The sequence below is a fragment of the Halorubrum sp. B52 genome, from assembly GCF_059752555.1.
The window spans coordinates 1,055,923-1,107,868 of record NZ_MWTG01000009.1 but is presented as its reverse complement, the minus strand read 5'-3'; the positions used below and the strand labels follow the sequence as shown (position 1 = coordinate 1,107,868).

44 protein-coding genes and 7 pseudogenes (1 of these 51 cut by a window edge) are annotated in these 51,946 nt (G+C 57.8%); 22 read left to right on the top strand and 29 right to left on the bottom strand.

Features of this window, described 5'->3' with window-relative positions; genetic code table 11:
• From B4V04_RS14170 to B4V04_RS14155, 4 genes and pseudogenes are all read left to right on the top strand, one after another.
• On the top strand, positions 1 to 4,059 hold a 4,059-nt coding region (locus B4V04_RS14170), incomplete at its 5' end, for a primase-like DNA-binding domain-containing protein (RefSeq protein WP_498232384.1).
• A gap of 351 nt (positions 4,060 to 4,410) precedes the next feature.
• A complete protein-coding gene (locus B4V04_RS14165; RefSeq protein WP_498232383.1) occupies positions 4,411 to 5,673 on the top strand; it encodes a phage NrS-1 polymerase family protein in 1,263 nt (420 codons plus the stop codon).
• A 212-nt stretch (positions 5,674 to 5,885) separates the two neighbouring features.
• Positions 5,886 to 6,418 (top strand): annotated as a pseudogene (locus B4V04_RS14160) (DUF7342 family protein).
• A gap of 8 nt (positions 6,419 to 6,426) precedes the next feature.
• A pseudogene (locus B4V04_RS14155) lies at positions 6,427 to 6,670 on the top strand (hypothetical protein); the annotation flags it as partial.
• Here the strand turns inward: B4V04_RS14155 and B4V04_RS14150 are convergent.
• From B4V04_RS14150 to B4V04_RS14140, 3 genes and pseudogenes are all read right to left on the bottom strand, one after another.
• Positions 6,669 to 7,568: an aldo/keto reductase gene (locus tag B4V04_RS14150; protein WP_498232382.1), complete on the bottom strand. Its 900-nt coding sequence runs from the start codon at positions 7,566 to 7,568 to the stop codon at positions 6,669 to 6,671. The pseudogene B4V04_RS14155 and the gene B4V04_RS14150 overlap by 2 nt on opposite strands.
• A gap of 332 nt (positions 7,569 to 7,900) precedes the next feature.
• Positions 7,901 to 8,014: pseudogene (locus tag B4V04_RS14145) on the bottom strand (creatininase family protein); the annotation flags it as partial.
• A 351-nt stretch (positions 8,015 to 8,365) separates the two neighbouring features.
• Positions 8,366 to 9,442 carry a sensor histidine kinase gene (locus B4V04_RS14140; RefSeq protein WP_498232381.1) on the bottom strand — a complete coding sequence of 359 codons (1,077 nt, stop codon included), beginning with the start codon at positions 9,440 to 9,442 and terminating at the stop codon, positions 8,366 to 8,368.
• A gap of 709 nt (positions 9,443 to 10,151) precedes the next feature.
• Between B4V04_RS14140 and B4V04_RS14135 the strand changes: the two genes are divergently transcribed.
• Positions 10,152 to 11,051: a DNA-binding protein gene (locus tag B4V04_RS14135; RefSeq protein ID WP_498232380.1), complete on the top strand. Its 900-nt coding sequence runs from the start codon at positions 10,152 to 10,154 to the stop codon at positions 11,049 to 11,051.
• Between the two features lie 784 nt (positions 11,052 to 11,835).
• Here B4V04_RS14135 and B4V04_RS14130 read toward each other — a convergent pair.
• The 5 genes from B4V04_RS14130 to B4V04_RS14110 form a co-directional block, all read right to left on the bottom strand.
• A complete protein-coding gene (locus B4V04_RS14130; RefSeq protein ID WP_498232379.1) occupies positions 11,836 to 12,135 on the bottom strand; it encodes a hypothetical protein in 300 nt (99 codons plus the stop codon).
• Positions 12,136 to 12,263: 128 nt separating this feature from the next.
• Positions 12,264 to 13,148: a universal stress protein gene (locus B4V04_RS14125; protein WP_498232378.1), complete on the bottom strand. Its 885-nt coding sequence runs from the start codon at positions 13,146 to 13,148 to the stop codon at positions 12,264 to 12,266.
• A 112-nt stretch (positions 13,149 to 13,260) separates the two neighbouring features.
• Complete coding sequence (locus B4V04_RS14120; protein WP_498232377.1) at positions 13,261 to 13,479, bottom strand: DUF7999 family protein; 219 nt, start codon at positions 13,477 to 13,479, stop codon at positions 13,261 to 13,263.
• Positions 13,480 to 13,490: 11 nt separating this feature from the next.
• Positions 13,491 to 13,865, bottom strand: coding sequence for a DUF7344 domain-containing protein (locus B4V04_RS14115; protein ID WP_498232376.1), 375 nt, complete (start codon positions 13,863 to 13,865; stop codon positions 13,491 to 13,493).
• A 193-nt stretch (positions 13,866 to 14,058) separates the two neighbouring features.
• Positions 14,059 to 16,452, bottom strand: a complete 2,394-nt coding sequence (locus B4V04_RS14110; protein WP_498232375.1) for a PAS domain S-box protein — start codon at positions 16,450 to 16,452, stop codon at positions 14,059 to 14,061.
• 240 nt (positions 16,453 to 16,692) lie between these two features.
• Between B4V04_RS14110 and B4V04_RS14105 the strand changes: the two are divergent.
• A pseudogene (locus B4V04_RS14105) lies at positions 16,693 to 17,061 on the top strand (DUF6735 family protein); the annotation flags it as partial.
• Between the two features lie 65 nt (positions 17,062 to 17,126).
• Here B4V04_RS14105 and B4V04_RS14100 read toward each other — a convergent pair.
• Positions 17,127 to 18,008, bottom strand: a complete 882-nt coding sequence (locus B4V04_RS14100) for a VOC family protein (RefSeq protein ID WP_498232374.1) — start codon at positions 18,006 to 18,008, stop codon at positions 17,127 to 17,129.
• The gene (locus tag B4V04_RS14095; RefSeq protein ID WP_498232373.1) at positions 18,008 to 18,709 is read right to left on the bottom strand and encodes an SDR family NAD(P)-dependent oxidoreductase; all 702 of its coding nucleotides are present in this window, start codon (positions 18,707 to 18,709) and stop codon (positions 18,008 to 18,010) included. Before B4V04_RS14095 ends, B4V04_RS14100 begins: the two co-directional genes overlap by 1 nt.
• 62 nt (positions 18,710 to 18,771) lie before the next feature.
• Here B4V04_RS14095 and B4V04_RS14090 point away from each other — a divergent pair, with 62 nt between their 5' ends.
• From B4V04_RS14090 to B4V04_RS14080, 3 genes and pseudogenes are all read left to right on the top strand, one after another.
• Positions 18,772 to 19,128 carry a winged helix-turn-helix transcriptional regulator gene (locus tag B4V04_RS14090; RefSeq protein ID WP_498232372.1) on the top strand — a complete coding sequence of 119 codons (357 nt, stop codon included), beginning with the start codon at positions 18,772 to 18,774 and terminating at the stop codon, positions 19,126 to 19,128.
• A gap of 86 nt (positions 19,129 to 19,214) precedes the next feature.
• A pseudogene (locus tag B4V04_RS14085) lies at positions 19,215 to 19,427 on the top strand (RNA-guided endonuclease InsQ/TnpB family protein); the annotation flags it as partial.
• 51 nt (positions 19,428 to 19,478) lie between these two features.
• Positions 19,479 to 19,727 (top strand): annotated as a pseudogene (locus tag B4V04_RS14080) (DUF8025 family protein); the annotation flags it as partial.
• 34 nt (positions 19,728 to 19,761) lie between these two features.
• Here the strand turns inward: B4V04_RS14080 and B4V04_RS14075 are convergent.
• Positions 19,762 to 19,863 (bottom strand): annotated as a pseudogene (locus B4V04_RS14075) (IS5/IS1182 family transposase); the annotation flags it as partial.
• A 40-nt stretch (positions 19,864 to 19,903) separates the two neighbouring features.
• Positions 19,904 to 20,254 carry a DUF7344 domain-containing protein gene (locus tag B4V04_RS14070; protein ID WP_498232371.1) on the bottom strand — a complete coding sequence of 117 codons (351 nt, stop codon included), beginning with the start codon at positions 20,252 to 20,254 and terminating at the stop codon, positions 19,904 to 19,906.
• A gap of 110 nt (positions 20,255 to 20,364) precedes the next feature.
• On the opposite strand from B4V04_RS14070, the gene B4V04_RS14065 reads away from it, so the two are divergent.
• Both B4V04_RS14065 and B4V04_RS14060 read left to right on the top strand, forming a co-directional pair.
• Positions 20,365 to 21,003: an IS6 family transposase gene (locus B4V04_RS14065; protein WP_498232370.1), complete on the top strand. Its 639-nt coding sequence runs from the start codon at positions 20,365 to 20,367 to the stop codon at positions 21,001 to 21,003.
• 230 nt (positions 21,004 to 21,233) lie between these two features.
• Positions 21,234 to 22,475, top strand: a complete 1,242-nt coding sequence (locus B4V04_RS14060) for a GAF domain-containing sensor histidine kinase (RefSeq protein ID WP_498232369.1) — start codon at positions 21,234 to 21,236, stop codon at positions 22,473 to 22,475.
• 44 nt (positions 22,476 to 22,519) lie between these two features.
• On the opposite strand, the gene B4V04_RS14055 is transcribed toward B4V04_RS14060, so the two are convergent.
• The 5 genes from B4V04_RS14055 to B4V04_RS14035 form a co-directional block, all read right to left on the bottom strand.
• A complete protein-coding gene (locus B4V04_RS14055) occupies positions 22,520 to 23,929 on the bottom strand; it encodes a sensor histidine kinase (RefSeq protein WP_498232368.1) in 1,410 nt (469 codons plus the stop codon).
• 11 nt (positions 23,930 to 23,940) lie between these two features.
• Entirely contained in the window at positions 23,941 to 25,443 is a 1,503-nt protein-coding gene (locus B4V04_RS14050) for an ATPase domain-containing protein (RefSeq protein WP_498232367.1), read from the bottom strand.
• Complete coding sequence (locus tag B4V04_RS14045; protein ID WP_498232366.1) at positions 25,440 to 25,814, bottom strand: HalOD1 output domain-containing protein; 375 nt, start codon at positions 25,812 to 25,814, stop codon at positions 25,440 to 25,442. The genes B4V04_RS14050 and B4V04_RS14045 overlap by 4 nt, the downstream gene beginning before the upstream one ends.
• A gap of 101 nt (positions 25,815 to 25,915) precedes the next feature.
• A complete protein-coding gene (locus tag B4V04_RS14040; protein WP_498232365.1) occupies positions 25,916 to 26,497 on the bottom strand; it encodes a response regulator in 582 nt (193 codons plus the stop codon).
• Positions 26,494 to 28,797, bottom strand: a complete 2,304-nt coding sequence (locus B4V04_RS14035) for a PAS domain S-box protein (protein ID WP_498232364.1) — start codon at positions 28,795 to 28,797, stop codon at positions 26,494 to 26,496. Before B4V04_RS14035 ends, B4V04_RS14040 begins: the two co-directional genes overlap by 4 nt.
• A 392-nt stretch (positions 28,798 to 29,189) precedes the next feature.
• On the opposite strand from B4V04_RS14035, the gene B4V04_RS14030 reads away from it, so the two are divergent.
• A complete protein-coding gene (locus B4V04_RS14030; protein WP_498232363.1) occupies positions 29,190 to 29,990 on the top strand; it encodes a sulfite exporter TauE/SafE family protein in 801 nt (266 codons plus the stop codon).
• A gap of 105 nt (positions 29,991 to 30,095) precedes the next feature.
• Here B4V04_RS14030 and B4V04_RS14025 read toward each other — a convergent pair whose 3' ends face one another.
• Positions 30,096 to 30,782, bottom strand: coding sequence for an SCO family protein (locus B4V04_RS14025; RefSeq protein WP_498232362.1), 687 nt, complete (start codon positions 30,780 to 30,782; stop codon positions 30,096 to 30,098).
• A 97-nt stretch (positions 30,783 to 30,879) separates the two neighbouring features.
• A complete protein-coding gene (locus tag B4V04_RS14020) occupies positions 30,880 to 31,383 on the bottom strand; it encodes a winged helix-turn-helix transcriptional regulator (RefSeq protein WP_498232361.1) in 504 nt (167 codons plus the stop codon).
• 157 nt (positions 31,384 to 31,540) lie between these two features.
• On the opposite strand from B4V04_RS14020, the gene B4V04_RS14015 reads away from it, so the two are divergent.
• The gene (locus B4V04_RS14015; protein ID WP_498232360.1) at positions 31,541 to 31,858 is read left to right on the top strand and encodes a DUF7471 family protein; all 318 of its coding nucleotides are present in this window, start codon (positions 31,541 to 31,543) and stop codon (positions 31,856 to 31,858) included.
• A gap of 79 nt (positions 31,859 to 31,937) precedes the next feature.
• On the opposite strand, the gene B4V04_RS14010 is transcribed toward B4V04_RS14015, so the two are convergent.
• From B4V04_RS14010 to lrp, 6 genes are all read right to left on the bottom strand, one after another.
• The gene (locus B4V04_RS14010; protein ID WP_498232359.1) at positions 31,938 to 32,510 is read right to left on the bottom strand and encodes a nitrous oxide reductase accessory protein NosL; all 573 of its coding nucleotides are present in this window, start codon (positions 32,508 to 32,510) and stop codon (positions 31,938 to 31,940) included.
• Positions 32,511 to 32,693: 183 nt separating this feature from the next.
• Entirely contained in the window at positions 32,694 to 33,575 is an 882-nt protein-coding gene (locus B4V04_RS14005; protein ID WP_498232358.1) for an ABC transporter permease, read from the bottom strand.
• Complete coding sequence (locus B4V04_RS14000; protein WP_498232357.1) at positions 33,572 to 34,447, bottom strand: ABC transporter ATP-binding protein; 876 nt, start codon at positions 34,445 to 34,447, stop codon at positions 33,572 to 33,574. The genes B4V04_RS14005 and B4V04_RS14000 overlap by 4 nt, the downstream gene beginning before the upstream one ends.
• Positions 34,444 to 36,543 (bottom strand): NosD domain-containing protein, encoded by a 2,100-nt coding sequence (locus B4V04_RS13995; protein WP_498232356.1) that lies wholly within the window; start codon positions 36,541 to 36,543, stop codon positions 34,444 to 34,446. Before B4V04_RS13995 ends, B4V04_RS14000 begins: the two co-directional genes overlap by 4 nt.
• 187 nt (positions 36,544 to 36,730) lie before the next feature.
• Positions 36,731 to 37,219, bottom strand: coding sequence for a peroxiredoxin family protein (locus B4V04_RS13990; protein ID WP_498232355.1), 489 nt, complete (start codon positions 37,217 to 37,219; stop codon positions 36,731 to 36,733).
• A 457-nt stretch (positions 37,220 to 37,676) separates the two neighbouring features.
• On the bottom strand, positions 37,677 to 38,138 hold the full coding sequence (gene lrp / locus B4V04_RS13985; protein WP_498232354.1) for an HTH-type transcriptional regulator Lrp: 462 nt from the start codon (positions 38,136 to 38,138) through the stop codon (positions 37,677 to 37,679).
• A gap of 209 nt (positions 38,139 to 38,347) precedes the next feature.
• On the opposite strand from lrp, the gene B4V04_RS13980 reads away from it, so the two are divergent.
• The 6 genes from B4V04_RS13980 to B4V04_RS13955 all read left to right on the top strand — a co-directional run bounded on the left by B4V04_RS13980 (position 38,348) and on the right by B4V04_RS13955 (position 45,690).
• Positions 38,348 to 41,461 (top strand): PAS domain S-box protein, encoded by a 3,114-nt coding sequence (locus B4V04_RS13980; protein WP_498232353.1) that lies wholly within the window; start codon positions 38,348 to 38,350, stop codon positions 41,459 to 41,461.
• Positions 41,462 to 41,549: 88 nt separating this feature from the next.
• Positions 41,550 to 42,173 (top strand): response regulator, encoded by a 624-nt coding sequence (locus B4V04_RS13975; protein WP_498232352.1) that lies wholly within the window; start codon positions 41,550 to 41,552, stop codon positions 42,171 to 42,173.
• Positions 42,174 to 42,179: 6 nt separating this feature from the next.
• Positions 42,180 to 42,830, top strand: a complete 651-nt coding sequence (locus B4V04_RS13970) for a DUF7504 family protein (protein WP_498232351.1) — start codon at positions 42,180 to 42,182, stop codon at positions 42,828 to 42,830.
• Between the two features lie 727 nt (positions 42,831 to 43,557).
• Complete coding sequence (locus tag B4V04_RS13965; protein ID WP_498232350.1) at positions 43,558 to 43,896, top strand: hypothetical protein; 339 nt, start codon at positions 43,558 to 43,560, stop codon at positions 43,894 to 43,896.
• Positions 43,896 to 44,225 (top strand): DUF8112 family protein, encoded by a 330-nt coding sequence (locus B4V04_RS13960; protein ID WP_498232349.1) that lies wholly within the window; start codon positions 43,896 to 43,898, stop codon positions 44,223 to 44,225. The genes B4V04_RS13965 and B4V04_RS13960 overlap by 1 nt, the downstream gene beginning before the upstream one ends.
• Positions 44,226 to 44,661: 436 nt before the next feature.
• Positions 44,662 to 45,690, top strand: a complete 1,029-nt coding sequence (locus B4V04_RS13955) for a DUF7504 family protein (protein ID WP_498232348.1) — start codon at positions 44,662 to 44,664, stop codon at positions 45,688 to 45,690.
• Between the two features lie 557 nt (positions 45,691 to 46,247).
• Here B4V04_RS13955 and B4V04_RS13950 read toward each other — a convergent pair.
• Entirely contained in the window at positions 46,248 to 47,138 is an 891-nt protein-coding gene (locus B4V04_RS13950) for a DMT family transporter (RefSeq protein WP_498232347.1), read from the bottom strand.
• A gap of 373 nt (positions 47,139 to 47,511) precedes the next feature.
• On the opposite strand from B4V04_RS13950, the gene B4V04_RS13945 reads away from it, so the two are divergent.
• The 3 genes from B4V04_RS13945 to queC all read left to right on the top strand — a co-directional run bounded on the left by B4V04_RS13945 (position 47,512) and on the right by queC (position 49,544).
• Positions 47,512 to 47,973, top strand: a complete 462-nt coding sequence (locus tag B4V04_RS13945) for a 6-pyruvoyl trahydropterin synthase family protein (RefSeq protein ID WP_498232346.1) — start codon at positions 47,512 to 47,514, stop codon at positions 47,971 to 47,973.
• The gene (locus tag B4V04_RS13940; protein ID WP_498232345.1) at positions 47,973 to 48,749 is read left to right on the top strand and encodes a 7-carboxy-7-deazaguanine synthase QueE; all 777 of its coding nucleotides are present in this window, start codon (positions 47,973 to 47,975) and stop codon (positions 48,747 to 48,749) included. The genes B4V04_RS13945 and B4V04_RS13940 overlap by 1 nt, the downstream gene beginning before the upstream one ends.
• A gap of 105 nt (positions 48,750 to 48,854) precedes the next feature.
• Positions 48,855 to 49,544: a 7-cyano-7-deazaguanine synthase QueC gene (queC, locus tag B4V04_RS13935; protein ID WP_498232344.1), complete on the top strand. Its 690-nt coding sequence runs from the start codon at positions 48,855 to 48,857 to the stop codon at positions 49,542 to 49,544.
• 180 nt (positions 49,545 to 49,724) lie between these two features.
• Here queC and B4V04_RS13930 read toward each other — a convergent pair whose 3' ends face one another.
• The 3 genes in view from B4V04_RS13930 to B4V04_RS13920 are tightly spaced (each overlapping or abutting the next) and all read right to left on the bottom strand, a layout consistent with a single transcriptional unit that may run on beyond the window.
• A complete protein-coding gene (locus B4V04_RS13930; protein WP_498232343.1) occupies positions 49,725 to 49,868 on the bottom strand; it encodes a hypothetical protein in 144 nt (47 codons plus the stop codon).
• On the bottom strand, positions 49,865 to 51,385 hold the full coding sequence (locus B4V04_RS13925) for a sodium:solute symporter family transporter (RefSeq protein ID WP_498232342.1): 1,521 nt from the start codon (positions 51,383 to 51,385) through the stop codon (positions 49,865 to 49,867). Before B4V04_RS13925 ends, B4V04_RS13930 begins: the two co-directional genes overlap by 4 nt.
• A protein-coding gene (locus B4V04_RS13920; protein WP_498232341.1) for a TenA family protein crosses the window boundary here: on the bottom strand, positions 51,385 to 51,946 show its 3' portion. 176 nt of this gene lie beyond the right edge of the window; the window shows 562 of its 738 coding nt (coding positions 177–738); the start codon falls outside the window, past its right edge; the stop codon is at positions 51,385 to 51,387. Before B4V04_RS13920 ends, B4V04_RS13925 begins: the two co-directional genes overlap by 1 nt.

Here is a 51,946-nt window from a genome sequence, read left to right as displayed (position 1 = left end):
GTCTATCCCGAGACGTTCGACATCGAGCGTACCGAGGTCGACGTCGCATCCCGACTCGTGCAGCCTGTCGAATTCGACCGCGAGACATTCATCGAGCACTATGAGTCAGGCGATCTCACGTACGAGTTCGGTCCTGACGAGCAATACGACCGTGGCAGTGACGACAACAAACAGGCGGAGCCAGCAGACGCCGAATCAGTCGCGGATGGAGGAACAGTCGGCGACCGGTCTGCCGACCACTTCATCGAGATCGGCGATACTGCCCTCGAACTCGCCCGACCAGATGCGATTCCCGAGGATGAGCCACTCACGACGCTTGCCAAACCAACGGTAACATCGGAGGGGACGATACTCGCCCGGCCAGCGACCGAGTCTGTCTCCCCACTCGGCGTGCGGTGGCAAGGGTCGGCTACTCGGAAGCAAGACTGGATGACCTCACTCTCGCCATTTACTGCCGACGACGAAGCGGAACTCCCAGCCGTCGATCAGCCAGGAGGTGCGCTCGCGTCGCTCGTCGACCACCTAATGGAGGCGACAGCACCAGTAGCGTTCCAAGTCGTCTTCCAACGACGCGAGAGCTGGCAGTCCGATGCCGACCTACGCAAGGAGGACGTCATCGACGGTCGAGACACACTCGCTCAGGAGATTATTGGCTCCCTTTTCGAACTCGACGATCAGTCGGAGGGCCGGGACAAAAACCAGCTTAGCGACGCGGTTGCAAAACGTGTCGCGGCAATCGAGGCGAAAAATCCGAAACGGTCGTTCACCGCGAACATCCGAGCGATCGGGATTCCATCCGGGGACGACAGTCGCGATGATCTCGATGATCGGATGCAATCACTTGTCCCGGTGTTCGACCCGCTTGACGGACCGTACTACGAGGTTGCGGCCGAACGGGTACGCGACAGCGGCTTCCGGGCAGCCACGAAAGAACGAAACGCCCGAGCGGCGCTTCAGCGGCTCTTGGATCGTGAGATCACGACCGGCCGTGGGAAGACACGACCCGAGTTCGTGCTGAGTGGCCGAGAGCTCGCGAATTTCGTACTCGTGCCCTCCTCGGAACAGCTTACTGTCGAGGGGGCCCGTGGGACGCGTGCGGAACAGCAGAGTCGGAATCCGTTGCCACGCCCCCACCAAGACCTCATGGGCGAGTTCCGAGACGGGATGGCAATCGGGTATGCCCTCGACGACACCGGCGAGGCCGAAGACGTGCCGACACACATTCCACCCGGACTGCTGCCCACTCATTTCGGCCGGTTCGGAACAACCGGTTCTGGGAAGTCGAAAGCCCTCATCAACGACATGCTGTCGCTGTACGACAACACCGGGGGGCCGACCATCCTCATCATCCCGAAGAACGACGACATGGCCCACAACTACATGCGGGCTCACGCGCGTCGGTTCGGAATGACCGACCTCGAAGAGAACGTCGTCCACTTCCCGGTACCAGACGTCCTCCCCGGGTTCTCGTTTTTCGATCTCGAACCGTCGATGGAGAGCGGGCGGCGCCGCGAAGACGCCGTCCAACGGAAGGCCGACCACTACGAAGAGATTTTGAAGCTCGTGATGGGAACCGACCGCTACGAGCGGGCGACTGTAGCCCCGACTCTCATCAAGACACTCATCAAGGCACTGTTCGACGAGGAATACGGCCGTGAGAACGGGCTATACCGAGCGTCGACGGATTACTTTGCCCACCGACAGCTCGAACACGTCGTCGACCAGCTCTGGGAGGCCGGGCCACCAAACGAGAACATCGGCGACGCCCCACGATCGAGTGACGAGGAGGTCACGCGGACGATTCGACGGCAGCTCCAGTTAGATCCGAACACCTTCGCGAACGTGATGGGCGGTGTTGGAAACCGTCTAGCATACATTTCACAGGATACGCACCTGCGGCAGATCTTCAACAATACCGAGAACCAGTTCGACTTTCGAGATGTTCTCGACGAGGATACGGTTATTCTCTTCGACCTCGGCGACCTCCGCGACGACGCCGCCCGGATTATGACCGGTGTGATCCTGTCGAATCTCGATGCAGCCCTCAAAGATCGTAAACAGGCGCTCTCCCAGCACTCGGACGACTACGTCGTGAACTTGCTCGTCGACGAGGCAGCGTCGGTCGTGGTCTCCGGCATCATGAACGATCTCCTCGAGAAAGGCCGGGGATTCCGGCTCTCTGTTGGCCTGTCGATGCAGTTCCCCGAACAGATGGAGGCCGAAGGCGGACGGAAGATCTATCTGAACGCCCTGAACAACATCGGCAGTTCGCTCATCGGGAAAATCAACGTCGATCGGGAACTGGCGCGAGCGATGGCCCACGAAGAGATGGACCCCGCGGATTTCGCCAATCGAATTCGTTCGCTGCCGCGCGGAGAGTGGATCGCCAGCCTGCCAAGCCCGACATTCGGTGAAACGGGGCCGTATCCGTTCAGTCTCGAACCACTCCCGATTCCACCGGGGCACCCCGAGAGCGAATCCCCGCTCACTGAGCGTGAAGAGGAGCAGTTCACTGAGACGCTCTCCTCGATGCACGAGCACATCAGCGACGAACACGGCGTGCCGGCTGCAACGGACGCCTCAAATACGAGAACACCGACCAACGAACACGAGGTCCTCGATATCGCGAGCGACGACCTGGACGTCGCGATTGCGAAGGTGATTCGGAGTCTACAGCTTCGAGAGGGGTGCCGCGAGGAGAACGGCTGGGTGGCCGTTGAAGCAGTTGACGACGAACTCAGACAGCTCTTCGACGACGTCGACGCCGAGCCGCCTTCGTATGATGCACTCGCGGACATCCGAGAACGGTCACGATACCTCGACACCACCGTCGATATCGACGCCGACGAGCTCCGCATCCGGCTCACTGAAGCCGGAGAAGAGGTCGCGGCACCCGATACTGGTGGCGTGCAAGCCGCTGGTGGGAGTGCCCACGACGCAGCACTCCGCCAGATCGAAGCAGAGCTCACCGCACTCGGCTTCACCGTCTCGATCCTCGCACAGGATGGCAGCGAGAAACCTGATGCGAGGGCAAGCCACCCCGACGTTGCCGACCGATTCGCTATCGAAGTCGAAACGACGACACCCGAGAATCCCGCAAAGGTGCTCACAAATCTCCGGAAAGCCCAAGAAGCAGGAGATATCCCGCTGTTTGTCGTTCGACCAGGAAACGACGAAACTGAGTGGGCCGAGCGTGTCGACGGCATTCTCACACCACCCGTTCGCACTCTTAAGAATGACGAGACACGATTCTACACGACTGACTCGAATCTCACGTTCAACGGCGGAGCAACCGAAGAAGGTGGAGTGACGGCCGTGCGACCGGCGACCGACGACGAGAACGGAACCCAGAACATCTGGCAGCGTGATGGCGACGAGATCGTCCTTCGTGATGCCAGCGGGACGGAACACATCCGCCTCCCGTCGCTTGGAAAACTCTCGAAAGATCGTGTTCCGGCCATCTACAGCTACGATCACACTGCCGACGAGTACGTCGTATACGAGCACGGTGAGCAACACATCTACGAGACGAAATCGGCGTTCGAGGATGACTGGGTGCGTGTCAAGAAGCCATTCGTCCCCGAAGCTGGACTCCCCGTACCAGACTACACACGTTCGACGTACGGCATCGTCATCCTTCACGATGAGACGGAATCGGTCGTGTATGAAGATGGTGAGAAGCGGCCACTCTCGGCAATCACCGACGGGACACTCCGTCCCGCATCGCTCGAATCAGCGGCTGCTGACGAACCACTAAGTCAGACCGACCAGACCGATGAGCCGGTCGAGGAAGATCAATCGCCACCGTCGTTCGAATCGTTCGTCGACGAATATCTTGTCGAAGACGCGGATGGAGCCGTGCCAAAAGATGACGTATTCGGGCTTTACAACGACTGGGTAGAGGCACATGGCATCGACGACCCGCTGAATAAGAGCTGGTTCACACGGAAGCTCAATACCCACATCGAGGTGGACTCCACGAAGAAGCGAATTGATGGGGAACCCATCTGGCATTACACTGGTGTCCGCATCCGGTCTGAAGAGGATTTTCAGCCATGAAACGGACGTACACGGTCCAATTCCCAGTTTCATCGCGAGTTCTCGGGAGCTGTTCCACCCAGACAGAATCATGACTCTATCCGATCAAATTCGTAGGTCGGAAATCACCCGACGACGGCATGTTCCACCCAAATCCTCAATGGGTGGAACACCAACGAACAGAGCGAAATGGGTGGAACACGCTCACGTCCTGCGATTTGCAACCAGACATAGTGAGTGTTCCACCCAACAACCAACTAGAATAGAACGGGGGGTCCCCGTTGGGACCAAGGGATTGGATCGCGACGTACAGCAGAGAGCGTTCTGTGCTGGCTCACAGCCAGTGAGAGCCATGCGAGGTCCTATGTGAGGATGAGTGACCCTATGATCGACGAGCCGGAGGTGATTCCGGAGACGTTACGCGAGCGCGAGCAGTGGGTGTGCTGGCGGGAGGAGGAGCGAGACGGCAAACCGAGGAAGATTCCGGTGACGCCAGGGGCTGGGGGGTTCGCGTCAGCAACAGAGTCGGAGACCTGGGCGAGTTTCGAGGCAGCACTTGATTACAGCGAGACAGAGCACGCCGATGGCGTCGGATTCGTGTTTACTGACGACGACTCCATCGTCGGCGTCGATCTTGACGACTGCCGCGATCCCGAGACAGACGACGTCGACGACACGGCGCTGGACATCATTGAGCGACTCGACTCCTATACGGAGGTGTCACCGTCCGGTACCGGCTATCACGTCCTGATCACTGGCGCACTCCCCGACGGGCGGAACCGGCGCGGGAGCGTCGAACTGTACGACACGGCACGCTTTTTCACCGTCACTGGCGATCACGTCGAGCGGACACCGACGCGCGTTGCACGTCGGCAGGATGCGCTCACAGCGATTCACGGTGAGTACGTCCAGGAGGCCGAGGGTGACACAGCATCCGAGTCCGAACAGCGTGATGGTGCTGACGCCCGGTCACCGACGACCGGTGCAGCCGACGTCGACGTCGACCTCGAAGATGAGGACCTCCTCGAGAAAGCACGAAACGCATCGAACGGCGAGAAGTTCGAGCGGCTCTGGAACGGAAATACAGTCGGCTACGACAGTCAGTCCGAGGCCGACATGGCGCTGTGCTGTTTGCTGGCGTTCTGGACCGGTGGTGACCGGACCCAAATGGAGAAGCTGTTCCGCCAGTCGGGATTGATGCGGGAGAAGTGGGACGAGGTCCACTACGCTGACGGGTCGACGTACGGCGAGAAGACCGTCGAGCGAGCGATTGCGACCACGTCGGAGTTCTACGACCCGGACGACGGTGACGACGCCGCAGATCCCCACGGCACACCTGACGGGGACACTGCTGGTGGGACGCCTGATGACGCGGACCGGAGTCGTGCGTATCTGGCGGAGAAAAACCGCTTGTTGAGCGAGCGCGTCGACGAACTCGAGGCAACACTCGGACAGAAGACTGAGCGGATCGAGACCCTCGAAACAGAGATCGAGCGCCTCACCGACGAACTCGAAGCCCGTGACCAGGAGACTGCGCAATCCCACAAGGAAGACTCCGGTACGGGGGACAAGACTGGTGATGACTCAGAGCCAGCCTCTCTGTTGAGTCGATTCTTCGGTGGCCAGTCCGAGTAGTGGCGCCGCTTCACCGCCATCCGAAACGCCCTCTCTCGAGCGTTCTGGTTCCGCGAGCAGAGACGGTTTTACCAACAGACTCGCTATATCGCGCTGTTTGTTGGTTAATCACGCTCAATCTCGCCACAAAACGGGGGCTATCGCAGGAGACGGCAGTTCAGGAAACTATTCCCCGAAATAAGAACTATAGCCTTCGCTCAGCAATCCCAAGTATGTCCGAGACAGATGCCGCCGATGGGCCGCCCCCCTTCGAGGAGCCGTTCAGCAGCGACGACGTCGAACAGCGCATCTACGGCACCATCCTGTAGACCCGCGAGCCGACGACGGCGAGCGCGATCGCCGACACCGCCGACTGTGACCCCAAGACCGCCCGGAAGTATTTGGGTGGTTCGACGACCTCGGCATCGTCACCCGACACGATGGCCATCCGGCCACCTACGAGCGCAACGACGCGTACTTCGAGTGGCGACGCGCCAACCAGCTCGCAGCCGACCATTCCGTCGAGGACCTGCAGGATCGCGTTTGTGAGCTGACGACGCGCATCACCGAGTATGAGGAGGCGTACGACGCCGCGTCACCGGCTGCCGTCGACGCCGTCGCCGCCGCGGAGGGCAGCGACGAGCGGATCATCGACGACGTGTACAGCGATCTCGCCGACTGGACGACCGCCCGCGAGGAGCGTGACCGCTACGAACGCGCGCGCCAGCAACGCACGGGTAGCGAGCGCGAACAGGCATCCAGATAGCCCGCTCGATGGTGCCACCGACAGGCGATGGCGGGAGCCCAGCCGCCATCGATCGCCCTATCCTCGAGTTCCTTCAGACACGGCTCCAAGCCACCGGACAAGTCTCCCACGCGGCCATCACGGATGCAAGCGGCCATCTCGAGCTTCAGGTCGTCTTTTGCATCGTCATACTACCCAGCGCCGGTCGACGACGCAACCCTGACTGTCCGCTGGTACACGAACGATGACTTCACAATCCAGTACCGTCCCGTTACAGGATTGTGGTTCGGATCCGTTTCGGGACGTAAGGGCCGACCTTAGCTCGGAAGCGGGTGATGAGCCCTCGATCGGAGTTTAGCCTGTACCAGAGCGGTCCGTCCAGCTCGTGGATCCGATCCATCTCGGCGTCTGTAAGCTCGAAGTCGAACACGTTGAGGTTCTCCCCGAGGCGGTCAGGTGTCACTGTCTTCGGGATCGTGATTACGCCATCCTGCTGGATGAGCCACCGGATGGCAACTTGTGCCGCCGACTTCCCGTACATATTCCCGATCTGAGAGAGGACCTCGTCTTCGACAACGAGACCCACAGCCAGCGGGCTGTACGCCGTCAGCAGGACATCGTTGTCACGACAGAATGGGAGGAGCTCGTCCTGATGGAAGTACGGATTGTACTCAACCTGATTGGTCGCAATGGGAACGTGAGCGGCCTCGATCGAGCGTTCCAGTCGTTCGATCGAGAAGTTGCTCACGCCGATATGATCAACCCGTCCCATCTCTACAAGCTCGGAGAGCGCTTCGAACACTCCCACCATATCGCCGTCGGGGTGCCACCAATGGATCAAGACGAGATCGATCCGGTCCACTCCGAGCCGTTGAAGTGATCCCTCAACCGCATCGATCATTCGATCGTGGTTCAGAATAGTCGGATATCCCTTTATTTTAGTCGTGATGAAGATGTCATCCTGGTCGACCGTCGAGGCCTCGATTGCACGGCCGACGACGGCCTCGTTTTCGTACGCCATCGCCGTGTCGATATGCCGGTAGCCGATTTCGAGTGCCTCCAACACCGCGTTGAAACACTCGCGTCCGCCAGTTTGCCAGGTCCCGAGTCCGACGGGGGGTATCGCAGTCGAGATCCCGTCCGACACGGTATCAAAATCAGATTCAGACATGAACCGATTCAGACATGATCGATTGCATGAGTGACAAATTTGATCCAATTGTCATCAGACTGATGAAATTTCCCGAAACACAGGTCCGAGTACCCTCTGCATAATCGTTGCTTCAATTGGCCCCGATAATCGAGGGTATCAGCCGATCTTCGGTTCATTTCTGACATCATTCTGAAATTCAAAAAGGACATATGAGGTTTACAGTATTTGTTAAATACACTATAACCGACGAACTACTTGCGATGCTCTGAGCCGCTTCAGTTGAGCTGCTCGGCAACGCCAGGAGTCTGACTGATCGCCGGTCAGGCGAACGACATTTACGCTCGATGTACTTAATATCGGCATACCACATCTTGTCTGCGTTCACCAGTTTCGGCGGTCGCTTCAGTCGGATCACCACACACCAGTTCGGTAATTGATTTGAATCCCTGACTCAGAAGGCGAGCGGCAAAATTGAGCTTAGATTAAATCCTGCCACACTTTGAAAGGGGGTATTCGGATACGCATAGTAGAAGACGCAGCCTAATTACTCTGTATTGAGCGATCATCTGTCCCCGTAGATCGGCCCACACCTCGTGCGACATTCGCATTCTGTATTCAGCACGTCTGTAAGAACATATCACCGATTGAGTATTTCAACAGAGCCTACTAGATGTAATGCGATTGTACGCGAACTTACTGAGAGACGTCTCCTGAATCCCGTATTGTGAGCGAATGGGATGTCTCGCTAATACGAGAGCGAAAAGGGTTGATATGGGCGGATCCTGTCACGATGGCCGGCACCTATGACTCTGTGGCTATGATCGGGTCACCCACTCGACATTGGTCACCAGAATCCGTGCCCCTCCATTAACACTTTCAGCAACGGAAACTGTCCAATCGTGGGCGCGAGCGATACTGGCGACGATGGCAAGCCCAAAGCCGGTGTTGTCAGCCGCTGTTGAGAACCCACTCTCGAGGACGTCATCACGATCTTCTTCGGGGATACCCGGGCCGTCGTCCTCCACGTAGAATCCATTTTCAAGCTCACCCACGGTTATTGTTACAGTATCCCCACCGTGCTCAACCGCATTCCGAAACAAATTCTCAAACAGCCGTTGGAGCTGCCCGGCATCAGCAGCGATTACTCCGTCGAGATTCGTAACAAGAGTCGCCTCATCTGTTTCGACATGGTCCCAACTTTGATTGACGACTGACTCAATTTCGATGGGTTGCCGATCGACAGTGATTTGCTGCGTCTGTGCCAACTCAAGAATATTCCTGATCAGGGTCTCCATTCGATTGTGCGCGTCTTTCATCTGTGTAAGATGGGCACGATCACCGTCTCGCTGGAATAATTCGAGACGTCCCTGCGCAACATTCAGCGGATTCCGTAGGTCATGAGAGACCATCGAGGTAAATTCGTCAAGACGCTCGTTTTGCTGTTGTAACTGCTGTGTTTTTTGCTGTAACTGACGTCGTTGGGTAAGAGACAGTCCGTAGTAATGCCCGTAGATAAACCCGAACAGCGCACCACCTAACATCATCTCAGTGATGAGGATCAGTGGATCGATCATCGTCACACCAAGCGTTTGCTGTCCCCAAATGATGCTCGCCGCTGTAAGTGCAAACAACATGGCCAACAGGACGGTGCCGATCGAACTCGTGATGAGTAATGTGTCTCCGTACCGATGGTTGTAATATCGAGAGATGTAGACCAGAAGGACGGCCGTGACGAACGGCGGAAAGAGCGTTCCGATTCCGACGAATACCAGTGACGAAGAGGTACTACTGAGCAGCGTACGAATCCCAACAACGGGGCCGACAAGGGAGAGTACTGTGAGAATACCAGCTCCCACCAGCCGGGGCCTGTCAACGAATTCGTTATGCTTCACTCTACTCGTCGGGATATACGTCTCTGACCGCATAAGAATACTAGTTTTGTGCACCGAGAGCGAAAAAATTTCAACATAATTCAAAATTATACACCCACCTCGGCATCGGATATCCTCTGTGTAGCCGGCTCACGGGTGAGCGCTAACTTACTCAGGTGCTTCCGATCAGCCCCCGCATTACGATGGCGCCTACAGGAACCGCTCTGAACTCACCAACAGCTCTTGGGTAGGGCACCGATGCAGTGGAGATGGCATGCTGGGTTGTTTGCTTGGTCGCCAGACAGTCTCTTTTTCGGTAGATCCGCACCGGCCCGCCCCGTGCGCCGCATTCCGCCCTCCGCGTCGCTCGCGACCGACCATTCCGGGCGTACGGCGAGCAAGCTCGCCGTTCCGGGCTAAAGTGCATGTGCCCTCGACGCCAGCGCTTCACCCGTTCGGGTCCTGCGGACCTCGGCGAAGCCGACCGCGACGGACGTGGTTGCGTCGCGGCGAACGGGGAATGCGCTGGCCGCTCGCTCCGGGCGGGTCGGCGCACGGTGCTGGTTGGGGCCACCTCATGCAGGCGCGCTCTCGCTCGCGCCCGGGAGGGCGCTCGCGAAGGCGCGAGCGAGAGCGCGCAGCTGGGTCTGTCGGTCGTTGTCGCCGGAAAACCGCGATGTAGGACCATCGCGGTGTCGGACGCTAAGCGCCTTCGGATCAGTGAGATCCAATGTCAAGTAAGAACGTTACCAGTGAAGTAGTTTCGGTCGATGAACAGGCATTCGAAAAAGCGGACGAAGCGGCAGTCGATGAAGACGGCTTCGAGGTCGTCGATGAGACGCCGGAGTTCCAGGCGACGGTGCAGATGGAGGTGCAGGCGAAGGTGGATGCCAACCACCCGGACGGGATGGCCGACACCAGTGACGAGCGGATCTACGGTGCAACCCTCGAACAGGAAGAGCGCATTCAGGCGCGGGAAGCTGAACTGGAGCGCATCAGTGTCCAAGCGGAGATGGGGACGCAAGACGGTCGGGAGAAGAGGACGCGAGATATTGCAGCGAAGCGGAGCGCTGAGCGGCGTGCTGAGTTCCAGAAGCGGTCGGCGAGCGTGGACCCGTGGGCGGACCCGGAGCGGGACGACCCTCGTGCAGAACTCACGCAGGAGCAGTTGGCGGCGGTGAACAAGCAGTCGATGCGGCTGGCCGAAAATCTGGATGGCTGGTCGCGAGCGGCGATTGGTCGGCAGCTGAGTGAAGCCGTCGTCGGTGGGAACGACCTGATGAGTGCGGTCGTCGGGGTGTTCGAGGAGCTGGAGACAGCGCCCGGGACGGTGGTTCCCATCGGAAAGCTCGAGGACGTCAATCGCAAAGAGGTGAGCATCGAAGGTACTGTGACGCAGTTGTGGGAGCCGTCAAGTTCAGCCATTTCCCAAGTGGGACTCATCGAAGACGAAAGCGGACGGACGAAGTTCACTAGCTGGGTTGCGAGCGACCAACCCTGGATTGAGGAGGGCGAACATGTTCGTATTCACGGAGCGTCGAAGAACTGGTACGACGGGCGCGTCTCAGTGGCTCTGACCGGCTGGACCACGGTTCACTTCCTTGAGCGCGGGCGGTGGTGGGAAGCGTAGCCAACGTACGCGGCCTTCTTTTTTGTTACGTGCCGGACCGACCCAGACCCCACCTCCCCACCCTCCGCTCCGTGCTCGCTTCGCTGCGCGCGCAGCCACGACCTCGTGACGTAGAACAGAGATCCGCGAAGATCCTGTCGGAAAACCGTCGCGAGATAGTTTTTGCACCTGAAGTGGTGAGACGCAGACATCTGCTGGCGTCCTGATTTTCGATGGAAGTAAACAAAAGTTGAACAGATGTATATTCACCCCTGATTCTTATTTCAGTTGGATACACAGTTGCGGCTATGAGTCAATCGGACGCTGTAGACGCTCTTCTCCAAGAGTGGCGTGAGAAAGCTGACGAACTCGAAGGCCAACCACAAAAAATCAAACAACTGCAAGACAGTTTCTACAGGGTAGCTGGGATGCAGCGCGTGAACGTGCTGAGCCAGAGCTAAAGCGGAAGGCGGTACAGGATTGTATCGACGACCTCGAAGAGAGCACCACCACTGACGAGTTCATAGAGTCATTAGCAGATTGGCGGAAGGAAGCAGATGAGCTGGATAAGAGGATCTTGGACTCGAACGAGTGGTTCAGAAAATCCACGAGAAGATCCCAGTTAGAGTCCTGCATCGAAGAATTTGAGGAAGCATTTCCGGACGACAACTTCGAGAAGTGCTTTCGATGTGGTTCGTTACAGGAGCCGGTTAGTGATAAAAGACGTAGCGAGGGGTTCCGGTGGGAGTGTGTGGAATGCAGATATTAGTCTCATATCTGGAGGTTTCGATAACCGATGTCTGATCTAAAACTCGTGATCTGAGAACGGATCGGATTGGTATGACTGCTGCTGGAGCTTGGAGACGTCAATCATATCCCATGGGTTAATGTCGGTGTATTCGTCGATCAGGATAGCGATTATGATGAGCAGGAAGATAACCGTCCCTGCGTCTGGATTGAGTCCTTCTCTGATCGATTTTCGGCGTCGAACCGTGTTCTGCTGTTCACGGGAGAGACTGTCAGCGGTCTCTGTTGCTTCCTCAACCCACTCACCGATGTTTTCTCTACCGTTGTCTCGTTTCCAGTCATGGGTCGAGAAAATCATCGAGACACCGCGAGACGTTCGATACCCCCACTCGAAACGATTCGGTATCGAGTCGAGATATCACCAGCTCGGACAAACGTTAGCGCGACAACAACGTGAGCTTCTACGGTGAAACACGGGACACCGCGTTACGCCAACCGGCGCGTGAGCCACGATCGCGCCCTGGGGACGTGAGTGGCGACGATAACCGTCGTCTGGGCGCGCTGGCCGACGTCCCGTGCGGTTGACCCGACAATCAGTCGCCTCACTTTCACGCCGCTTCCACCCCCGATGACGGTCACGTCTCGCTGCTCGGCTGCCTCGACAAGCGTCGCGACGACGTCTTCGCTCTCAAGGACGATCGTGTCCGTCGCCACGTCGCCGATGTCGGCAGCGACCGTCGCAGTGAGCTCGGTCGCCTGTTCGCATTGGTAGCCGGGTGCGTGCGGTGACACCACTCTGACTACGTCGACGTGGGCATCATTCGCGAGGGCGATTGCCCGAGCGACACTCGCCGCGAGGGTCGTGTGTCCCCCGTGTCCGGCGGGGAGGAGGATTGTCTCGACGCCGTCGGCGGTTCGACCGATCTTCTCGACGAGGACGTCACAGGGTGCCGCAGCGACCACGTCGTCGACGATGTGTCCCATCAGCAGGTCGCGGTGACGGCGGGCGTGCCACCCCATCAAGATCGCATCAGCGTTACACTCGTCTGCGGCAGTGACGATGCCGCTCGCGACGCGGTTCGCAACGATCAGTCGCTCTTCGACAGTGACGTCAGTTCCGTCGGCGACCGTCAGGGCCCGATCGAGTAATTCGCGCCGATTGCCGCTGAACTCCTCTTTGATGACGTCGTCACGGAACATCCGAAACGGCGACGATTGTGACTCTTCGATGACGCTGATGACGAAGACGCTCCCATCGCGTTCGCGGGCGATATCCAGAGCGGTCCGCATCAACTGCTCGACGTGTTCTGGATCGGCGACGGACACTGCGACCCGGTAATCATCGTCAGCCGCTGCTGGTTTGCCCGTCATTGTTATCTATTACCACGCTATCGCGAAAAGTGTTCTCCAGAAAACAACGGCGGTGTCCAGATAAAGATTAGAAAGTGAGACGGTGCGTTTTCAAAGTGATCCATTTCATCTTCTATCGCTTGATCGGACACGGACCTACCGCAGACCAGGCGTTGCCGCGTCGGCCAGTTCGTTGTATCTCGAGAGACACGACGTCGCCGCGCTCGATGTCGTCAAGCGCTCGCTCGACATCTTTGTCGTCGACTTCGACTACGTGATACGTGGCGTTCCGGGGATGCTCCCGGATCGTCATCGTACCATGGTCGTTCATTGCTTCGACGACGGTGTACATGCCGGAGAGAGTCATAGTATGTTAACATCTGTCTGAAGGTCGGTCTCAGCGGCGAGTTTGAGATAGGGTATTAGGTCACTTGCTGTCTCTTCGAGTGCTATCAGGCCCTGTTTCGAGTCGAACGTGAGTACGTCACTCTCCTCGAATTTCGGGAGGTGAACGTGATAGAGTGACGTAATGAGTTGTTCGTGGTCGTCAATAGCCGTCTCGTCCCACCTCACGAGCTGATCAGCTAATTCTCGCAATGTAACGGGAGTAGTGCAGCGTGTGAGATGGTACAGGATGTAGCGCCGTGGTCTGCTACTGAGCAGGGCAAACGCGACATCTACAGGTATGGTGTTGCGGTCGGCGTCTAAACCGGAGTGTTGTGCCTGGAACTTCGACATTATAATATCCGTGGTTAGGATTCAATAAGAATTCGGAGACTAGTCTACTAGTGACCATAAGTCAAGTGTTGTAGCATAACTGGCTCACGTACTTGGATCATTCGAAATTCCCCACATTCGACCCAGTGAATCACCGTTGAGAGAGACTACTCTCGCACGGAACAGGGTCAAGAACGATGAATCCTTGCCTCGTCTACTCGAACAGGTCCATCTCGTCGATTTGTTCCAGAAGCTTCTGGGTCGCTTTTCGGATATGTACGTAGAACGTTGGTGGGGTAATACCGAGTGCGTGGGCGAGTTCGTCACCTGTTGATTGGCGCGGAGACTCAAAAAATCCGGCGTGGTAGGCGAGTTCCAGCACCTCGCGTTGCCGTTCAGTCAACACGTCCTGAAGCCCATTATGTGGGACAGTAACCGACTGGACAGGTCGGTCTACCGATCGTTTGGCGACGAAGACCGTATTCGAATACGTTGTCTGGATAGCGGAGATGATCGTGCGGATATCCGCATCCGGTGCGACTTCCACGACGATTGTCTCTTCACCGTTCTCGACGATTTGAGACGTCACGACCGCGCCGTAATTGAGTAGCTTCGTCATTGGGGATTTTCTAATCCTATACTCGATCGTTCCGCTGGAATCCGTTGCATCGACGACCCGTGCGTGAGCGATCACCGGCGAGTCTGAGAGCGATTCGATAACTGTGTTCGGAGTTGCCCCTTCGGTGGTCGCATAGCAGAGAAACGTGTTTTTAGAGGCGGGGGCAACCGTTTCGAGCTCCAGCCGACAGTCGAGTTCCTCAGTCAGTTGAACGAAGACCGATCCTGTACCCGTCGTTCGGAACTCCAGTTCAACGACGGTCTCCGTGTGAAGGAGTCGTTTGTTCTCCTCTGCGTGGATCGCGTGTCCGATGCGATCCCCGAGTTCGCGGAGCAGTCCCTGTTCGTATTCGTCGAACGCGTTCGGCCGCCCTGAGTACACCCCGATCACACCATAGACGGTTTTACCGAAGACAACGGGAATGACAGCCGAGGATTGATATCCTCGGTCTAACGCCTCGTCACGCCCTAGTTCGAATGACGGGTCAGTGAGGATATTTCGGGCTGCCTGGACGTCACAAGAGCGGATGGCCCGGCCGACCGGCCCTTGGCCTGTGTCACTCCCGTCGATCGTCACTTCGACGTCTCTGAGATAGTCGTCATCGACGCCGGCCCACTCCTGGGGACTCACTTGTGTATTCCCGGGGGTGTAATCACCGTACCATGCAAAGAGATAGGCGTCAGATGCCGCAAGTTGCTCGCAGACAACCTGATTGACGTCGTCCCGGGTTGTGGCCTGTGCGAGCGCCCGGTTGAGTGGCCGGAGACTCTCGGTAATCTGCTGGACGCGTTCGAGCGTGGTTCGCTGATTTTCGAGCGTGCGTTCGCGCTCCTGACGCTCGGTGACGTCGTAGGCGAACCCCACGACCTGCGTGACGGTGTCTTCTTCGTCGAATACTGGTTGACATGTTGCCTCGAACACCCTTCCAGCAACTTCTACGGTAGTGTTCAGTGCCTCCCCTTCGAGCGCTCGTCGACAAAGATCCAAGATCTTGGGATGGTCAGCGTACAGATCAAAGACCGACTGGCCGACTGCTTCTTCCGGTTCGAGTCCGATGTTCCGTAGTGTCTCTCCCTCCGAGCGGGTGAAGACGCCATCCTCGTCGAGTGTGAAGAGTATTCCCGGAATGTGAGAGAGGATCGCATCGATACTCTGCTGGTGCTCTCGAAGTTCGTGCTCGCGCTCTTTCCGCTCCGTGATGTCCCTGACTACACCATCGATATAGGTCTCCCCCTGCTCTTCACGCTCGATCGCCGTAACTGATGTCCAGAGCAACCCACCTGTCGCGGTCCGTATTTTCAGTTCCTCGTCCGAAAGGACTCCTTCTTCACGGATTTGTTCGCGCAATGACCGTTGTTTATCGGGATTGGCGTAGAAATCCGCAGGACCCATCTGGCGAAGTGCGTCTATTGACTCCACATCGAGCATGTCCCGCAAGGCCGGATTCGCTTCAAGGAAGGTTCCACCTGGTTCGGATTCGGTCCGATAGATTCCATCTGGGAGGTGCGTGACGATATCTTCGAGGCGCTCCAGGTCAGTTTGCCGTGATTTGTGGTCACTGATATCCCGGAGTACACCTGTGAAGAGTTGTTGGCCCTCGTGGAAGTGTTCGCGGAAGCTGATCGAAACGGGAATCTCGTGGCCATCCTCGTGTTGTGCTGGCAGGTCGATGCCATCCCAGTCGATCTGTGGTTCGCCGGTTTCGAGATACCGCTGGAACGTTCGAACGTGATCTTGGACGAGTCGGTCCGGAATGAGTGTCAACAAGGACTGCCCGACCAAATCCTCCGGGCGGTGCCCCAGAATACGTTCAAGTGCCGGGTTAGCGAAGACGATTGTACTGTCTTTGTCGATCGTGAGAAGTCCTTCAGACGTGTTTTCCACCAGTGTTTGACAGAAATCCGTGTCGCCAAAATCGAGAGGGGAGTTAGCAAAAATGGTCTCGAGAGTTTGGTCTTCTTCAGTGGAAGCCCTGTTCCGCTCAGTCATCTTCCGTTAAACTGAACGCAATCGCAAAAAGTCCGTTGAATCTGCCAGACTTTTTCACCAATGCTGTTCCTTCGAAAACACGACGATCAACCTATTATTAGCGTTTTTCACCCATGTTTTTGACTCTTTAGCGTGAATCTTAAGAGTAGGTACATGGGTTTACCAAAGGCGATTTCGGCATTCATTCGTGGACGAAAGTCGGATACACTCGTCCGAGAATTCTGGCAGTTCGGGACGACTCTCGACTACCTCCACCATGAGGCGTTCTTCGTGGTATCGACGACGTTCGAGGTGACCGCCTATCGGACGCTGTGGTTCGGGCTCCAGTACGACTCGGAGACGGTCGAACAGGGAGAGACGGTCGGGAACGGCGCGCTCGCGACGGTGCGCTGGTACGACGGAGAGCCGGTCGGCGACGGCCACCTACAGGGACAGTTCGCGGCCCTCAAAGACGTCGTTGGCGACATGCTCGACAAAGGCGTCTTCACGCCATCAACGGCGAGACAGTACCTGAAACGGAAGTTGGCCGAGCGAGTCGGAGGCCGGCAGGAACTGCTCATTCCGACCGGGGAATCACCCTTCGAAAAGGCAAATCTGAACCACTCCTAGGTCGATCTGGCTCCGAGGGTCTTCGCGTCCAGAAGAAGGGCACGGGATAGAGCTAGACGTGCGGTTCAGGCGCGGAACCGAACCTCGATCTCGTCCGGACCTGTAACACTGATACCCTCCTTTGGATCCGAGATCCCGTACTGACTGTCCGCAATTCGATCTCGAAGTGCGGTGAGTGCCGCTTCACTGGGAACGACCACTTCGAACCAGGACAGGCCTCTGCCGCTGATTGGCCCCGTTCTGTGGTTCCACGTGTTCGCCCCAAGATGGTGATGGTAGCCACCAGCACCGACGAAGCGTGCGGCTGGCACGTCCGTTTGAATCTCGAAGCCGAGGGTGTCAACGTAGAACTCGCTGAACGCCTCAAGCGAGGATACTTCGAGGTGGACGTGGCCAACGTCCGTTTCTGCAGGCAGCCCCGACGTGCCGGCGGCAGCCGCTTCCAACGGGTCCAAATCCAGTTGATACGTCCCCATTCGAATGCGGCCGTCGTCGCCGCGAGGCCAGTCCTCACGCGGGTAATCGCGGTAGATCTCGATCCCGTTACCCTCTGGGTCGGTCAGGTACAACGCTTCACTGACGCCGTGGTCCGACGCTCCCCCGAGCTGCCAGTGCTCCCGGATGCGAGCCAATGCGTCCCCCAGCGCCGCCCGCGACGGAACCCGGAACGCGTTGTGGAACAGGCCCGCACCAGACCGGTGTCGAGTGGGAGCATCCGGATCATGCTCTAGGACGAGCAGCGGAGTCTCCTCGACACCGAGCACGGCCGTCGCGTCGTCGCGGCTGAGCACGGCGAATCCGACCACATCGCGGTAGAAATCGGTTAGCTCCCCGAGGTTCGAGACCGTGAGTGCAGTGCGTCCGATGTGGGTCTCCGCCGGCAGGGTCACTTCGTCTGTGTTCATGGAGGTTCGATGGGGCGTGGTCTGAGCGTCGTTCGACCGCATCAGACCTCCGGCTCCAGCTGCCCACCAGTGGTCTGGATCACCTGGCCGGTGACGCCCTCGTTCGCCAGTAGATGCAGAACTTCGTCCGTGATTGCGTCGGGCGCCGTCCACTCCGAGAAGTCAGCGTCCGGCATCGCCTCGCGGTTGCCGGGCACGTCGATGAGGAACGGCGCGACCGCGTTGACCCGAGCATCGAGTTCGACGTCGAGGGATTCAGCCAACGTCCGGACCGCACCCTTGCCAACATCGTATGCGAGCGTCCCGCCCACGGGGTCGAGAGCGCGGTTGGAACTGAACAGCACGACGCCGCTCCGCCCGTCGAGGTGGTCGGAGAAGGCCTTGACGGTCAGGAAGGCAGTCGTCGCGTGCCGGTTGAGCGCCGCTTCGAACGCATCTGCGTCCGTATCGTCGATACTACCCATCGAGAACCCGCCGGCCAGGCCGACGATGTGGTCGACCGATCCGTAGTCGTCGGCCACAGTCTCGGCGAACGCTTCTACCGCCGCCTGGTCCGTCAGATCAACCTGGTGGTACGACACCTGCCCAGCGTACTCAGCACGGTGATCCACGCTGTCACGCGCATCTTCGGTGACGTAGGTGCCAACAACATCGGCACCACTGTCAACGAGCGCATCCGTCACGTACGGGCCCATATTCCCCGTCACACCGGTCACGAGGACCGTCGAGTTTTGTAGTTCCATTTCATTACCTAGTTTGGTGGCAAACCTATATATAGCTCAGGCAACAACCATGTGAGTAGGTTATGGCGACCCAACCACCCGAGGCTGATGAAGCGGAGAAATCCGACGTAGAGTTACGGAACGCGGATGTCTGTAACGTTGTTGGGGCGGTCGAAGAGGTCGGATCGAAGTGGAAGCTCGTGGTGCTCAACGACTTACGAGACGGCGAAAAGCGGTTCAACGAACTCAAGCGCTCGACGGGCGCGAGCTCGTACACGTTGTCCCGCGTGCTCGACGACCTCGAGGAAGCAGGATTCGTCGAGAACCGCAAAGAGTTGGAGTCGCCAGTCGCCAGCTACTATACCCTGACTAAGAAAGGAGGCGACCTCTGCCCCGTGTTCGATGCACTCGACGAATGGGGGGGCAGTTGGCTCGAATAGCTTGTGACTTGGAGGGCAGAGCAAGTCGACACGAAACAGGAGAGTTGCCGTCGAGATGCTTCGCATTCTGGGAGAACTTCTGATAGTGCGGGTACGAACTCAACGCCGACTATAATGCGAGCAAGAACATCGCTCGCAAACTCGCCAAGCGTCTCCACCCGGGGCAGAAGTCTTCAGGTGGAGGAGCCGCCTATCAACTGGCTCTAGCGTCGGAGATTTTGAACCTAAACGGTGAGTTTCACGACACCGACCCTGCAGCGGCAGAAGGGAAATCCACCGACAAACCCCACCCTCAATGAGCGAGGTCGTCAGACCGAGCGAAGTAGGGTGAGGTAGTTGATGACTGCGAGTTGGATTTCGAGGCGATACTGGTGACACACACCTTCGAAGACGTCCTGGTCATCGACGAGACGGAAACCCCGGTGAACGTACTCACCGGCGAAACACCGGTCTATTCGCAAGCAACCGTCGCGGAAGCGAAGGAGTTCGCTGCGAGTATCAACACGGAGATGCCCCAGATCGCGCTCCCTGCATCCGTCGAGTCGCAGGTCGAAACACAGAGCGAGCCCTACACGGCGGCTGCGTTCTTCCACTTCAAGGGGCCTTTGTTGAATCTCTGTAAGGCGGAGAGATTCACTGTGTGACGAAGCACTTGATGTTATAGACGACACACATCAGCGCGATTTCGCGAAACTCGCGGAACCACGACCGCGCTCGCACGGCAAAGCCGAGCGAGCACTGTTAGCACGACCGAGAGAGTTACCAGTTGAGCTCGTCATTCTCGCTCGCCTTTCCCTTGAAGATACGACGGGAGTTCGTTCAGGTGCGTGTAGATGAGGTCCAAAAATGGCTCGACTTCATCCCAGCGGGGGCCTTTCTGTATCGTTTGCTCGATTTTGTTCCAGTTGATGTATCCAAACGATTCGAGTTTCGGGAGATGAATATGATACAGTTGCAGACTCCCGCTCTCGAACTGGTATTGACGGATCTCAGTATAATTGATGGATTCTTCTGTTCCTGCACCCGTTTCCTCGTAGAGTTTGAGCAGCAATCGACGGCGAGGGTAATCAGATAACGCAGTTAGGGCCCGATCCACCTCTTCTACGTCAAAGCTGTGATCCAGCATTACATAGCTGTTAACTAAGAACCATATACTTACTTGGCACTTAAAGATGACATTGGAAACACATGGCGATGTTAAGTTAAGAACGAGACGGTCGGTGTTTCGAATGCTCTATGTCTGAATCCAACCGCCTCAACGGCTGTACAGATCGGATAGACTTGGAGTTTGCGGGGCGAAAGCGCACACCTCACGAGATCATTGAAACCGGTATTCATTTCCATCTTGCTGGATTATCACTTTTGAATACCAAACAGTATCTTTATAATTTGGGTGTCGATCGGAGTCGAACAGCAATTCAAAACTGGAGTCACAAGGTCGATCTACAGCCAGCTGACGGTGTGTGCCCCAATCGCGTTGCGGTCGATCAGACTGCGATTCAGATTAACTCAGACAGATTCTGGCTGTATGCCGCCGTGGATCCTTTCACAATCCAATTCCTCCATGTTGACGTATTTTCCGTCCAAAACCAACAATTTACGCTGGTGGTTCCCCGCGACCTGAGAGAGAAAAACCACGTTGACGATGCGCTGTTTCTCGTTGATGCTGGTGGACATCTCACAACTGCGTTCTCACGAACGTCGCTCCGATTTCAAATCACTCGTTATGGAAATCGGAATACTGTCGAACGTATTTTCAAAATGGTAAAACGACGGATTTCTTCATTTTTAAACACGTTTAGAAATGCGGAGCCGACGACAGCAGAATCTTGGCTCCGAGCCTTCGCCGTCTGCTGGAACCGATATTTAAGTTAACACGACCCTCTAGCGGAGTAGCCGAAGGATATGACATTCGGACCCAATTCCTTTCTTTGTCTTAGAACAGATCGTCGATGTCCGACGGCATTGCGACGTAGAACCCGCCGACGATCTCTTCGTTGAGGATCCCCAAATCCGTCAACCTGCATGGTGTCGAAGTCGGCATTATAAAGGTTGGTACTCTATCCCAAACATGATACCTGTGTGTCCCGAAACATAATTTAGAGATGTCTCCTGAGGAACCGTCCCGTCCATCGGATGGAGACGTGTATCGACGGGAGGTGTACCAGATTCGGGAAAATCAGAATCTCACGTTGTCTGAGAAATTCAATCGACTCCTTACGTTAAGCTGCGAGTATCTAGATGTCGAGAACGGGCATATCAAACGGATTGATACGGAGCGAGGCGTTCATGATGTCATCGCGAGCGCTGGCGGCGAGGGAGAACTCCTTGCAGTCGGTGCACAACATACGCACGCAACGACGTTCTGTCGGCGGACGATCGAACAGGATTCACCACTCGCTATCTCCCACGCCAGCGAACAAGGCTGGGCGGACGATCCCGCGTATCACACACACAATCTAGAATGCTATCTTGGGGCGGCAATCTCGGTGGAGGGAACGACGTATGGCACGGTTTGTTTTGTCTCTCGGACATCACACTCCCGACAGTTCTCCGCCTCTGAACGGGCGTTCGTAGAACTCGTTGCGGGCGTCGTTGGCACGGAGATCGAGGCCAAGCGGTATGAGTACAAGCTAGCCGACCGTGACCGACTCAATGCCGTTCTCAATCGCGTGCTTCGGCACAATCTTCGTAATTCGATGAACGTCGTAAGCGGCTACGCCAAAGCACTCACGCAACGGCTCACCGGCGATGACCAAGAGTTAGCGAAACGGATTGTAAACAGCGCGGACAACCTTACCGAATTGAGTGAGACTGCCCGAGACCTTGAACACGTTGCCCGAGATGCCGGGCCACCCGAACAACAAGAACTCGGATCCCTACTGGCTGGAGTGGCTACCGAACTCCGTGAACGTCACCCGGAGGCAGAGATTACGATTGAGATTCCAGACTCGCAGACCGTATTTGCAAACGAGTATCTACAGTCGGCACTGTATGAGCTTGGTGAAAACGCGATCACACATACAGACGAGCATCCGGAGCTGGAAGTAACTCTGTATGCTGACACGGATCACGACGATTGGGTTGTGATTGAGTTTGAAGACAACGGGTCGGGGCTTCCGGAACTGGAACAAAACATCTTGTGTGGTCGGATGGAGACACAGCTGGAACACGGCCAGGGGTTGGGCTTGTGGTTCGTCTATTGGACCATTGTCCGGTCGGGGGGGAAGCTGACAGTCGCTATCGATGACGGGACAACGATCCGGATTTGGTTGCATTCCGATGACATTCCCAACGAAGATCGACAGTGGTATCTTGATCTTCCCACCGAAAACGAGATGAGATGAGCTGACCCGGGTGGAAGGGGAGGAGTCGCTTCCGCTGAGTCACGCTACACCTGCTCGAGTTCGACATTAGTTATCTCGAAACGTGCTCCACCTGTTGTCCCCGTTGAAATAGCGATCGCCCACTCGTGCCCGTCGACGATCTGTTGGACAATCGAGAGGCCGAATCCGGTGCCTTCCGCAGCATCTGTATATCCTGCTTCAAAGACCTCCTCTTGTTTCTCTCGCGGGATGCCTGGTCCGTCGTCTTCAACATAGAAGCCTGCAGCATCGTCGAGGAGTCCGAGGGTGACAGTGACGGTTTCCCCACCGTGATCGACTGCGTTTCGAAACAGATTCTCGAAGAGTTCACACAGCCGTCCTTCGTCAGCCAGAATCAGAACCGAAGTCTCGACAGTAAGTTCGAGGAACGCATCCGGTGTTTCAACGTGCTCCCAGGCTTGCGTGGCGACATCGGCGAGCGCGACCGCCGTTGGATCGAGAACCGCTTGCCCCTGCTTGGCCAGCGACAGAAGTTCCTCGATCATCTCTGTCATCCGCTCGTGAGACTGCTCGATTGCCTCGAAGTGCTCCCTGTCTTCTGACTTCCGTGCTAATGTGAGACGCCCACGAGCGACGTTGAGCGGATTACGGAGATCATGGGCAACGGTACGTGCGAATTCCTGCAGCCGTTCGTTCTGTCGTGCGAGTTCCTCTTCGCGTTTCGCTCGCTCTGTAACATCTCTGAAAATCCCAATTCGCTCGGCTGCTTCACCCAACCCGGTGATCGCGTCCGTATTCAGTTCCATCACCAGGGCGTTCTCGTTGTCGTGTTCCCACTCGACTGTCGTGGTCGAATCCTCGTCATCAATGCGCAAGAGCACTCGCTCTAACGACTCCGAGGGCGTGAATTCAAAGTCAGTTATCGGCTGCTCCTGCAGCCGATCAGTATCGATGCCGAACGCCGCGGCGAAGGCATCGTTCGCCTCGGTGACGGTGCCGTCCGGTTTCACGACAATGACCGGATCCGGAGTGGACTGGAAGAGTGACTCGAACCGCTGATCGCTCTGTTCTTTCTGTCGAGTGAGTTCAAGCGACAAGCGGCGTCGGTTCAGGAGGTTATCGATCCGTGCATCCAATTCAGCCTTACTGACCGGTCGCTGGATCACTTCGTCAACGAGATCCCAGATATTTCCAGTGAATTCGTCAGGTGACTTATCGCCAGTGAGTAAGAGGAGCGGCAAAAACGTTGGTGCCGTTTCAGCTTTGACAGTTTGGAGATCCTCCTCAAACCGCCCCAACGAGCGCACATCGAGCAGACACAGGTCGAATTGGGGATTTTCAAACGGCGCATCGGTGTGGGTCTGAACTGTGAATTCCTCCGCTAGTTGCTCGGTGAGCAATTCGCGATTCCGGTCACTCTGGATCAGCAACAGGAGCGTCGTCCGCTGACTGTCATCTCTATCGGCAGAGTCCATAACGGTCTCAATCACCGTTCAGCCGAGTCTGGTCCGTCAGTCCACTCTGGAGTTCCACTGAGAATCCCACGGAGCTGTGTGAGTGGCTCGCCGACGGTGATACCGTGCTCAGTGATTTTGAATTGGCGTAGCGTCCGCTCGAAGTCGCTGGTACGCATTTTCAGCACGCCGATAACCTTCCGCATTTCGCCCTGTAATTCGAGATGGCGGAGAAAGACGATGTTGTCCGCGAGATAGCTGATTCCGACATCGGTTGCCTGGAATTCCCCCGTGATATTGGTGATCTCTTCAATCATAATGACAGTCACCCCCATATTTTTGAGATACCGACCGAGAGAGTGGAGGTGCTTGACGAGTTCGGTCTCTTCGCCTTCCAAGGCGAGTTTGTAGCCCGCGATGCCGTCGATCATCACGATTTCGGCTCCCTCTTCTTCGACCTCCTGGCGGACCATATTGGCGAACTCTTGGGGTGAGGTGTCCAGGGCCTCGATCTCTTCGACACTGAGCGTCCCTCGGTCGCGCATCTCTGCGACGGGGATGTTGACCGCCTCCGAACGTCGCATAAAGGTCCCCGCAGTTTCTTCGAAGAGATACATCACCGACCGTTCACCCCGGCCTGCTGCTTCCTTCATAAACTGCGTGCCGGTCGTCGTCTTTCCGACCCCGGTTGGCCCGGAAATGACGGTCACAGTCCCCCGATCGAGCCCGCCATCCAGTAGTTCATCGACTTCTGGAACGCCCGCAGAGATGGGTTCATCGACGAACTCCTGTTCGTAGTCCCCAGGTGTGAGTTCCGGATAGACGACGAGCCCGTGATCGGTAATTTGCACCGTGTGGTCTCCGCTTCGAGTTGCTGACCCTCGGAACTTCGGGACGCTGATCGACCGCCCGGTCGATGCGTAGCCCAGTTCGATCGTCCCGTCGCTCATAAATTGGAGGTCGTCATCTGGGGTGTCATCCGTCGCCTGCGTCGTGAATAGGACGGTCGCACCCACCTCCCCCAGTAGTCGCATGAACGAGAGTGCCTGCTTACGGAATTGGTATGCGTCGGTCGAGAGATACCGGAGCTGACTGATCGGATCGACGAAGACGCGATCCGGTTCAAGTGCTGACACTCGCTCAGTGATCGCTTCGACTACCGGATCCCGTTCCACCTCGCTGGACTCGAAAATGTCGTAGCCCTGGTCGTCGGCAAAGAACTCTGATTTTGGACTCAGATCCAGAAAGTTAACCTCTTCGACGTCGAACCCGAGCGCCGCTGCATTCTGTTCGAGGTCAGCAGTCGCTTCCTCCAGATTGATGAACAATGAGGTTTCGCCCTGTGCTGTTCCTTCCGTGAGATAATGTAACCCCAGAACCGTTTTGCCGGTTCCGGGTCTGCCTCGAACGAGATAACTGCGTTCGGAAATGAGCCCACCATTGAGAATCGTATCGAGTCCACGAATACCGGTGGCGATGCGGTCGAACGGCTGTGCGGTCTCCGTCAGTGACTGAGGGGATGAGCTGTCGGTCATTCGACGTCATCCTCTGTGTGAATCCGCTGGACGGTGATCACGCCGTCCGCGGCGATCGTTACAAGGCAGCCACCATATGGGAAGGTCACCTTCCCACACGCTCTTTCCGGCCCCGAATTGGTTGGGGCAAACAGGTTGTCCAGTCCATCTGGATCAATATAATCGTGCAACGGCGGCAGGTCATCTGTTGAGACCGTCGACGCGACTTCGACGACGGCGAGTACCGAGACGGTGAGCGACTCGTTCGTCGACCAGTCGTGTGTCAAGCGATACGCCTCACGTGACGAATCGTATTCAACATCCCCCCCTGGCACTTCAACCGTTGAATCGAGGGTAAATTCAGTATGGAAATGGGACATACTGTTGTTCATGCGTTGGTTCCCCACTGGGTTCCATTCGGTCGAGTCAGCTCGGTGCGGTTCACTGTCGACTGGTATGTCGTTTTGAGTTTCATTGTAATTAGTGTGGATTGTCAGATGTCACGGAATCCGGCAACCGCGTCGGTTGCCATCATCTCCGTGAGTGTTGAATCTGCGGCGTCTTTTGCCTCCGTCACCTCCTGTTCTAACCTCGCGAACGCGTCGCTGGAGTCGAGCTCCTGTTTGTTCATGGATGCTTCCAGAGCCACTTTCTTCGAGATCGCGGCGTAGTACTCGCGGAACTCTGTGTCGTACCGCGTTCGTACAAGGAGTGCCTTGACAGCCTCTCGAAGCCGTTCTTCGGAGACCGGTTTTACGTGGTACTCGTCGATATCGAGATCGATGATCTCCTCGCCCGGATCAACGGCGGTGAGCAGTGCAACAGGTTGATCAAACCCACGTTCACGAAGAGTCGTGAGAACTTCGTCACCGGAAATCCCTGGCATTCGCCGATCGAGCAACACAACATCAACGGAATCATCTATGAGGTCGAGGGCCTCTTCGCCGTCGTATGCGATCCGTGTGGTATACTCCTCTTCGAGGTAGAGAGCGTACAGGTCAGCCAATCCCTCTTCGTCGTCAACGACGAGGATTGTGGGCTGTTCTTGGATCGTCTCGTTGGTGGGTCCTGTCATAGTGAGGTCTCCGACTGATCGTCACGCGGAGGGTAGTTTGGCCCAACTGTGGGCAGTCTGAGCGTTACGGTTGCCCCTTGGTCATCACCGTTCGACAGCGTGAGCTCTCCCCCGGCGATGGTAACGATCCAGTGGACAGCCCAGAGACCGAGCCCGTTGCCGTGCTGGAGTTGTGTCTCTTGTCCTTCTCGGAGCACGGCCTGTTGATCCTCGGGAATCCCCGGGCCGTCATCCGCGACAGTGAGCTCGACCCAGTTCGTTCCATTTTGTGCTGGTTCGACTGTAATTGTCACCGAAGGAGCCGCCTGATCAGAGTGTTTGATAGCGTTTTCACAGAGCTCGTTCAGTGCACGATCTAATTGGACGGTTCCGGCCACCCGCTCGTCGGCCTCAATTGTCATCGAGATATCTGCATCGGGGTATCGCTCCTGAAGTGACGTCACCGGTTGCTCAACGAGGTGGGCAATCGGAACGGGTTCGAAATGTTGGTCCGGGTTGGTTCCTTTCGACAGGGCTCGCGCTGTTTCGCTTAGGTTGAGGAGTTCGTCGATAGCTTCCAATCCGCTCTTTGTAAGCGATCTCGGAACGGGTTCCTGATCGTCAAGTGACCGCTCAACGACTCCACGGACGACGTTCAGTTTGTTCCGAATATTGTGTCGAAGCACGCGGTTGAGAACCTGGAGCTGTTGATCCCGACGTTTCTGCTCAGTGATGTCCGTGTACACGACGTAGGCACCGAGCTGTTCTCCATCTTGTTGGATCGGGACCGCGCGGATGAGGAAGTCTCGCCGCCCAGTTGCCGTCTCGCGGCGGCCTTCAATTTCGACATTGTCACGTCCGCCTGCGAGCGCCCGTGCCATGAGCAGATTCGACGCTCTCTCTTCACTCGGTGGGACGACGAGTTCGGTGAGTGAGGTCCCACGGATGTCAGTACTGTCATAGCCGAACACCCGTTCAAACTCCGGATTGACGTCTTGGATACACGGAACATCTTCCACAAATTTCACGTCCGCGATGGCATCAGTTGCGTTCTCAAAGAGGGCACGGAAGTACTCCGTTTGTTCGTTCAATGCCTGCTCGCGCTGGGCACGTGTAAGTGCAGCCGTTGTGTTCGCAGCCAAGATCTTCGTCAATTCGACATCGGTCTCGGTGAACGCAGCGGGTTCTGTTGCCCCGAGACTCAACACTCCGTGATCCTCCAAGGGAAAGCACATCACACTCCGAATTGGTCCGTAATCGAACGGAGTCTCAGCCGATTTGATATCATCGAGAACGGTGTGGTCTTGCTGTTCAAATACCCCACCAACGACGCTCTCACCGGACTCATACACTGTTGATTCAGACGCTAACAGTTCGTATGTTTCGTCGGTGGCGGCCACGAGTTCGAGTGTTTCGGGCGTCGTCTCCCCATTCAGAAGCCGAACACCGGCGATGTCATACTCGAAGACCTGTTTTGCGGCGGCGATCGTTACCTCCGCAACACCATGGATCGTTGGTGCCCGCATCAGTTCCGTCGTTACGTCATGGAGCCTATTCAGAATGTTTCGCTGTTCGTAGCGAGTGGTGATGTCGCGAACATTAGCAAGTAGATGAGAGCGCCCATCGAGCTGGATCGCAGCGGCGGAGATCTCAACCTGTAATTGCTCACCATCTTTGGTTCGGCAGGTTAGCCCTGTGGTATACCCCTGACCGGTTTCGATCACGTCGGTGACGAACGACCAAAATTCTGACTTTTCATCCGGATGAATGACATCTGGAGCGGAAGACCGGAGCTCGGTCCGCGAATATCCAAGCAGTTCACAGGCCCGAGGATTACACTCGCGGATCTCCTCAGCGTCTGGATCAATAATGAAGACTGCGTCATTCGACGACTCGAAGATATTGCGGAACAGGTCACGCTGGTGGTCCAGCTCCGTAGAAAGAGTCACGGAAAGCTCACGCCGCTCGAGGAGATTCCTTAGCCGATGGTGGAGTACCCGCTTTTTTGTCGGGATGGAAACAACCTCATCAACGAGATCCCACACAACTCGGTTCTCCCGATGGCTCTCTGCGTGAGCCGAAACCAAGAGATACGGGAGAAACATAGGGCTTGATTTTTCTTTGAGATGCTGAAGCTGAGTATGATGCTCGTTCAGCTTCAACTCATCCACGATATACAGGTCACAATCCGACTGATCGAGCGACTGAGCGTCTGGATGCACTACCTCGAACGTTGGGGCTAACCAATTGGCCAGGCGATTACGATTGGCTTCGTGAGCAAGAAGTAGCCCAATCTGTGCGGGCCCCGACTGCGGTTCCACGGATCCGACCGTGTCAGTTTCTGCCGGATGACCTCTGTTCATAGATAGTACTGCTTGATAGACCAGGCATCCGGAACCATTGGCCATTTCACATATAAATGCTGGGGCCTGACCCTACGATCTAATAACCCAAAATTGTGGAACCTATCATCACTACTTTTCAAGTCTCATACCAGCCTAATTTAGATATTGCTGTAATACACTTCCCATTAGTGAAGGTAACACAATTTAAGAGGTTGAAATTTGATTTGTGTCTTCACTTTCCAGGCGAGTTGTATTCTGAGTCACACATAATAAATGATGTATCGTGTTGTAATATCGATTGGTTCGTGTTCGGCAGTCGCACCAAAATAGGCAAGAGGCGGCTATACTAACCTGTTCAGCGAGCTACTATGTTGGCATCTATACTCCGTGTAGATATTCTCCTGTTTCTCACTATCGGGATACTCGGCGGGGCACACTGTATTGGTATGTGTGGACCGTTAGTGACGATGTATGCCGATCGGATGACTCCACATCCCGACGGTGAGACAACGACTCGTGCTGGCGGTAGTCGACGTAGCCATCTAACGACCTACGAGGTTCGTCAGCACGGTCTGTTCAACATGGGCCGAGCATTCAGTTACGCGATCATCGGTGGGGCATTCGGAGCGCTTGGTGGGCTTGTGTTTGTTACGACGGGACAGTTGACGACGATCGCGGATCTCGTCCGCGGTAGCATTGGTGTTCTGATCGGCGCGTTCATCATTGCATCTGGTATCAAATACCTTCTCGGCGGCGCGACCGGTATCGGAATCCCGGGTGTTCAACGGGTAACGAACTGGATTGCGATTCGCGTCGATCGTCATGTAAACAGCCCTGGAATCGTCGGACTCGGTGCGCTTCACGGGCTGCTCCCGTGTCCGATACTGTACCCGACGTACCTGTACGCGTTCGCCACTGGATCAGCCGTCTCAGGGGTTATCGCACTGGGGACGCTCGGAGTCGGAACGATACCGGCCGTCTTCGCGTTTGGCACGCTCATCGAGTCCATCGACGCCGTTCACCGTCGACGACTCCATCGGCTCCTCGGACTCGCGTTCGTTGTCCTCGGATACGTTCTGTTGGCACACGGCCTAATGGCAGTCGGCGTCCACCTCCCTCACCCGATGCTTCCGCACTTTCAACCACTCGGGAGCGCGATGATGCACTGATAGAGGGCTCTGTCTCTTTCATCGGCTTGATACGCGAGACCCTCTCTAATCTGCGACTACGGTGAGAGAAACGACGCTGACGGGGCTACTGGAGCCCACGAGCTATCACGCGGTGGCCACTCGTTCCAGGTCGTCGACGAGCCGTTCGATGTCTGTTCGCGGGCCCCGTGGGTACGCCCGCTCGATGATCCCTTGCTTATTGGCGAGGATGATGAGCCCGTAATGCGGGAAACGATACTCTAGATTCTCGACGTTATCTGCCGGTTGCTTTTCGATCTTCAGACCGAAGTGCTCGTCGTGTATCTCTTGGGCCCGCTCATAGGTCTCTGGGCGGAGGAAATGCCAGTTTCCTGCATCGAGGTCGACGCCCTGCTGACCGGCGTACTCACGGAGGGCCTCAGTCGTGTCGCGCTCGGGATCGAACGTGATAGGGAGAAATGCGGCCTGATCGCCGTACCCCTCCTCGGCGGCGGCCGCCTGTCCGCGACGCAGCCGGAGAATCAGTGCGGGGCACACCCCGTCCGGACAGTTGGTGTAAAATGACGTCCATAGCACCGCGCGCTCGCCCTCGAATTGTGCGGTCGATATCTCCTCGCTGTAGATCGGATCGGGGACGGAAAACTCGGGCATCTCATCGCCGTAGCTTGGGTACGACGCCTCGCTAAGGTCTTGTTCCGGTGGTCCGAGAACGGTCCCTTCAGCGCCACCAGTGCCGAGGACGCCCAGACAACCGGCAGTGCCGGCGGCGACTCCCGCGATGCCGGTCGTTTTGCAGAAACTCCGTCGGTCCATATGTTCGCGTATCGGTCCGGCGGTCTTGAGGTATCTGGTGTGACCCTCGAACGCGTCGTTCGCGTCCGATCCGAGCGGGTCCAGCCCAGTTAGCTCGTCATTCAAAGAGATTGTCGACAGTCCGGATGAAGCGGTCCACGAGCCGGTCCGGCAGCGAGGGCGACACTATTTCGAGCAGGTCAGCCGTGCGGTTCGGGTGAGTTAGCGTGAGCGTCATCGGGCGGTCATTGGACTTCGTCACGAGTCCAGCATCATCGAGATTCGAGATGTGCCATGAGACCGTGCTCCGTGCGAGGTCCAGCTCTGATGCCAGTGTCTTCGGCCGGAGCGGCCCGTCCGCATGGAGCCGCAGTACGATCTCGCGGGCAGTCTCGCGTCGAAGAAACGCGAGGGCGCACCGCTCCCACGGGTCGAAGGCGGGATCGAAGTAGTGGGCTCGACCAGCGATCCGTTCGACGACCACTTCCTCGTCGTTCACCAGCCGTCGGAGATGATACTGCACCTGTCCGGTGGCGATGTCCAGATCGCGTTCCACCTGGTTGAAGTGGACGCCGGGCGTCTCGCGGACATGTCGTCGTACCCGAGCTCTGGTCGTCGCCATCGTGAATATCAACCCGTAACCGACTAAGCGATAAAACCTGTTGGGGCGTTCCCCTCGCACGAGAACGGTTCGCCCCGTGTCTTCTTATCACTCCAAACGCGTACTGGCTAATGTTGTGATCGCATCGCTCATTTCACGAGCCGTCTTCTCGGCGCTCGTGCCACTCACCGTCCAGGGATCGCCCGTTCTGCTGGCCGTCATCGCCTGCGCCGGAATCGGAACCGGTGCGCTCTTTCTCGTGAGCCTCGTCGCGTATCGTCGCCGCCAGACCAGCCAGTACCGGCTGATCAGCGTTGCCGTCGGCATCCTTGTCCTCCGGTCGCTAGTCGGTGCCGGGACCGTACTCGGAGTCGTCCCGATGCCGGTCCATCACTTCGTCGAACACAGCCTCGATTTTTTGATCGCTGCGATGGTCCTCTATGCCGTGTACGCGTACGCGCCGGGCTCGGTTACTGACAGCGCCACAGCGGACTAACTCAACGAGACCCACTTGAAACTGTGCTGAGGGTACGACAATCGCCGACCGCCTCTCCCGTTCCCTCCGAGTCGTCCACTCAGTTTTCGGATTGCCGGATCCCCTCGATCAGCGCGCGGTCGATCTCCTCGTACTCGAACGTCTGGCCCCCGTGTGTGTCGACGAACGACTGGGCCTCCGCCTCGTCCGAGAACGGGTGAAGCGCCGGGCCCATTCCACCCATCACATCGCTCTCGGCGACGTAGACGAGATCGGTCGCGTCGGCGAACGTTTCCGGTGCCGTCGGCGATGGCATCCGCAGCTCGCTATCACGCTGCCGCACGGTGTAATCGACCCGCGAGAAGTCAGTAACATACATTACGACCGGCTCCCAGCCGCGGTCCAACCGCTCGAAGTGGTAGGGAAACAGGCTATGCACGAGGGTGTGGAACCACGCCGGATTCCCCTCATCCCGCGGCGTGGCGTCCCGGTAGAAAATCTGTCCGTTCGCGCCGCCGTGTGGCCCGATCGCCATCCCGTGATCGGTGTCGAACCCCCCTTTGAGGTCTACCGGATCGGGATGTGATTCCTCGGAGGCGCTCCCGCCGAGACAGCCGGCGAGTCCGGTGACCGCACCTCCGATTCCGGCGGTGATGACGCGACGTCGGTGCATACGCGTCCTTCCGGTCGGCCGATCATATCCGTTCTGGTGGGGACGTCGAACGTCGCCTTGCGCAGAGAGGGGGATCGACACCGTGACGGGAACCGCACGACTCGCGTTCTGACGCGATCCCGCGACCGAGTGCCTGACAGTGGGAGCGAGGCGAATCCCTATGGCAGTAGCCGTGGGAGGAGGTCAATCCACGAACCGGTACCGGCACCGCTCAATCGCGGTGCTCATGTAGCCCCGAAGCGCGAGCGTTCCGGCCGCGGCGAGACTCCCGAACAGTGTCCATCCTGCAAGTGAGCCGACCGCCCGGCCGATGTCGACGATGTTCCCCTCCTGCGCGAACGAAACACCGATCACGGTCTCGAAGACGAGCCCACGGAAGGCCCCGTTCGGCGTGAGCGCGGCCCGTCCGGCGACCGCCGACGGGTCGGTGCCCGCCGTCAGCGACTGAATGAGCGCTAGGTCGCCGCCGAGCGTTCCGACGAGAAACGCGAGGACTGCGAGCGCGGCCGCGCTCCGCCGGCTTGTCGCCGCGGCCGATATCGACATCGACAGCGCGAGGAACGCCGCCCCGAACAGCGTGAGCAGCGCGAGAAAGCGGACGTACAGCAGCGGCGAGTCGACGCCCGTATGGGTCGCAAAGATCCCCGTGTCAGGGGCAGCGGTCAACCAAACGTAGCCGCCGATCACGGCGAATGGGAGGCCAACGACCGCGATCAACGCGACCAGCCTCGCCAGCAGAACGCCGGCAACGTACCCCGCGACGCCCACCGGGTACGTCCGGATCACGGCGAGCTCCCCGCTGACCACGTCCGACAACAACGCCCGATACCCCAGCACGACCGCGATCAGCGGCACCAGCAGCTCGGCCGGTAAGAGGAGGTCGACCACTGCCGGGACGAATCCGGTCGCCCCACCGCCGCCGACGGCGACCAGTAGCCAGAGCACAACGAGTAGGCCGACCGCGAGGATGCCGTAGCTGGGCGTTCGTAGGACGGTCGCAAGCTCCCGCCGAAACACGGTTCCTGCGCCGGCAAACGCACCCGTTCCGCGGAGGCCCACGGTCATTGTTCGGACACCCCCGTCACATGGACTTCACGGTCACCATCGGTGTCGTTCCCGTCCTCCTCATCTCCGGCTGCCGCACCGCTGCCTGCTGGATCCGTGTCGGCGGCGGCTTCGGACGGGGCAGCGTGGCGTTCCACGGCCTCGTAGAGCGCCGCGGTCGTGTCGACGCCGTACTCGTCGAAGAGGGCGTCGAACTCGCCAGCAGCGGCGACCCGTCCGCGGGCGAGCATGACGACGCGATCGGCGTGGACGTCGACGAGGTCGAGGTTGTGTGTACTCACGATGACCGTCACGTCGTCGGTCGCGTGGGCGGCCGTCGTCTGGAACGCCCGCTCGCGCATTCCGGGATCGAGCCCGCTGGCCGGCTCATCGAGCACGACGAGCGATGGATCGCCCAGCATCGCCTGCGCGATGCCGAGAAGCCGCTGCATCCCGCCGGAGAGGGCCTCAACCGGTTTGTCGGCGGCGTCCGACAGTCCGACCGCCGCGAGCGCAGCGTCGGGGTCGCCGTCAACCAGTCGCGCGTAGAACGCGAGCGTTTCCCGAGCGGTGAACCCATCGCGGAACGGGACCCGCTGCGGGAGATAGCCGATCGACTTCCCACATCCGTCTTCGGCGTCCGGCCACCGGACCTGCCCAGCGGTCGGGGAGACGGTCCCGGCGAGCGCACCGAGTAGCGTCGACTTTCCGGAGCCGTTCGGTCCGATCACCGCGGTGAGTCCCGGTTCGAACGCGAACGACACCGAATCGAGCACCGGCACGCCGCCGTACGTCCGGGTGAGGTCGTCGACGACGACCGCGCAGTCGAGTTCGGCGCCGTTGGCCGGCGACCCGGAGTCGGGTGCTCCCTCCATCGATGAACGCTTGGTCACGGAGACGCCACCTCGACCGCCGCCCGTTCCTTCGCCTCGGTGTCTTGGCTCGATCGCCTTGCGTTTTGGTCCTCTGTGATCATAGCTTGGCTGTGGAGTCGGGGCTCGGCTTGACCCGAGTCGTCAATCCGCTCCCGCCAGTTGGCATGGACCGCTGTCCTGTTCGGGTCCGCGGCCGCTGCGACCCGGTCGGGAGCGTACGGCGACGGCGCCGGCGCCGGATCAATGATGCTCCCGGAGCGCGCCCCCGCGACGGTGCCACGAAGGCATTCAAGAAGTTCGATCACCGGCGCCTCACGGAGCGTGACGGCAGCCGGTTCGCGGTGGAGCGCGGCGTCGATCGGCGACGTCGGGCGGTAGGCACGCTCGCCTGGCTCGTGGAGTCCCGCGTTCGCCCCCTCCCAGTAGTTGCCGCGGGTGCTGTCGGCCCACACGCGCAGCGGTCCCGCTCCCGCCCCAGCGTGACGGTCGTTCCCCACGAAATCATTTGTGACCACCCGACTCGCGGGAACGACCGTCGTCGCTCGCGCGCCCACCTTGTTGTCCACGACGACGTTGTGCTCGTAGAGCGAGCCGCGCGAGCTGGTCGAAAAGCCCAGATCGTTGTGCGCGAGCGTGTTGTAGCCGACGTATGTGAGCGTGCCGGACGCCTGAATCCCGGCCCCGGAGCCGCGCACATCGTTGCCGACGATCGCGTTCCGGGCGGGCCGGGTCATTACCGTGATCCCCGCGAAGATCTCGTCCCGGAACGAATTGTCCGCAATCAGGGCGTCGCCGGTGTACATGAGATGGACGCCGTAGCGGTTCTCTCTGAACGTCGAGTTCCTGACGATCGACCCGTCGGCGCGGTGGAGGTAGATCCCGTCACGACCGTTCGTGAACGTCCCGTTGGTGACTGTCACCTGGGACTCCATCCCTGTGATTCCCATGAAGCCGTCGTTCCACTCAGCCGTTCCGTTGACCTCGACATCACGGATCACCGCATCCGATCCCTCCCGCAGAAGGACGCCGCTCGCGTTTGTGTCGATCCTCACATCATCGACGAACAGCCCCGGGGCGCCGAGGCCGCGGATCCCGGCGTCGCCGTAGCCGTATCCGAGCTGGATGTTCGTGTCCCACGACTCCGTCTCGTTTCCTTGCGTAGCTTCTTCGGCCCGTCGTTGGGCCGCTTCGGGATCCCGAGTCCGATTACCGGTGCCATCGATCGTCAGTCCCGTGATCGCGACATTCGGGGCTCGGACAGTGATCACCGACCCGTTTCCGCCGCCGCTGACGTGTGCATCTTTGCCGGCGATCGTGAGCGGTTTCGTGACGTTGAGCTGCTCCTCGTAGGATCCCGACGGCACGACTACCGTCGTGTTCGGCGGGGCCGCGTCAACCGCGCCCGAAATGGTTGTCGCGCCTTCACCGACGGTAATTGAGACGGGACGGTCGGCTGTGTGCTCCGCGGCCGCCACTCGCTCGTCGGCTACCCTCCACCGTGTTGGTGCCATCTCCCGCGCGACCGCCGCGGAGTCGACGTCGAACGATCGCGTTCGAAGCTCCATCCAATCGACGATCTCCCCGCTGTGACTCGCGGTGAACGCTGTTGCCGCGTCCCGAGAAAAGAAGGGAATAATCGTCTCGCCGGCGGGCGTCCGAGCCTCACTGCTGACAACGTAGACCGCCTCTTCGGCAGGCGTCCACGATGATGGTCTCGATTCGGCTGCTGTGAACAATCCCGTATCAGTCGTCCCCGGGCTGGTTCCATCGAAGGTTTCAACAAACGCGACAAGCGGATAGCCGAACCGCCGTTCGGTGTAGCCATCGTCACGTCGATCGACGAAGGATTCGATGCCATTGTAGCCAATGACATACTGGAGCTGCGAGTAAAACACCTGAACGCGCGGAATTCGGCCGGAGTCGGACATTAGTGAATCGGTCTCTGTAGACAGTCCGAGTTCAACAGTATCATCGTACGCGGTGGGGCCAGGTGCGTTCGCCGCAGGGTCGACAAGGAACGCTCCAGCGACGACGAATCCGATGATGACCGCAAATACGACAGCCCAAGCAAGCACAGTCCGCGATCGGTCACTGTACGGGTCGAGAATCGCCACGGAACCGATACCCGTCGTCAGGATATATCTGATCTGGTTCGATTTTCGAATACCTGTTCGTGAAAAACGAAAATATCACAGCGATAACAGCACGGGAACCGACCCCTTCAATCGTGGGAGGAAAAGCGTAAGATCCGCGGAGCAATCCACACTCCAGGTTCTCGAAGGCTGGATTCCATGAGGTATTTTAAAACGCCCCAAGATCGTTGAGGGTGTCAGACAGGTCTGCGATAGGATCAGTCCGCCACGTGTCCCAATTATCCTCGGCTTGCCACCAGTAGCGAACTGTCCGCTCCCCATCGATGAGCACAATACCCCGCTTGGGGTGCCGACGCCCATCCGCTGTTTCCGCGAGCATCCCAAATTCTTCGTAAATCTCCTTATCGACGTCGTAGAGGAGAGGATACGACAGATCATTCTCTTGAATAAACTTCCGGTGGCTGTACGGTCCATCTGTCGAGACGCCGAGGACCCGAACATCCTCGTTGAACGTAAGGAACTCAGTGTCGTTTACTTCACACATTTGGGCTTCACAGACGGGACTGAAATCATGGACGTAGAAGACGAGCGCTGTCGGCCGACCGTCAGCGTACTCTGAGAGTGTGATCTCAAGTAATTCGTCGCCTCGAGCCGCCTCGACTGAAAAATCTGAGACCGTATCTCCAACTCCCACCATTGATATAATATATGAATTTCAGTGGTATTAAAACATCTGATTGTGGACATTCCGAAGTCATCTTTGTTCACGATATTAGAGTTTTAATAGCAATTGTCTACAAATAGACTAAGTATATGGTCCTTTAATTTTGTTTCTCCAACACGAATTCAGATGTTCAGTTCATCTTGTATGTCTGTCGGCGAAGCAATCTTGATGCACTCGGGCGGGCGACCTGAACGCGAGTCGTTGACTGTTTCATGTAGTTGAGCCACGGTGGCAGACGTAGATCCGCGCGAATGCCCGCTGAACCGGGCGTGGTGCCTCCCAGACAACGGGGGACTCGATCGACGGTCGTTTTCACGCTGGTCGGCACCACCATTGTAACGGGACACCGACCGAGGACCGTGCCATCGCTCGCGGGAAGAACCATTGAAACACAAATTCGATCAGAACTCCTCAAACCCGAGAGAGTGTCTTAGTCCCTGTCGTCACCAACGCTGAACTGAGTATATTCACTCACCGCATTCAAAACGACATTCGTGTTCGACTCTTGAACATCTGTATCAGCCACAATCCGTTTGATCTGGTCGTTCATGTCGCCAGTATCACGGAACTTCCCAATTGCGATGATGTCGTAGTCCCCTGTTGTCTCGTAGACACTCACGATCTGCGGTTCATTCTGAAGGATTTCCGTAATATCTGGAAGCCCCGGTCCCTCTACTTTGAGCTGGAGAATTGCGGTCACGTCATAGCCGAGTCGATCGTAGTTAACGATCGGTGTATATCCCTCAATAGCCCCGGCATTCTCCAGATCGTCTAGATGGTTCGAAACCGTCGTCACAGACACATCGAGCTGATCGGCGAGGCTCCGCAAGCTCTTCCGCCCGTTTCCAAGAAGAGCATTTACCAGCTCCGTGTCGAGATTTTCGTACGTCATTGGCTCTCATTTTATTTGAACCAGATATAATAGTGTTAGTTTCTTACGCCAACACTTCAGAAACCTCGCATAGTGTTGTAGACGCCGTTACAGGGGGAGCGAGGCGACAGCCACGGCGGTAGCTGTGGTTAGAGGTCAATGTGTGTACACACGGTCCGAAACGGGAGACTTCCCCCACTTTTGTTAGGCTCCCGCATAATTCGAAGGGAATGGTCATGTTTGAGCGTCTCAGCGGTAACCAACGGTGGTCAGTCGTGTTGCTGGGTGCGCTTCTCTGTGGTATCGTTACCGGTGGGGCAACCATCACGCAACAGCAAGCCACTGAGTACCATCTCCTGCAATTCAGCGTACCGTTCGGGCTCTCTCTTGTGGTGGCTACCTTCGGAGGGTGGCTCGTTCGCTCGGATCTATCGGCCGACCAAGTCTCTCGGATCGCGTTGTGGAGTCTTGGCGGCGTCATCGTCGTTGGCTCGTTCGCACTCTGGGAAATGGTTCTTCACACACTCGAAGGAGAAACGGTCGTCGAAGCACTCCACGAGCCGCTCCTCGGAATGGCTGAAGGAGCAGCCGTGGGTAGCCTCATCGGCTATTACGATAGCAGACGCATCGAGCAGCTACAGGAAACGCAGGAGGCACATGAAGCGATTTCAGCATCCGTCGACGGAATCGCAGTGCTCGACGAAGACGAACGCTATACGACCGTAAATCAGGCGCATGCGGAGGTGTATGGCTACGACGATCCCGACGAGTTCATCGGCGAATCGTGGCGGATGTGTTACTCTGACACGGAACTCGAACAAATCGAGGACGAGGTGTTCCAAGTCCTCGGAGAGGCAGGAGACTGGCGGGGGGAACTCACGGGCGTTCGGCGGAATGGGGAGACGTTCCCACAAGAGGTGTCGCTATCGATGATGGAGGACGGTGGCTTGGTGTGTGTCGTTCGAGACATTTCCGATCAGAAACGCCGGACACGCGAACTCGAAGCGGCCCAGGGGCGGTTTCAGGCGCTGACCGAAAATGCCGGGTTCGGTGTCGTCACGATCGATGAAGACAGTACGATACGGTATGCAAACGACGCCCTCGAGGATGTGCTCGGGTATGCCCCGGAGGATGTCGTCGGCGAGCCGCTCACGACGCTGATGCCGGACCGCTTCCGTGACAGTCACCTGTCGGGTATCCAACGGTATCTAAACGAAGGAGACAAGACACTCGATTGGGAGTGGCTCGAACTCCCAGGGCAGCACAGCGACGGTCACGAGGTACCGCTCGGAATTTCGTTCGGCGAGACTATTCTGGAAGACGGCCACCTGTTCACGGGAATTCTCCGTGACATCACTGCCCAGGTCGAACAAGAAGAACAGATCGCCGCACTCCACGACGCCAGTAGACGCCTGACCGAGGCGACGACACCCGACGAGGTGGCATCCGTGACGGTCGATATCGCCAATGATGTCCTCGGGGAACCGTTCTCGACGATGCTGTTTTACGACGAGGAGGACGACCAGCTCAACATAGCAGCTCGCGCCGACTCTACGGCAGCCTTCCTCAAGAAGGTAGACGTCGGCGAGCTCTCCGGAATCAGTACCGGTCAGCTCGGGATGGAAATCTTCCGAAGCGGGGAGATGCGAGTCATCGACGATTACGAGACAGTCGACAACCGCGCGTTTCCGGACCTTCCGCTTGGGACCGTTGTCATCGTTCCAGTCGGAGGGTACGGAATTCTCGCGCTTGGAGGGCAATCGATCGAAGCGGTCACGGAGACGGAGCGCCACCAGATCGAGCTCCTCGCGTTGAATGCGCGGGCAGCGCTCGAGCGTGCCGAGCGCGAACAAACACTTGCAGAACGCGAACAGCGACTTCGCACGATCCTCGAAAACATGCCGATCATTCTCTTTGCCGTCAGTCAGGATCGGAAGATCACACTCCAAGTCGGAAAGGGTCTCGAGCAGGTAAATATCGAACAGAATCAAATGATCGGGACTCCGGTTGAGGAGGTGTTTCCTGACTCGCCGGCGGTTCTGGACGCCATCGAGAGGAGTCTGGATGGAGAATCCGTCGACATAACGGTCGACATCTGGGGCCGAACCTATCAAGTCTGGTACGAACCGATCTGGGATGCCGGCGAGGTCACGAACGCGATCGGTGTCGCGATGGACGTCACCGACCGCGACAAGCGTGAACGCGGGATCAGAGCACTGCACGATGTGACCCGCGACATGATGCAGGAGACCGACACCAAGACGATCTGTCAGATGGCCGTCGACACCGCACAGAACGCCCTTGGCCTGCCAATCTGTACGATCTGGATGCAGTCGGATGATCAGCCTCGATTGGACCCGGTTGCCTGGTCCAACCAAGCGGAGGAGTTGTTCGGCGAGCTTCCCACATTCGAACCGGGTGGCAGTCTCGCGTGGCAGGCCTTCGCAGACGGAACGCCGCGTGTGTTTGATGACGTCCGTCACGAGGCGGATCGGTATAACCCGGATACAGAGATGCGGAGTGAGTTGATCGTCCCGATCGGCGACTATGGTGTGTTGAACAGTGGCTCGACCGACGTCGGTCGGTTCGAGGAAACAGATGTCGTGCTCGCACAGTTGCTCGCGGCGAACACACGCTCGGCACTCGAACGCGCCGAGCGAGAGGCGACCCTCCAGCGCCAGACCGACGAGATGGAGTTTTTCAACTCGATCCTCCGCCACGACGTCCTTAATGGGATGACGGTGATCAGAGGGCGGGCGGAGTTCCTGACGGACGACCTCGAGGGCCAACAGTTGCAGGACGCCGAGACGATCGTCGACTGGTCGAACGACATCGTCACGATCATCCAGCGCGTCCGGACAGTCCTCGAGACATTAACCGGAACCGAAGATCCACATCTGGAACCGACCGATCTGTCAGGCGCGCTCCGCGCAGAAATCAGCCGCGTACAGACGACGTACCCCGATGTGACGTTCGAGACGGTGATTCCGGACGGTGTGACAGTACAGACCAACGAGTTGCTCGGAGAAGTGCTTGGAAATGTTATCACGAACGCGGTCGATCACAACGACAGAGACGGGCTGCGGATCGTCATCACCGTCGACGACCCCACCGAAACTGACGACCACGTCACCGTCCGAATCGCTGACAACGGCCGCGGTGTCCCGGATGACAGCAAGGAAGCTATCTTCCGGCGCGAGGAGACCGGTCACGCGAAATCCACAGGGTCGGGATTCGGGCTTTTCTTCGTCGATTCGATGGTAGCCAAGTACGGTGGTGATATCCGGGTTGTCGATACCGATACGGGGGGTGCTGAATTCGTGATCGAACTTCCAACACCGTAGTCCCCACCGCCACGAGCGCGAGACGAGAGAGACCGGGTCGGAACAAGAATCAAGGGCCCACTCTTCAAAGGATGGCTCAAGACATGTTATGAGTCGCTCCGACTCGCCGGTGATCCTCATCGTCGAGGATGAACCAGATGTCGCTGAAACGTACGCCCGGTGGTTACAGGACTACGATGTTCGCCGAGTGGAGTCCGGAGAGGCAGCGCTTGCCCAGCTCGATGAGACCATCGATGTTGTTCTCCTCGACCGGATGCTCCCCGGCAAATCTGGCGCAGAGGTCCTCGACGAAATCCGGGCCCGGGGCATCGACTGTCGGGTCGCGATGGTCACCGCGGTCGATCCTGATTTCGATATCATCGAGATGGGGTTCGACGAATACGTCACAAAGCCACCGGAACGCGACCAGCTCCGGACGACGGTCGAGCGGCTACTACAACGCGCGGCGCTCGATGGTGAACTACAAGAATACTACTCGTTGGTCGCTCGGCGAGCGGCCCTTGAAGCAGAGTTGGGAGCGGAGCGGCTCGAATCCAACGACGAATATACTGACCTCGTCGACCAGATCGAGACCCACCGCGGCGCCGCTGACGAAGCACTTGGAGATATGGCATCGGACTCCGGCTTCATCGGGGCTGTTCGCGAAATTATGGACGATTCCGATCGCACCGGCACGTCGGATGCATCTGATATCTCGGATTCACAGGAGTGAGTACCAATGTACGATATCACTAATGGTCTTCCGGCTGGAACGATCTCCGAGCTCGCACCGGGAACCAGTCTCCTAATCGTGGGGCCCCCCATGACGGGAAAACAGGATCTCGCATTAGACCTGCTTGCTGCCGGCCTTGACGGAGCAAACGGGCTGCTTCTCGTGACAACGAACAAGACAGCCTCGACCTGCCTTGACGAGCTTGAACAGCGAGTTCCGTCCTTCGACCGCGCCCGTGTCGGTGTTGTCGATTGCTCTGGGAGCAACCAGGACACGATTCGCGAAATAACGACCCAGCGGGTGTCTTCACCTGGCGATCTCACGGGGATCAGCATCGGAACCGCCAAGCTCATGCAGCAATTCGGCACACATGACATCGCAAGCGTCCGACACGGGCTCGTCTCGGTGTCGACGCTCCTTCAGTATCTGGAGCTCGACACCGTGTTCAAGTTTCTCCATATCTATACGACGCGGATTGCCGATACCCAGGGGATCGGGATCTTCACCATTGAACACGGCTCACACGACTCTCAAACGGTCAACACGATCACGAGTGAGTTCGACGCCGTCGTGGAACTCCGCGAGACGGACAGTGGTGGGCGCGAGGTCCGCGTCCGGGGTATTCCTGATGCGGCAAGCGACTGGCACCCGTTCTAAGCCGTGCGTCGTCGTTCCTTCGACGACAGCCCGTCCAAGCAGGGAATACGCAGGCACTCACAGTGGGAGCGGGGTGAATGCCACAGCTGTAGCCGTGGGAAGAAATAAATATTATTTGTCATAATAGGAGTGCACGAGAACCTCCAATCCTAGTGTTAGTACTCTCGAGCATGGGTGGAACACACAAGGTGATAAATAAACGATGGGCATATTACCCACAGTTGATGGAAGGCCCCAGTGCCAGATTCGTACCAATCTATCAATGGTCTCATCACCAACCCGTCGTCCATGCTCCTCCCCACTCCGTCTCATACATCTCCAGATGACGGTGCCTGTATCGATTTACTGACCCGTTACCCTCCCGCCGAGACCAACGTGTTGAGCGTCACAGTCTCAGCGTCGCCAACAGAACGCCTGTCAGTCTGGCAACGCGAAGCTGGCAGCGTCCTCCCGACACGAGATGTGAATTTTTGTATGGCCGAGTGAACGAGCTTCGTCCATCTGCATGACTACTTCCACTCACACCGTCAATCAGACTGATTTGCCCGCTGATACTCTCTTATACGGCTGCTCTGTCCCGATTCCACTTGGTAAGGCACCTGTAAACCAGCATTATCAGCGTCCATAATCCGTACACAACCATTATTGTCTAGCATTTTAGTTGACGAATCAGGATGGACGGGAGTCGGTGGAGTAGCCTGAAACCTGCGTCACAAGGGGAGACAGTATGGACTGTGTGAGATGTGCCGCCGACACCGACCACAACCGTGTCGCTGTTGACCGGCCAACGGGTGACATAACCGGAACGATCTGCGTGGAGTGTGGCAACGAGATTCTCTCAGTGGTCGACAATCCGGCTACGCTTACGATGGCGACGTGTTTGGTATGTGGCGATTCCTCAGATATTCTCTTTCCGAAATGGGAGACAATCGTCGAGACCGAGGCGGGCTCCAAGATGATTGAATATACAATCGAACTGACGACGCCGGCGCTCTGTGATAGTTGCCTCTCGGCCAACCGACCCACGTCTCAGGTCCAACTGTCAGACGGGGTGAAGACAGACTAATGACCACAAGCACCCCCTCAGACACTGATCTGTTACAGCAGTTGGCGAATCGGCGGCTCAACGGCGAGGAGCCACTCCAATGCAATGCGTGTGGTGACCGACTCAACGAGGGTGATACGGTGATCGCCCGATTACACCAGGATCGCGACGACCAGGCGTGGTTGACAACAGGGCGGTTCTGTACTGAGTGTGGTCCCAACGTCACCCAAGGCCCGAAACCGTTTGCTGCTGAGGTTGTCGTTCGAGGACAAGTGGGCTCGGCGTCAGATCCACAATCGCAAGAACACTTCCCCATCCTGCTAACCCCAGAGATTATCGACCGGGCGTAAGGTCGATTTTCGTCAAAGGGATGGCCGGGCTCAGACGATGGGCTCGACGACAATATGCTCCTGCGTGAGCACAGTACGCTTCGCGGCACCGTTTGTTTGACGAAGCCCTAACGTCTGGCACTGCGGTTTTTTGCGGTACACTCGAGGATCCGCCCCCGGCGAAGAAGATGCGAAATGAAGAGCGGAAGGAGGAGCGAAAAAAAGCAGCAGGCTTTAGATTTCGCCGATACGATCACCGAGCAGATTCTAGCCGCTTACGACGTCCTCCCGAACGACAAGTAACGCCTCTAGTCGGGAAACTGTTAGTATATGACACTATCAACAATAGCCGACAGAAGTCTTAGATCAGTGTGTTACAGACTTTCGCATTTGGAACTACGTTACAAGTTAACAAATAAACGACAATCTTATTTGCGTTAGTTGCTGAAATCGTGTAGTGACAAGTACTCATCAATCAATTAATGATTACATCGGGGAGCCATCCTCAATTCTCCTCCTTGCTCCGTCACATGCCACTCCGGATGACAGTGCCTGTATCGACCTGTTGACGAGCGAATCACCTTCTGAAACGAACGTTTTGAGTGTCACACTCTCAGCAACTCCTGCAGATCGGCTATCGGTTTGGCAACGCGAGGCTGGGAATGAGCTTCCGACACGAGCGATGATCATCGACGGGCGGCGAGAGATAACAAAATCAGGTCTCCCGACTTCTGAATCCGGTCCAGTATCCGTGCGAGGAGTCCCTAAGCATGCAGATTTAGACGACATTGGACTCGCTATTGCCAGCCAACTCGGCGAATGGAATACCACCGACGAATCGAGTGTTATGTGCGTGCACTCGGTAACGACACTGCTCACCACGTACGACGACGGGCGCGTACTCAGTCTGATCACAGGCCTCAACGAGCTCTGTAAGCGCCTCGGCGTGGTTGCTCACCACCATGTCGATCCAAAAGAGCACGACGAAGAGATGTTGACGACACTTCGTCCATTGTACGATGCGGTGATCGAACACAGTCCAGACGATGGCTGGATTCCAATGGAATCCGAGAGAATGACCACGGCACCGACGTTCCGCTCAACGACACCTCCACCTGGCGGAACAGCGAGCACAGATCCAAACCGTCCCGAAACAGTGCCGATGCGGCATTCTTTCGATGCGATTCTGGAACTTTTGTCGTCACCACGCCGGCGGACGCTACTATACAATTTAAAGAACCAGGCACTCTCAGAGATCCCACTCGATCGACTGGTTGAGGAAATATACAAAATCGACCGATCACTACCGGGTCGCGAAGAATCGACTCGTGAGGAAATCAAGATTGGGCTTATCCATACCCACCTCCCACACCTCCAAGAGCAAGGGGTTGTTAAATATGATTCTGAATCCCAAACGATTCAATACACGGAAAATGAAGGTCTAGAGTCCTTACTCCGATATATCGAAACGATCGAATTGGGCTGACTGAAGCTGCCAAAGGGATCCGAAGACAGACCGTTCAACGATCCAATCCCTCTGTGCGCAGTTGTCGCCCTGGATCTATTTACCACAGACGTTGGTGGATGAGTGAGAACGATAATACATACACTATTCTCATTGGTGATGACATGGTATCTGCCACGGCAGGCTTCCTGCTGGCGTATGTCCAGTTGTCGGGGGCTGGTCCGTGGAGAGGGGTATGACCCTTCTCGCAACAGCAGTCGCGCTGGGGTACGCTGTCTTCGCCCTCGTGTGGTTGCGGTAGCTATAGCACGGCGTTTTGATCGTCATCCGAACACCCATCCCCTGAAATCCATTTCCACCCTCCGCCCGACGCCGCGACGATGAGGTTCTTCACGCGGAACTCCGCTCCCTCGACTCGATCGACGAGTAGATTGTTCATCCCTCGAGGGGGAACTAGGTGACACAACATAAGCATCGTCTCGTGAGATGGTTGAGCCATCGGACACCGCACTTGTCAGTATTGATACTCAACGAATGCGTTCAGGAAACTTGCTCCGGTAATCTGTTACCACGCACCACTATAGCCGGCGCAGCGCCCGCCACTTCGCAACGACGAACCCCGCCAAGATGAACACGAACCCGGCGACGGTCGCGGACGTCACTTCTTGCTCAAGCACGAGCCAGCCTGCTAGCGCCGCGAACACAGGAATCACGTACTCGATGAAGCTCATCTCGATAGGGCCGAGATCGTCGAGGAGTGTGAAGTACAGCAGGAAGCCGCCAACGCCGGCCACCGCGGAGAGGTACGCGATGGCGCCGAGCGCTGACGGCGTCCACGTGGCGGCCGCGAACGACTGGCCGGGGAGCGCGAGCACAGCGGCGTGGAGGACGACGGCGCCAGTAGCCATCATCCACGCCTGTGTGGAGAGGAACGGCATTGACGGCGATCGGCTGTGGGTGACGACCGCGGCCACGGCGAATGCGAGCGCGGATGCGAGCACGAGCGCGACCCCGAGGACGCTGTCAGCGATATTCGCGGGGTCGGGGTCGGCGATGACGACGACGCCAACGAATCCGAGCGCGACGCCGAGCGCGGTGGCGGCGGTAAACTCCTCGTCAGTAGAAACAAGCCGTGTGAGCGCGGGCGTCACCACGGGGATGAGACCCAACAGAACAGCGGCGACACCGCCCGTGACGTACCGCTGGCCGGCGAAGAGGAACGCGTGGTGAGCGCCGATAATGAGCGCACCACCGACGAGCACGTAGACAAAGTCGTCCCGAGTTCGGGGGCGGACGTCCGCGCCGGAGGCGAAAACGGCGGCGAACAGCAATGCGGCAGCGACGTCGAAGCGCACGGCCGCGAACGGCACCGCAGGGAGATCAGCCAAGCCGACGTCCGTCGCCATGAACGCCGTCCCCCAGACCGCGCATAGCAGCAAAAAGTGGCCGGCCGTTCGATAGCGACTCATTCACGCGGAGGTTGCCTCCAACGGCGAAATAGGCGTCGAACCGCCCCGACTCTCCGAGCCTCCGGACGCGCGGTGTAGTGCAGCTATAAGTACCTCAACACCGGTCTGGACGCTATCAGGGGGGTCTACGTCCGCGATGAGGGCTGCCTTCTAGCCGCTCGCCAGGCGCGCCCGGTCGATATGTAGTCCACACTCAGAATGTACGTTCACCGGGTGACGCGACCATGCGTTCGCAGTACAGAGCCCCGAAGAGCGCATTTTCAAGGAGTGTGACGCAGCCGTTGGCGACCAGTGTGTGTACAATAATCAAAAGTGTGACCATTACGATCCCAAGAGGACTAATACTTATACCCACCAATAGTATTCTCCAGATATGCCTCAAAGCATATTACAAGATGATTCTACACCGGTAGACATGGCCGATGTCGGCCAGCGGACACTCCATATCGGAAAAGAAAACCCAATTCGAATCAGTTCAGGCCATCGAATCCTCCACCACGACGGGAAGTGCTCGCGGCCACACGGCCACAACTACGAGATCACGATCGAAGTGACCGGTGAACTCGCCGAGGAGGGATGGGTCGTCGACAAAGGCGACGTCACGGCCGTCATCGACGCGTGGGACCACCGATTCCTCGTTGAGGAAGGCGATCCGCTTGTTGACGCGTTTGAAGCGTCGGGTGACGGCGATGCGCTCGTTGTGTTGGAGCATCCACCGACGGCGGAGGTAATGAGCGTCCTCCTCGAACAACGGATGCTCGAGGCGTTCCCGGACACTGTCTCGGACGTATCGGTGTCGGTGAGCGAAACCGGCGAACTCTGTGCGACCTACTAATGCCGGTCGCTAGCGATATCGAGGAGCCCACAACGGACGCTGACGCGACTGGTGAGGGCCTCCCGATCAACGAGGTGTTCTACTCGTTGCAAGGCGAGGGCACGCTTGCTGGCGTTCCCTCGGTGTTTGTACGGGCCTCTGGGTGTAACCTGCGGTGTTGGTTCTGTGATTCATACCATACGTCGTGGGAGCCGACGGGGGCGTGGCGCGACGTCGCTTCAATCGTCGAGGAGGTCCAGTCGCACGACCAGGCTGACCACGTTGTACTCACGGGCGGGGAGCCCTTGATTCACGAGGAGTCAGTCGAACTCTTAGATCGACTGGCCACAGAAGGGTATCACACGACGGTGGAGACGAACGGGACAATCTACCGGGACGCGCCGATCGATCTAGCGAGTATCAGCCCGAAACTGGCGATCAGCACGCCGACGCCAGATCGCGATCCGAAGGGTGACGGCGAATGGGAGCAGAAACACGAGCAGAACCGGATCGACCTGGACGCGCTCTCCCAGCTAGTTGATGCATACGAGACGCAGCTGAAGTTCGTCGTGACTGACGAGTCGGATCTGCCGGAGATCACGGATCTCGTTGACCGAGTGCGGGCGGCGACAGCGACGACCGTGGCGGACGATGACGTGTTGTTGATGCCGGAAGGCATGACGCGTGAGCAACTCGACGGGACGCGAAGCGAGGTCGCTGAGTTAGCGATGGAGTACGGGTACCGGTATACGCCACGGCTCCACGTCGACTTGTGGAACGACGCGCCAGGGACATGATCACGAAACGAACAGGAACCAGACAAAGCAGTGTGGTGCCGGGAGTGCGAAGTGGACGTCACACTGAGTATCGAGTAGCGAACGATCCGCAGAGACTGATTACACATGAGTACTGAAAGCGCGGTGATTCTGGTGTCCGGTGGGATGGATAGTGCGACGGCTGTGTACGAGGCGGTTGAGCAGGGGTACGAGCCGTACTTCCTGCACACGTCGTACGGGCAGCGCACCGAGGACAAGGAGTACGAGTGTGCACAGGCACTCGCTGAGGAGGTTGCTGCGGCTGATTTCCTGCATATTGAAACGGAGCATCTCTCGCAGATCGGTGCGTCGAGCCTGACGGATGAGGAGATGGACGTGGCTGACGCGGACCTGGAGAGCGATGAGATTCCGACGTCGTACGTCCCCTTCCGGAACGCGAATCTGTTGTCGATGGCGACATCGTACGCGGAAGCGACCGACTCGGAGACACTATTCATCGGCGCGCATTCGGAGGATTTCTCCGGATACCCTGATTGTCGCCCGGCGTTTTTCGATGCCTTTCAGAACGTCATTGATGTCGGCACGAAGCCGGAGACAGAGATTGATTTGAACGCGCCGTTCGTGGAGTGGTCGAAAACACAGATTGCGGAGCGTGGCCTGGAGCTCGGCGTGCCGTACGAGATGACGTGGTCGTGTTATCGGGATGAGGAACCGGCGTGTGGAACGTGTGATGCGTGTGCCTTCCGGCTTGAGGCGTTCCGGAACACGGGTGCACGCGATCCGATTGCGTACGCAGAGCGGCCAGAGTTCGCGTGACTCACCAGTAGAGACGACTCGGCTCTTCCGGCTCTGTTATCATTCTGTTTTTAGAGATCGTTTGTCTGAGACACCCGGTCACCGAAGACTACGGACCGCTCTCTGAGACGTTTCCAGTTCAGATGGCAACCACTTCATCTCGGGACCCAGTTCCACTTGCACACTCCGGTACCACCCAAGTCAGGCCCGGTAGGTGTCGAGGAGTAATGCTCTGACGATGAAGATGAACACGAGGACGACGACGAGCACTGCGCCCCATACAAGTACCGAAAAGCCGGTCGGACCGATCGCAAGACCGAGCGCAGCCCTGGTCAACTGGATCATCTGTTTTCCTCCTCGTTTTCCCCCCCGTCAGCGATTGGCTCTTCCAAACTCCGAATATCGCGATCCACGTTGGAGAGATTGATATCGGCGTCCCAGAGGGCAATCGCGAGAAGTGTACCGCCGGTTGACACGACGGTCGCCCCGACGAACGCTGACAGAAATTCCGGGGTGGGGAGCAACGGGGCGAGCCCCGGAATTGACCCAATCGGTCCTCGCAGGAGCGGGAAGTAGATGACACCAACCACGAGTCCAGCGAGTCCCGAGACGATGGCCCCTGTCCCGGAAAGCCGCTCGGAATACAACCCAGCGAGAAACGGAACAAAAAGCGCAGCAGCGAGCAGGTCTGCCGTCAGGAACAGTTCAAGCACGCTGTATCCCTGTGAACCGATAACAATTGCTCCGGTCCCGACTATTCCGGTCAGGATGCGACTGCCAACCCACAACGCCCGCTGAGTCGGCCGGTCGAGCAGCCGTGCGAGATCGGCGGTGATGACGCTCGCGATGGCATTAAACATCGTATCAGCAGAACTCATCACGAGCAGGACTGCGAGGACGACAACCGTGAGCGTCACCCAGTTCGGAAAGGCAGACTCAACGACGAGAAAGAACGCGATGCTGGCACCACCGGACTCAGTCAGGCCGAGAGCCGTGGCAGCAATCCCAAACAAGCCAGCTAGCAGAATCATCGGAACCACTGCGACAGCCGCGACGCCAAATCCCCACCGAAGAGACGATGCACCGTCGGCAGCGTAGACACGCTGCCACATGCCTTGGTTCAGCAGGTTCGCACCGAGGATGGCGAAGGCAACGTAGACGCCGAATTTGAGCCCGGGACCGAACGTTGGATCCAGTAATGTCGCATCCGCGGCAATCGCCGCAGCATGTATTTCGCCAGCTCCACCCAACGCATACACGGCGCCACCGAACCCGACAGCGAGCAGCGGGAGCAGGACAAGCGTCTGGACGGTATCGGTGACAATACTCGCTACGAGTCCTCCGTACGCCGTGTAGATCAGGGCAAACCCACCCACGAGGAGGGCCGTCTGCCACTGTGGAATCCCGGTGACGAGTGCAAGGGCTCCGGCAATTCCAGTCATCTCGGCCGCGAGGAAAATGAACATGTAGAACACGGACACGACGAGCACGAACAGGTACATCCCGGTGCCGAAGCGAGCGTAGGCAAATTCGGTGAGTGAGTGGCCGGCCGGAACGATAGCACGGATGCGCGTGCCGACCGGAATAAACAGGAGGAGCGGAATCGCACTCCCAATCGCGTAGCCGAGAATGGCTGGGAGACCGCCGAAGGCAGCCCCTGCCTCAGCAGGACTGAACAGGATCCAGACGCCCATCATCGAAGCGATAATCGTCGCGGTGAGGGTTCCGGGACCGGCTGAATCGCGGGCGGAAATGAAATCTTCGACGGATCGAACCCGACCGCGGGCCGAAAACAGGCCGAGCAGGGTAACGATCACTACCGTGAGCACGACAGCGGTGAGAGCAACGGTTGTCGAAACCATTACTGGCTCCCCTCCTCGTAGGATTCACCGGCCGCGTAGGCATCGTCGAAAAAGGCCATTTCGAGGGCGACGGTCCGGCGGAAGCTCCGCTCGATCTCCCGTTCCCGTGCGGGCGAGACCGTGGGACCGTGGGCGTCCAACTGGCCGCGGAGCCAAGTAACGAATTCCTTGAAAGAGGGATTCGCATGCAATTCGATCCAATCAGCAAAAAAGAACGGCAGTCCGGCAGCCGCTTCGTGTGCCGACGCTTCGCGGGTCGCCCATTCGGCGTAGATCCACTCGGCCGGAACGAGGGCCGCGAGTGTTTCGGCGTAGCCGCCCTCGCGGGCACAACGACCGAGCAAGTCGACGAACGCGGCGGTGGTCGTAGATAGTTCAGGTTCCTTCCAACGACCGTCGTCGACACCGAGCGCGCCGAAGGAGCGCTCGAAATAATCGTTTTCTTCGTCAGTCAGCGTATCGAGAAATTCGACGTGTCCACGCTTCGCTGAGACATCAGGTGCTTGAGCCACAGCGAAGCCGAACGTACTCACGAGAACATCCAAGAACGCGTAGTCCTGG

What these genes read in the sequence shown, in the direction of transcription:
- B4V04_RS13980 (WP_498232353.1), top strand. Translation starts at nt 38,348, where the DNA reads ATGGTCATGTTTGAGCGTCTCAGCGGTAACCAACGGTGGTCAGTCGTG.
- B4V04_RS14120 (WP_498232377.1), bottom strand. Translation starts at nt 13,479, where the DNA reads ATGTACACCGTCGTCGAAGCAATGAACGACCATGGTACGATGACGATC.
- B4V04_RS14055 (WP_498232368.1), bottom strand. Translation starts at nt 23,929, where the DNA reads ATGGACTCTGCCGATAGAGATGACAGTCAGCGGACGACGCTCCTGTTG.
- B4V04_RS14025 (WP_498232362.1), bottom strand. Translation starts at nt 30,782, where the DNA reads ATGGACCGACGGAGTTTCTGCAAAACGACCGGCATCGCGGGAGTCGCC.
- B4V04_RS13975 (WP_498232352.1), top strand. Translation starts at nt 41,550, where the DNA reads ATGAGTCGCTCCGACTCGCCGGTGATCCTCATCGTCGAGGATGAACCA.
- B4V04_RS14020 (WP_498232361.1), bottom strand. Translation starts at nt 31,383, where the DNA reads ATGGCGACGACCAGAGCTCGGGTACGACGACATGTCCGCGAGACGCCC.
- B4V04_RS14135 (WP_498232380.1), top strand. Translation starts at nt 10,152, where the DNA reads ATGTCAAGTAAGAACGTTACCAGTGAAGTAGTTTCGGTCGATGAACAG.
- B4V04_RS14095 (WP_498232373.1), bottom strand. Translation starts at nt 18,709, where the DNA reads ATGGAACTACAAAACTCGACGGTCCTCGTGACCGGTGTGACGGGGAAT.
- B4V04_RS14090 (WP_498232372.1), top strand. Translation starts at nt 18,772, where the DNA reads ATGGCGACCCAACCACCCGAGGCTGATGAAGCGGAGAAATCCGACGTA.
- B4V04_RS14060 (WP_498232369.1), top strand. Translation starts at nt 21,234, where the DNA reads ATGTCTCCTGAGGAACCGTCCCGTCCATCGGATGGAGACGTGTATCGA.
- B4V04_RS13950 (WP_498232347.1), bottom strand. Translation starts at nt 47,138, where the DNA reads ATGAGTCGCTATCGAACGGCCGGCCACTTTTTGCTGCTATGCGCGGTC.
- B4V04_RS13965 (WP_498232350.1), top strand. Translation starts at nt 43,558, where the DNA reads ATGGACTGTGTGAGATGTGCCGCCGACACCGACCACAACCGTGTCGCT.
- lrp (WP_498232354.1), bottom strand. Translation starts at nt 38,138, where the DNA reads ATGACGTACGAAAATCTCGACACGGAGCTGGTAAATGCTCTTCTTGGA.
- B4V04_RS14110 (WP_498232375.1), bottom strand. Translation starts at nt 16,452, where the DNA reads ATGACTGAGCGGAACAGGGCTTCCACTGAAGAAGACCAAACTCTCGAG.
- B4V04_RS14130 (WP_498232379.1), bottom strand. Translation starts at nt 12,135, where the DNA reads ATGATTTTCTCGACCCATGACTGGAAACGAGACAACGGTAGAGAAAAC.
- B4V04_RS13945 (WP_498232346.1), top strand. Translation starts at nt 47,512, where the DNA reads ATGCCTCAAAGCATATTACAAGATGATTCTACACCGGTAGACATGGCC.
- queC (WP_498232344.1), top strand. Translation starts at nt 48,855, where the DNA reads ATGAGTACTGAAAGCGCGGTGATTCTGGTGTCCGGTGGGATGGATAGT.
- B4V04_RS14040 (WP_498232365.1), bottom strand. Translation starts at nt 26,497, where the DNA reads ATGACAGGACCCACCAACGAGACGATCCAAGAACAGCCCACAATCCTC.
- B4V04_RS14150 (WP_498232382.1), bottom strand. Translation starts at nt 7,568, where the DNA reads ATGTCTGAATCTGATTTTGATACCGTGTCGGACGGGATCTCGACTGCG.
- B4V04_RS14070 (WP_498232371.1), bottom strand. Translation starts at nt 20,254, where the DNA reads ATGCTGGATCACAGCTTTGACGTAGAAGAGGTGGATCGGGCCCTAACT.
- B4V04_RS14005 (WP_498232358.1), bottom strand. Translation starts at nt 33,575, where the DNA reads ATGACCGTGGGCCTCCGCGGAACGGGTGCGTTTGCCGGCGCAGGAACC.
- B4V04_RS14010 (WP_498232359.1), bottom strand. Translation starts at nt 32,510, where the DNA reads ATGCACCGACGTCGCGTCATCACCGCCGGAATCGGAGGTGCGGTCACC.
- B4V04_RS13925 (WP_498232342.1), bottom strand. Translation starts at nt 51,385, where the DNA reads ATGGTTTCGACAACCGTTGCTCTCACCGCTGTCGTGCTCACGGTAGTG.
- B4V04_RS14030 (WP_498232363.1), top strand. Translation starts at nt 29,190, where the DNA reads ATGTTGGCATCTATACTCCGTGTAGATATTCTCCTGTTTCTCACTATC.
- B4V04_RS14065 (WP_498232370.1), top strand. Translation starts at nt 20,365, where the DNA reads ATGTCTGAATCCAACCGCCTCAACGGCTGTACAGATCGGATAGACTTG.
- B4V04_RS14115 (WP_498232376.1), bottom strand. Translation starts at nt 13,865, where the DNA reads ATGTCGAAGTTCCAGGCACAACACTCCGGTTTAGACGCCGACCGCAAC.
- B4V04_RS14045 (WP_498232366.1), bottom strand. Translation starts at nt 25,814, where the DNA reads ATGAACAACAGTATGTCCCATTTCCATACTGAATTTACCCTCGATTCA.
- B4V04_RS14050 (WP_498232367.1), bottom strand. Translation starts at nt 25,443, where the DNA reads ATGACCGACAGCTCATCCCCTCAGTCACTGACGGAGACCGCACAGCCG.
- B4V04_RS13960 (WP_498232349.1), top strand. Translation starts at nt 43,896, where the DNA reads ATGACCACAAGCACCCCCTCAGACACTGATCTGTTACAGCAGTTGGCG.
- B4V04_RS13930 (WP_498232343.1), bottom strand. Translation starts at nt 49,868, where the DNA reads ATGATCCAGTTGACCAGGGCTGCGCTCGGTCTTGCGATCGGTCCGACC.
- B4V04_RS13970 (WP_498232351.1), top strand. Translation starts at nt 42,180, where the DNA reads ATGTACGATATCACTAATGGTCTTCCGGCTGGAACGATCTCCGAGCTC.
- B4V04_RS14125 (WP_498232378.1), bottom strand. Translation starts at nt 13,148, where the DNA reads ATGACGGGCAAACCAGCAGCGGCTGACGATGATTACCGGGTCGCAGTG.
- B4V04_RS13940 (WP_498232345.1), top strand. Translation starts at nt 47,973, where the DNA reads ATGCCGGTCGCTAGCGATATCGAGGAGCCCACAACGGACGCTGACGCG.
- B4V04_RS13990 (WP_498232355.1), bottom strand. Translation starts at nt 37,219, where the DNA reads ATGGTGGGAGTTGGAGATACGGTCTCAGATTTTTCAGTCGAGGCGGCT.
- B4V04_RS14165 (WP_498232383.1), top strand. Translation starts at nt 4,411, where the DNA reads ATGAGTGACCCTATGATCGACGAGCCGGAGGTGATTCCGGAGACGTTA.
- B4V04_RS14100 (WP_498232374.1), bottom strand. Translation starts at nt 18,008, where the DNA reads ATGCGGTCGAACGACGCTCAGACCACGCCCCATCGAACCTCCATGAAC.